The following is a 56110-nucleotide window of genomic DNA, read 5'->3' on the forward strand; positions in this document are numbered from 1 at the left end:
CCGCCAGAACGACTCGCCCGAGCCCGTCCCCGTCGATCCCATCCTCGCCTCCCGCAGCTGATCGGTACGCGCGGAAGACTACGGACCGGCTGAAACCTGGGCTACGTGGGGAGGCGATGCCGGATACGGATCTCCTGCCAGGGGGTCTGCGACGGCGGGATGGGGTAGCCGCCCGCGGCCTCCAGCGCGGCGCGGCGGTCGGCCAGCTCTCCCTCCGAAATCAGGATGTCGGCGCTGCCGCGGCGCAGGTCGATGCGCACCCGGTCGCCGCTGCGCAGCAGGGCCAGCCCGCCGCCCGCCGCCGCCTCCGGGGACGCGTTGAGGATGGAGGGCGATCCCGAGGTGCCGGACTGGCGGCCGTCGCCAATGCAGGGAAGGGAATGCACACCCTGTTTGATCAGCGTGGCGGGGGGGCGCATGTTGACCACCTCCGCCGCCCCCGGATAGCCGATGGGGCCGGTGCCGCGGATGACCAAGATGGTGTAGGCGTCGAAGCCCAGGCTGGGGTCGTCGATGCGGTGATGGTAGTCCTCCGGCCCGTCGAAGACGACGACCTTGCCCTCGAACGCCTCCGGGTCCTGGGGGTTGGACAGGTAGCGTTCGCGGAACTCGTCGGAGATGACGCTGGTCTTCATGATCGCGGCGCCGAACAGGTTGCCGCGCAGCACCACGAAGCCGGCGCTGGGCATCAGCGGCTCGTCGATGGAGTGGATCACCCGCGTGTCGAGGATCGGCTGCGCGCGGCAGTTCTCGCCGATGGTCCGGCCGTTGACGGTGGGCGCCCCCTCGCGGATCAGCCCCTTGCCCATCAGCTGGGCGACGACCGCGGGCACGCCGCCGGCGCGGTGGAAGTCCTCGCCCAGATACTCGCCGGCCGGCTGGAGGTTGACCAGCAGCGGCACGTCGTGCCCGTGGGTCTGCCAGTCCTCCACCGTCAGCGGCACGCCGATGTGCTTGGCGATGGCGTTGATGTGGATCGGCGCGTTGGTCGAGCCGCCGATGGCGGAGTTGACGACGATGGCGTTGAGGAAGGCGTCGCGGGTCAGGATGTCGGAGGGCTTGAGGTCCTCGCGGACCATCGCGACGATGCGCTTGCCGGTCTCGTAGGCGGCCTGCTGGCGCTCGCGGTAGGGGGCGGGGATGGCGGCGGAGCCGGGGAGCTGCATGCCCAGCACCTCGGCCAGCGAGTTCATCGTGGAGGCCGTGCCCATCGTGTTGCAGTAGCCGGTCGAGGGGGCCGAGGAGGCCACCAGCTCGATGAAGCCCTGATAGTCGATCTCGCCGGCCGCCATCATCTGGCGCGCCTTCCATACGATGGTGCCCGAGCCGGTGCGCTCGCCGCGGAACCAGCCGTTCAGCATGGGGCCGACCGACAGGGCGATGGCCGGGATGTTCACGGTGGCCGCTGCCATCAGGCAGGCGGGGGTGGTCTTGTCGCAGCCGATGGTCAGCACCACCCCGTCAAGCGGGTAGCCGTGCAGCACCTCGACCAAGCCGAGATAGGCGAGGTTGCGGTCGAGCGAGGCGGTCGGCCGCTTTCCGGTCTCCTGGATCGGGTGGACGGGGAACTCGATGGCGATGCCGCCGGCGGTGCGGATGCCCTCGCGCAGCCGTTCGGCCAGCACCAGATGGTGCCGGTTGCAGGGGCTGAGGTCGGAGCCGGTCTGGGCGATGCCGATGATCGGCGCGCCCGACTGCAGCTCCTCCCGCGTCAGCCCGAAATTCAGGTAGCGCTCCAGATAGAGCGCGGTCATGTCGGGGTTGTCGGGGTTGTCGAACCACGCGCGCGACCGCAGCCGCCGGCCGGAGCCGAATTCCGGGTGCTGGGTGGAGGGTTTCGTATCGGACATGTCGGCACCAATTCGGGTTGGGGGCGCGGACCGGGGTACGGCCGGCGCCGGGGTCGTTCGGAGCCTCGTTCGGGCGTCGTTGGGAGTCGGCCGGGCGGTGCGCCCGGCGCGTTACCAGTGGAAGGCGTCGGTGGTGCGCCAGCGCCCGATCAGACAGGCGTCGGCGACCAGTTGCAGCGGACGGGCGTCGACGTCGCCGGTCGCGTCCGCGATCAGTTGGTGGAAGCGGCGGTAGATGCGCTGGTACTCGCTGTCGGGCTCGGCCATCACGGGCACGCCGTCCTCGCTCAGCCGCGTCCCGCCGTGGGTCAGGTCGAACCGTCCGCTCTCCGTCTCGATGGCAATGGTCCAGGTCTGCTCGCCCTCCTGGAGGAAGTCGAAGGCGGCGGTCACCGTCCCGACGGCGGAGCCCGCAACCCCCTCCATGCGCAGCGTCGCGGCGATGGGCGTGTCGCGGTTGGCGGGGACCCGCAATTCGGCGTCGCGGACGACGACGGGGCCGGGCAGGATCGCGGTCAGGATCGACAGGGCATTGATGCCGGGATCGAAGACGCCGAAGCCCCCCGCCGCGAAAATCCAGTCCTGGCCCGGATGCCAGCGCCGCACGTCCTCCTTCCAAGTGATAGCGGCGTGGCGGACGGTGGCGCCGGCCAGCCGCCGCCGCGTCTCCTCCACCGCCGCGTTGAAGCGGGAGTGCCAGGCGGCGAACAGCGTGCGCTTGGCGCCCTCCGCCGCGTCGAGCAGGAGGCGAAGCTCGGTCAGGGTGGCGGCCGGCGGCTTCTCGATCAGGACATGCTTGCCGGCGCGCAGCGCTTCCACCGTCAGGGCGTGGCGGACGGCGGGCGGCGTGCAGATCGCCACGGCGTCGAGGCCGGGCAGGGCGGCCAGCATCTCCGCCTGGCTGCGGAAGACCGGCACGTCGCGGAGCCCGGTTTCCTCCGGGGTGGCGCCGTGCGGGCTGACCACCGCGGCGAGCCGGAACAGGCCGGTGGCGGCGATGGCCGGGACATGCTGGTCGCGGGCGATCTTGCCGAAGCCGACGATGCCGACGGTGAGCGGGGCGGGAGTGGAACGGGTCATGACGGCTCTCACGCCTTGTTCTTGTTGTAGACGTCGATGGTGACGGCGGCGAGCAGCACCATGCCCTTGATGACCTGCTGCCAGTCGATGCCGATGCCCAGGATCGACATGCCGTTGTTCATCACGCCCATGATGAAGGCGCCGATCACCGCACCGGTCACCCGGCCCACGCCGCCCGACGCCGAGGCGCCGCCAATGAAGCAGGCGGCGATCACGTCCAGCTCGAACGAGACGCCGGCCTTCGGCGTTGCGGTGTTCAGCCTTGCGGCGAAGATCAGCCCGGCCAGCGCCGCCAGCACCCCCATGTTGACGAAGGTGTAGAAGCTGAGCCGCCGGGTGTCGATGCCGGACAGCTTGGCCGCCTTCTCGTTGCCGCCCAGCGCGTAGACGCGCCGCCCCACCGTGGTGTTGCGGGTGACGAAGCTGTAGAGCGCGATCAGCACGCTCATGATGATCAGCACGTTGGGCAGGCCGCGGTAGGAGGCCAGCAATTGCCCGACATAGATCAGCACGGCGACCAGCGCGACGTTCTTCGCCACGAACAGCGGCAGCGGCTCCTGCTCGATGGCGACGCTCTGCCGGCGCAGGCGCACCCTGGTGTTCATCGCCACCATCGCGGCGGCCACGGCCGCGCAGAGCAGCAGGCTGGTCAGGTGGAACTTGCCCAAGTTGAAGGCGTCCAGCGCCAGGAAATCCGGAATGAAGCCGGAGCTGAGGCGCTGGAACTCCACCGGGAAGGGGCCGACCGACTGGCCGGCCAGCAGGATCAGGCACAGGCCGCGGAAGACCAGCATGCCGGCCAGCGTCACGATGAAGGAGGGGATGCGCAGATAGGCGACCCAGAAGCCCTGCACCGCCCCGATCGCCGCCCCGGCCAGCAGGCACAGCAGCGTCGTGGTGACGAAGTCCAGGTGGAGCCGCACCATCAGCGTCGCCGCCAGCGCGCCGATGAGGGCGACGACCGACCCCACCGACAGGTCGATGTGCCCGGCGACGATCACCAGCAGCATGCCCAGCGCCATGATGACGATGTAGCTGTTCTGCAGAACGAGGTTGGTCAGGTTCAGCGGCTGCAGCAGCGTGCCGTCGGTCATGTACTGGAAGAACAGGACGATGGCGACCAGCGACAGCAGCATGCCGTACTCGCGCATGTGCGCCTTCACGAACCGTCCCATGGACACCCGCGGCCCGCGCGCCGGAAGGTTGAGTTCGGCGCTCATGGCAGAGCCTCCCCGGACATCAGCGTCTCGCCGGAGCGCATGATCGCCCCCATGATCTTCTCCTGGCTGGCCTCGGCCGCCGGCATCTCGGCGACCATCGCGCCTGCGTTCATCACATAGATGCGGTCGGCGACGCCCAGCAGCTCCGGCATTTCGGAGGAGATCAGGACGACGCCCCGGCCCTCGGCGACCAATTGGTTGATGATGGTGTAGATCTCGTACTTGGCGCCGACGTCGATGCCGCGGGTCGGCTCGTCGAGGATCAGCACCTGCGGGTCGGCGAACAGCCACTTGCTGAGCACGACCTTCTGCTGGTTGCCGCCCGACAGGTTCACCGTCTCCTGGAACACGTCGGGGCAGCGGATGCGCAGCCGGCGCCGGAACTCCTCCGCCACCTGGACCTCGCGCTCATGGTCGATGACCCAGCGTTTCGCCACCCCCTTGAGGTTCGCCAACGTGACGTTGTGGCGGATGTCGTTGTCGAGCACGAGGCCGAGATGCTTGCGGTCCTCCGTCGCGTAGGCGAGGTCGTTCGCCATGGCCCGGCTGATGGTGGAGACGTCGATCTCCCGCCCGTTCAAGAAGGCCCGCCCGCGGATGTTGCGGCCGTAGGAGCGGCCGAACAGGCTCATCGCGAATTCGGTGCGGCCGGCGCCCATCAGCCCGGCGATGCCCACCACCTCGCCGCGGCGGACGGTCAGGTTCACGTCCCGGACGACGCGCCGGCCGGGATGGGCCGGGTGGTCGGCGCTCCAGCCCTTGACCTCGAACAGCACCTCGCCGGGCACGGTGGTCCGCCTGGGGTAGCGGTCGGACAGGGAGCGCCCGACCATGCCGCGGATGATGCGGTCCTGGCTGACCACCGCCTCGCGGCAGTCCAGCGTCTCCACCGTCGTGCCGTCGCGCAGGATGGTCACCCGGTCGGCGACCTTGGCGATCTCGTTCAGCTTGTGCGAGATGAGGATGGAGGCGATCCCGCGCGCCTTGAACTGAAGCAGCAGGTCCAGCAGGGCGTCGCTGTCGCTCTCGTTCAGGCTGGCGGTTGGCTCGTCCAGGATCAGCAGCTTGACCTCCTTGGACAGGGCCTTGGCGATTTCCACGAGCTGCTGCTTGCCGACGCCGAGGTCGGTGATCAGGGTTTCCGGCGGATCATGCAGCCCGACGAGGCGCAGCAGCTCCCGCGCCCGCAGGGTGGAGGCGTCCCAGTCGATGACGTTGCCCCCGAGCAGCCCCCGCTTGGGCTGCTCGTTGCCGAGGAAGAGGTTCTCGGTGATCGACAGCAGGGGGACGAGCGCCAGCTCCTGGTGGATGATGATGATGCCCAGCCGCTCGCTGTCGGCGATGCCGCGGAAGGCCTGGGGCTGGCCGCGGAAGCGGATCTCGCCGTCGAAGCTGCCTTGCGGGTAGACCCCGCTCAGCACCTTCATCAGCGTCGACTTGCCGGCGCCGTTCTCGCCGATCAGCGCGTGGATCTCGCCCTCGCGGACCGACAGGTTGACGTCGTCCAGCGCCTTCACGCCGGGAAACGTCTTGGTGATGCCCGTCATCTCCAGGATCGGCATCGCCAGACTGGACCGCTCCAGGATGGAGTCCATGAGAATCCTCCGATCGCGCGATCGAACTCAGGCCGGTCGCGGGGGGCGCCGGTCGGCGCCCGCCCTGCGCCCCTTCGTCACTTGAACTGGGCTTCGGTGTAGTAGCCGCTGCCGACCAGCGTGCTCTTCCAGTTCGACGCGTCCACGCTGACCGGCTTCAGCAGATAGGCCGGGACGACTTTCTTGCCGTTGTCGTAGGTCTTGGTGTCGTTGACCGGCGGCGTGCCGCCGCCCAGCACGGCGTCGACCATCTCGACCGTGACCCGGGCCAGTTCGCGGGTGTCCTTGAAGACGGTGGCGCGCTGCTCGCCCGCGAGGATCGACTTGATCGAGGGCACCTCGGCGTCCTGCCCGGTCACCACCGGCATCGGCTGCGACGGCGAGCCGTAGCCGACCCCTTTCAGCGAGGAGATGATGCCGATGCTGATCCCGTCGTAGGGCGACAGCACGGCGTCGACGCGGCGGTTGCCGTAGAAGGCGCTCAGCAGGTTGTCCATGCGGGCCTGGGCGGTGGCGCCGTCCCAGCGCAGGGTGGACACCTTGTCCATCCCCACCTGACCGCTGCCCACCTTCAGCTTGCCGCTGTCGATGTGGGGCTGCAGCACCGACATGGCGCCGTTGTAGAAGAAATAGGCGTTGTTGTCGTCGGGGGAGCCGCCGAACAGTTCGATGGTGAAAGGACCCTTGCCGTCCTTCAGGCCCAGCGCGTCGACGATGTAGCTGCCCTGGAGCACGCCGACCTGGAAATTGTCGAAGGTCGCGTAATAGTCCACGTTCTCCGACCCGCGGATCAGCCGGTCGTAGGCGATGACCTTCACGCCGCGGTCCTTGGCCTGCTGCAGCACGTCGGTCAGCGTCGTGCCGTCGATGGCGGCGATCACCAGAACCTTGCTGTTCTTGGCGACCATCGTCTCGATCTGGGCGAGCTGGTTGGGGATGTCGTCCTCGGCGTATTGCAGGTCGGTCTTGTAGCCCTTGGCCTGGAACTGCTTGACCATGTTGTTGCCGTCGTCGATCCAGCGGGCCGAGGACTTGGTGGGCATCGCGATGCCGACGGTGGGCTTGTCCTGCGCCAGCGCCGGCGCGGCGGCAGCGGTCAGGGCCAGCACGCCGACGGCCATCCCGGCCAGTGTGGTCGTGAACGAAGAAGACATGGGCCGATTTCCTCCCCCTTCTGCGGCACCGGGTTGGCCACACCCGCGGCACTTGAACGGGTGTCGGGTGGCGCAATGTTTGTAAGGCTAGCAATCGGCCGAAAAACCATAACTGTCAAATACGATTATCGGCGGAATCCATATGCATTTGTGTATCGCTTGAAGGACCCGGCTGCGGTGTTTCCTGGGCGCGGCGCATCTTGGCGTCGGACGCCGCCCGCAAGGCGGCCAGGGCGGTGCGGGCACCCGGCGACAGCGGGCGGTCCTTCAGCCAGAAAATGCCGTAGGGCTCGACGCTGAAGCGCTTGTGGAAGGGCACAATGGTGCAGCAGCCGGTGGGGGAGAACACCTGGGCGAGGGCGCGGGCGAAGACGGTGACCGAATCGTTCTCGGCCACCATCGCGAGGGAGATGACCGGGGAGGCGCTTTCGATCACCTTGCGCGGCGGCGGCACCCCCTCGGCGCGGAACAGCGCCTCGACCCGGCTGCGCAGCAGGCTGCCCAGCGGCTGGAGAATCCAGGTGGCGTCCACCAGATCGGCGGCGGTCAGCGGGCGGCCGAGCCGCAGCAGCGGGTGGCCGTCGCGGCAGACGAAACACAGCTCCTCGCTGCTGATCTCCTGATAGTCGAAGCACGCGGCGTCGACGTGGTCGGGCAGGCGGCCGATCGCGAAATCCATGACGCCCTGCCGGACCCGTTCGGCCAGCACGTCGCTGGTCTCCACCGCCACGGCGATCTTCAGGTCGGGATGCTCGCGGGTCAGCGTGGTGATCACCGGGACCACCAGCTCCACCGCCGGGGCCATCACCGTGCCGATGGAGACGCTGCCGCTGTGGCCGGCCAGCAGGTCGTTCAGCTCCTCCCCCGCCTCCTGCAAGCCGCTGAGGATCGCCCGCGCGTGGCGGATCATCAGGCCGCCGTACCAGTTCGGCTCGACGCCGCGGCCATGGCGCTCGAACAGGGTGACGCCCAGCGACTCCTCCAGGTCGCCCAGCAGCTTCGAGGCCGCCGGCTGCGACATGGTCAGGCTGGCGGCGGCGCGGTGCAGGTTGCGGTGCTCATCCAGCGCCACGAACAGCTGGAGATGGCGCAGCTTCAGCCGGGCCTTGAGGAACCAGTTGGCCGGGAAACGGTGCGGGGTCACGGGCGGGAGCCTCCGGTCTGGCGATACTGCCGGCATACGAAATCTCGTATCGCAGGCGCCGATATTCGTATTGGACGATTATCAGAACGCTCCCTATTGTTGGCATGGTCAACAAAATTCGGAACGGGACCGCGAGGAGGAGGCGACAGGGCATGCCGCAGGAGGTTCGTTGCGTCTGGCCCGTCCGGGCGCTCCTGGGCGAAGGCCCGCTGTGGTCGCCGGGGCAGGGCGCCGTCTTTTTCGTCGACATCCACGGATCGCGGATTCTGCGCCACGGGCTCGACGACGGGTCCCAAGCGGATTGGGCGCTGGAGGACGCGGCCTGTTGGTTGGTGGAATGCGCCGATGGCGACGGCTTCATCGCCGGGCTGCGCTCGCGCCGGGTGGTCCGCCTGCGGTTGGATCCGGGCCGCGCGGTGATCGCCGGGGAGTTGGCTCGGATCGACCCCGACCGGCCGGGCAACCGGCTAAACGACGCCAAGGCCGACGCGCAGGGGCGCCTGTGGATCGGCAGCATGGATGACGGCGAGGAGATGGCGTCCGGCGCTTTCCATCGGCTCGACCCCGATGGCGCCCTGACCTGTGTGGACGAGGGTTACACCGTCGCCAACGGCCCGGCCCTGGCGCCGGACGGGCGGACGCTCTACCACACCGACAGCGCGGCGCGGACAATCCACGCCTTCGACCTCGACGGAGAGGGGCGATTGTCCGGAAAGCGCGCCCACATCCGCTTCGCCGAGGCCGACGGCTATCCCGACGGCATGACCTGCGACGCCGAGGGCGGCCTGTGGGTGGCCCATTGGGACGGTGGGCGGGTCAGCCGCTTCCGGCCCGACGGCACGCTGGACCGCGCGACCGCGCTGCCGGTGTCGCGGGTCACCTCCTGCGTCTTCGCCGGCCCCGCCCTCGACCGGCTGTTCGTGACGACCGCAGCGCATGGCCGCCCCGACGAACCGCTGGCCGGCGCGCTGTTCGAGTGCGATCCCGGCGGCGTTCGCGGCCTGCCGCCCGGCCGCTTCGGGCATCCGCCCGGCTGACCCGGCCTGCAATCCACCCGACAGAAGGACCCCAACGGCCATGGCCTCCAGCGCCCGCCCCTATCGGGGAGTGTTCCCCGTCGTTCCCACCATCTTCACCGAGACGGGGGACCTCGACCTCGCCGGGCAGACGCGCTGCGTCGATTTCATGATCGACGCCGGCTCCGACGGCCTGTGCATCCTTGCCAACTTCTCCGAGCAGTTCGTGCTGACCGACGCCGAGCGGGAACTGCTGATGGAGACCATCCTCGGCCACGTCGCCGGCCGGGTGCCGGTCATCGTCACCACCACCCATTTCAGCACCGCCGCCTGCGCCGCGCGCAGCCGCCGCGCCCAGGAGCTGGGGGCCGCCATGGTGATGGTCATGCCGCCCTACCACGGCGCCACCATCCGCGTGCCCGAGGCGGGCATCACCGCCTTCTTCCAGCGGGTGTCCGACGCCATCGACATCCCGATCATGATTCAGGACGCCCCGGTCAGCGGCACCGCGCTGTCGGCGGAGCTGCTGGCCCGCATGGCGCGGGAGATCGCCAACGTCGCCTATTTCAAGGTCGAGGTGCCGCAGACCGCCGCCAAGCTGCGCCGGCTGATCGAGCTGGGCGGCGACGCCGTCGAAGGACCGTGGGACGGCGAGGAGGCGATCACCCTGCTGGCCGACCTCGACGCCGGGGCGACCGGCGCCATGACCGGCGGCGGCTATCCCGACGGCATCCGCCAGATCATCGACCCCTTCCTCGCCGGCGACCGCGAGGCGGCGGTGGCGGCCTACGGGCGCTGGCTGCCGCTGATCAACCACGAGAACCGGCAATGCGGCCTCGCCACCGCCAAGATCCTGATGAAGGAGGGCGGCATCATCGCCTGCGACGCCGTGCGCCACCCGCTGGCGGACCCGCACCCGGCCAGCCGGGCCGGCCTGCTCGACGCCGCCCGCCGCCTCGACCCGCTGGTCCTGCGCTGGGCGCGCTGAGGGCGCCGCCACCACGACCCGCCAAACCGGGAGACCCATGATGACCACCATCACCGGCGAGATGCTGATCGGCGCCGAGAGCCACCGCGGCTCCGTCGGCGCCTTCCGCGCCGTCGATCCCGCCACCGGCGCGGAGCTGGAGCCGGTCTTCGGCGGCGGCGGGGCGGTGGAGGTCGAGCGCGCCTGCGCGCTGGCCTGGGCCGCCTTCGACGCCTTTCGCGAAACCGGGCTGGAGGCGCGGGCCGCCTTCCTGGAGACCATCGCCGCGAACATCCTCGACCTCGGCGACGCGCTGATCGTCCGCGCCATGGCCGAGAGCGGCCTGCCGCGCCCGCGGCTGGAGGGGGAGCGGGGCCGCACCGTCGGCCAGCTCCGCCTGTTCGCCCAGACGGTGCGCGAGGGCGGCTGGCTGGAGGCCCGAATCGACCCGGCCCAGCCGGACCGCCAGCCGCTGCCGCGCCCCGACGTCCGGCAGCGCCACATCCCGCTCGGCCCGGTCGCGGTGTTCGGCGCGTCGAATTTCCCGCTGGCCTTCTCGGTGGCCGGCGGCGACACCGCGTCGGCGCTGGCCGCCGGCTGCCCGGTGGTGGTCAAGGGCCATTCCGCCCATCCCGGCACGTCGGAACTGGTCGGCCGGGCCATCCAGGCGGCGGTGGTGTCCTGCGGGCTGCCCGAGGGCGTCTTCTCGCTGCTGTTCGGCGTCGGCAACCCCATCGGAACGGCGCTGGTCACCGACCCGCGCATCAAGGCGGTGGGCTTCACCGGCTCGCGCGGCGGCGGCCTCGCCCTGATGGAAGCGGCGGCCCGCCGGCCCGAACCCATCCCGGTCTATGCGGAAATGAGCAGCATCAACCCGGTCTTCCTGATGCCGGCGGCGCTGGCCGCACGGGCGGAGGCGCTGGGCAAGGGCTTCGTGGCCTCGCTGACCATGGGCGCCGGACAGTTCTGCACCAACCCCGGCATCCTGCTGGGCGTCGACGGGCCGGACCTCGACCGCTTCCTGGCCGCCGCGGTGGACGCGCTGGGCGGCAGCGCCGCCTTGACCATGCTGACCCCGGCCATCCACGCCGCCTATGATTCAGGGGTGGCGCGGCTGTCCGGCAGCGCCGCCGTGGCGACGCTCGCCCGCGGGCTGGCCTGTTCCGGCCCGAACCAGGCACAGGCCGCCCTGTTCGGCACGACGGCCGACGCCTTCCTCGCCGACACGGCCTTGCAGGACGAGGTGTTCGGGGCGGCGTCCCTGCTGATCCGCTGCCCAGACGCGGCAACGATGCGGACCGTCGCCGAACGGCTGGAGGGCCAGCTCACCGCGACCGTGCAGATGGAACCGGCGGACGGCGACGCGGTGGCCGCGCTTCTGCCGACCCTGGAGCGCAAGGCGGGCCGCATCCTCGCCAACGGCTGGCCGACCGGGGTGGAGGTCTGCCACGCCATGGTCCATGGCGGCCCCTTCCCGGCGACCTCGGACAGCCGGACCACCTCGGTCGGCACCTTGGCGATCCGGCGCTTCCTGCGCCCGGTCTGCTACCAGGACATTCCCGCCGCCCTGCTGCCGGAGGCGCTGCGCGACGGCAACCCGTTCGGCCTGTGGCGGCGGATCGACGGCGTGCCCGGCTAAGCCTGAGAAAAGGACAGCGGTGAGGGAAGGACCGCCATCGCTTTGCCCGCATCGGGCGATCATGCCGGTTTCGGTATCGCTTCGGTCGAGAATCGTATTGGACAGATATGGTTTTCGACGCCTAATGTTGGCGCAACGAACAGATGCGAGCGGGCGCCGCCCGGATCGATGACAAGACACCCAGGGGAGTGAAACGGTATGTCCAGGACATGGCTGATCTCCGCCGCAGCCGCCGCGGCCTTGTTGATCGGGCTCGGCGGTGCGCAGGCCGCCGACAAGAAGCTGGTCGTCGGCTTCTCGCAGATCGGCTCGGAATCGGGCTGGCGCGCCGCCGAGACCAAGACCGCCAAGACGGAGGCCGAGAAGCGCGGGATCGACCTGAAGATCTCCGACGCCCAGCAGAAGCAGGAGAACCAGATCAAGGCCGTGCGCTCCTTCGTCGCCCAGGGCGTGGACGCCATCTTCATCGCCCCCGTGGTGGCGACCGGTTGGGATTCGGTGCTGAAGGAGGCAAAGGAGGCGAAGATCCCCGTCGTCCTGCTCGACCGCCAGATCGAGACCCGGGACCCCGGCCTCTACATGACCGCCGTCACCTCCGACACGGTGCTGGAGGGCCGGGTCGCCGGCGAATGGTTGGCCAAGCAGACCGGCGGCACCTGCAACGTGGTCGAACTCCAGGGCACCGTTGGCTCCTCCCCCGCCATCAACCGCAAGAAGGGCTTCGACGAGGTCGTCGCCAAAAATCCCGGCATGAAGATCGTCCGCACCCAGTCCGGCGACTTCACCCGCGCCAAGGGCAAGGAGGTGATGGAGAGCTTCATCAAGGCGGAGAACGGCGGCAAGGGCATCTGCGCGGTCTACGCCCACAACGACGACATGGCGGTCGGCGCCATCCAGGCGATCAAGGAGGCCGGGCTGAAGCCGGGCAAGGACATCCTGGTCGTGTCCATCGACGGCGTGCCCGACATCTTCAAGGCGATGGCCGAGGGCGAGGCGAACGCGACCGTGGAACTGACGCCGAACATGGCTGGCCCGGCCTTCGACGCGCTGGTCGCCTTCAAGAAGGACGGCAAGGCGCCGCCGAAATGGATCCAGACGGAGTCTGCCCTGTTCACCCCCGACACCGCCAAGGCCGAGTACGAACGTCGCAAGGACGCCTACTGACCCGGCCCCGTCCCGACGCATCGCCGGCGAGACCCCCGCATGACGGACCCCACCCCCACCGCGTCGTCGCCGCTGCTGGCGGTGCGCGGCCTGTCCAAGGCCTTCCTGGGCGTCCAGGCGCTCGACGGCGTGGATTTTACCGTGCGCCACGGCGAGATCCACGCGTTGCTCGGCGAGAACGGCGCCGGCAAGTCGACGCTGATCAAGACGCTGACCGGCGTCTACCAGCGCGACGCCGGCACCGTGACGCTGGAAGGGCGGGCCATCGCCCCCCGCGGCGTGGAGGAGGCGCAACGCCTGCACATCGGCACCGTGTACCAGGAGGTGAACCTGCTGCCGAACCTGTCGGTGGCGGAGAACCTGTTCCTCGGCCGGCAGCCCATGCGTTTTGGTCTGGTCGACCGCGGCGCCATGCGGCGGCGGGCGCGGGCGGTGCTGATCCCCTACGGCCTGACCCTCGACGTGACGGCGCCGCTCGGCCGCTTCTCGGTGGCGACGCAGCAGATCGTCGCCATCGCCCGCGCGGTGGACATGTCGGCCAAGGTGCTGATCCTCGACGAGCCGACCGCCAGCCTCGACGCGCAGGAGGTGACGGTCCTCTTCAAGGTGATGCGGACCCTGCGCTCGCGCGGCATCGGCATCGTCTTCGTCACCCATTTCCTCGACCAGGTCTACGCGCTGTGCGACCGCATCACCGTGCTGCGCAACGGCCGCCTGGTGGGGGAGCGGCGCACCGCGGAGCTGTCGCGCCTCGACCTCGTCGCCATGATGCTGGGGCGGGAGCTGGAGGCGGCGGCCCACCGCATCGCCCCGCCGGACGACGACGCGGAGGAGGACGCCCGGCCGCCGCTGGTCCGCTTCCGCGGCTACGGCAAGGCGCGCAGCGTCGAGCCCTTCGACCTCGACATCCGCCCCGGCGAGGTGGTCGGGCTCGCCGGGCTGCTCGGCTCCGGCCGGACGGAGACGGCGCGGCTGGTCTTCGGCATGGACCGCGCCGACCGCGGCGAGGCGGCGGTGGACGGACGGACGGTGCGGCTGCGCGGGCCGCGCGACGCCATCCGGCTCGGCTTCGGCTTCTGCCCGGAGGACCGCAAGAAGGAGGGCATCGTCGGCGCGCTGTCGGTGCGCGAGAACATCATCCTGGCGCTCCAGGCGCGGCAGGGCTGGTTGCGGCCGATCCCGCGCCGCCGCCAGGAGGAGATCGCCGACCGCTTCATCCGCCTGCTCGACATCCGCACGCCGCACGCCGAGCAGCCGATCCAGCTTCTGTCCGGCGGCAACCAACAGAAGGCGCTGCTCGCCCGCTGGCTGGCGACCGAGCCGCGCCTGCTGATCCTCGACGAGCCGACGCGCGGCATCGACGTCGGCGCCCATGCCGAGATCATCCGCCTGATCGAGCGGCTGTGCGCCGACGGCATGGCGCTGCTGGTCGTCTCGTCGGAGCTTGAGGAGATCGTCGCCTACAGCCGCCGCGTTGTCGTGCTGCGCGACCGCCGCCATGTGGCGGAGCTGAGGGGAGGGGAGGTCGCCGTGGACCGCATCGTCGCCGCCATCGCGTCGGAACCCGTTCCCGTGGAGCCGCGCCCATGACGCGGTCGGCTCCCGGCCCGTCGCGCAACCTGCCGCAATACGGCGCGCTGGCCGCCGTGCTGCTGGCCAACTGGCTGCTCTTCCCCGATTTCTTTTCCATCCGCCTGCAGGACGGCCGGCTGTTCGGCAGTCTGGTCGATGTGCTGAACCGCGGCGCCCCGGTGGCGCTGCTCGCCATCGGCATGACCATGGTCATCGCCACCCGCGGCGTCGACCTGTCGGTGGGCGCGGTGATGGCGATCTCCGGCGCGGTCGCCGCCACCCTGACCCAGGCGGGCTGGGGGCTGGCGCCGGTGCTGGCGGCGTCGCTGGGGGCCGGCCTGCTCTGCGGCCTGTGGAACGGGCTTCTGGTGGCGGTCCTGCGCATCCAGCCGATCGTCGCCACCCTGATCCTGATGGTCGCCGGCCGCGGCATCGCCCAGCTGGTCACCGAAGGGCAGATCGTCACTTTCACCAGCCCAGGCCTCGCCTTCATCGGCAGCGGCTCCTTCCTGACCGTGCCGATGCCGGTGGTCATCACCGCCGTCCTGCTGGGGGTGACCGCGCTGCTGGTCCGGATGACCGCGTTGGGGCTGATGATCGAGGCGGTCGGCGTCAACCGGCTGGCCAGCGCCGGGGCGGGCGTCAACACGCCGGTCGTGCTGATCGCCGTCTATGTGTGGTGCGGCCTGTGCGCCGCGGTCGCCGGTCTGGTGGTCGCCGCCGACATCCGCGGCGCCGACGCCAACAACGCCGGCCTGTGGCTGGAGCTGGACGCCATCCTGGCGGTGGTGGTCGGCGGCACGTCCCTGCTCGGCGGCCGGTTCGGGCTGCTGCTGTCGGTGGTCGGGGCGCTGATCCTCCAGGCGATGAACACCGGCATCCTGCTGAGCGGCTTCAAGCCGGAGTTCAACCTGATCGTCAAGGCGGGCGTCCTGATGGTGGTCCTGCTTCTGCAGTCGCCGACCCTGACCTTGTTCCTGCCACGCCCGGCCGGCCACCGGCCGGTCCGGGCGCCGACCCCGTCACGGGCCAAGCCCGAGAGCCAAAGCCCGAGTGCGGGAGCGTGACGCCATGATCCACCGTTTCCTTCCCCTGCTGGTGACCAGCGCCGTCCTGGTGGTCGGCTTCCTGCTCTGCGCCGCGCAGTTTCCCAATTTCGCCTCGCTGCGGGTCGTCGGCAACCTGCTGACCGACAACGCCTTCCTCGGCATCACCGCGGTCGGCATGACCTTCGTGATCCTGTCCGGGGGCATCGACCTGTCGGTGGGGGCGGTGATCGGCTTCACCACCGTGCTGCTGGCCGTGCTGATCGAGCAGGGCGGCTGGCACCCCTTTTCCGCCTTCGCGGTGGCGCTGGCGGTGGCCGGCGGCTTCGGCGCGGCGATGGGCGCCGTCATCCACGTCTTCCAGATGCCGCCCTTCATCGTCACGCTGGCCGGCATGTTCGTCGCCCGTGGCCTCGGCTTCGTGCTGAGCACCGATTCCATCCCGATCAACCACCCGCTCTACGCGGAGCTGGGCGATCTGGCGCTGCGCTTCGACGGCGGGGGGAGGCTGACCCTGCCGGCGCTGCTGATGCTGGGGGTGGTGGCCGCCGCCGTGGTGTGCGCCCATTGGACGCGCTTCGGCGCCAACCTCTACGCGCTCGGCGGCAACCGCCAGTCGGCGGAGCTGATGGGGGTGCCGGTGGGCCGCACCACGGTGGCTGTCTACGCCCTGTCGGGGCTGCTGGCCGGGCTGGCGGGCATCGTCTTCTCGCTCTACACCGGGGCCGGCTACTCGCTGGCGGCGACGGGGGTGGAGCTGGACACCATCACCGCGGTGGTGATCGGCGGCACCCAGCTGACCGGCGGCTACGGCTATGTGGTCGGCACCTTCATCGGCGTGCTGATCCAGGGCCTGATCCAGACCTACATCACCTTCGACGGCAGCCTCAGCAGCTGGTGGACGAAGATCGCCATCGGCGTTCTGCTGTTCGTCTTCATCCTGCTGCAGAAGGGCCTGTTGGCGGTGTGGACCGGCCGCGCCGCCGCTCCGGCGGAGGCGTGATCCGGTCCTCGATGGCGGCCCGGTGTTGATTCCACCGCGCCATAAACACGGTGTTCGCTCACAGTGTGTGTCGGGCGCCTTGCGGCGACGTTCGGCCACTTTCTGAACAGCCTTGAGACCCTCCCCACCTTGCAGCCCCGCTCCCCGGACCCTATAAGGACGCTCGTCCTTTCTTTCGGTCCGGCGGCAAGGAAAAGCGCATGATCGTGGTCACCGGTGGGGCCGGTTTCATCGGCTCGAACCTCGTGGCGGCCCTGGCCGCGCGCGGGATCACCAACGTCGCGGTGATCGACCGCTTCGGCGACGGGGAGAAGTGGCAGAACCTCGCCAAGCGGGAGCTCGCCACCCTCGTCGCGCCGGAGAACGCGCTCGCCTTCCTCGACCAGCACGCGGCGGAGATCGACGTGATCTTCCACCTCGGCGCCATCTCGGCGACGACGGAACGCGACGTGGACAAGATCGTCGCCAACAACGTGGCGCTGACGCTGGACCTCTGGCGCTGGTCCTCCTGGCGGGGGGCGCGGCTGATCTACGCCTCTTCCGCCGCGACCTACGGCGACGGCTCCGCCGGCTTCGACGACGACGGGTCGCCGGAGGCGCTGGCGGCCCTGCGCCCGCTCAACGCCTACGGCTGGTCCAAGCATCTGATCGACCGCCGCGTCGCCCGCGTGGTGACGGAGGGCGACATCCTGCCGCCGCAGTGGGCGGGCCTGAAGTTCTTCAACGTCTACGGCCCGAACGAGCGGCACAAGGACGACATGATGAGCGTCGTCGCCAAGCTCCACCCCAAGCTCAAGGCCGGCGAGCCGGCGCGGCTGTTCAAGTCGCACCGCCCGGAGTTCGAGGACGGCGGGCAGCTCCGCGACTTCATCCACGTGGACGACTGCGTGGCCGTGATGCTCTGGCTGTACGACAACCCGCAGGTCAGCGGGCTGTTCAACGTCGGCACCGGCAAGGCGCGCAGTTTCAAGGACTTGGCGCTCGCCACCTTCGCCGCGCTGGGGCTGGAGCCGCGCGTCGAGTATTTCGACATGCCGGCTGAGCTTCAGGGCAAGTACCAGTATTTCACCGAGGCGCGCACCGAACGCCTGCGCGCCGCCGGCTTCGACCAGCCCTTCACCGAGCTGGAGGAGGGCGTGCGCCGCTACGTCCAGGATTTCCTGTCGCAGCCCGACCCCTACCGCTGACGGTCCCGCCTCTCCCCGTCTGGGGAAACGCCCAAACAACAAAAGGCACCCGCCGCGCATGCTCGCCATCGCCTTCCCCGCCATCGACCCCGTGGCGTTCGAACTCGGGCCGATCGTCATCCGCTGGTACGCGCTGGCCTATCTGGCGGGCTTCGTGCTCGGCTGGCGCTACTGCTTGGCGCTGGCCCGCAGCACGCCGGGCCGCCCCTCGGCGGAGGATTACGACGACTTCCTGACCTGGGCCGTGGTCGGCGTCATCCTGGGCGGGCGGATCGGCTACGTGCTGTTCTACAACCTGCCCTTCTACCTCCAGAATCCGCTCGACGCGCTGATGGTCTGGCACGGCGGGATGTCCTTCCACGGTGGGCTGATCGGTGTCCTCGGCGCGATCCTGCTGTTCTGCTGGAAGCGCGGCCTGTCGCCGCTGGCCTTCGGCGACCTGATCGCGGCGGCGGCTCCCATCGGGCTGTTCTTCGGCCGCATCGCCAACTTCATCAACGGCGAGCTGTACGGCCGCCCGGCGCCCGACGTGTCCTGGGCGGTGGTGTTTCCGCGCGACCCGCTGCAGGTGCCGCGGCACCCCAGCCAGCTCTACGAATCCTTTCTGGAAGGGGCGGTGCTGTTCGTCCTCCTGGCCATCCTGGTGCGGATGCCCGCCGTGCGCGGGCGGGCGGGGATGACCGCGGGCATCTTCTTCATCGGCTACGGCCTGTCGCGAATCATCGCGGAGTTCTTCCGCGAGCCAGACGCGCAGCTCGGCTTCCTCTACGCCGGGGCGACGATGGGACAACTTTTGTCGGTGCCGATGGTTCTGTTCGGTGTCTGGCTGGTCGCCCAGGCCCGCCGCCGCCCCGCCGCCGTCTGAGGTCGGAAGGTTCCGTCATGAGTGATGCCGCCCCGGACAGCCTCGCCCACCACCTCGCCCGCCGCATCCTGATGGACGGGCCGCTGTCGGTCGCCGCCTTCATGGCGGAGGCGCTGGGGCATCCGCGATTCGGCTACTACATGCGCCAGGACCCCTTCGGCGTGTCCGGCGACTTCACCACCGCCCCGGAAATCAGCCAGATGTTCGGCGAGCTGGCCGGGCTGTGGTGCGTCGATACCTGGGCGCGGCTGGGCGGCCCCGCCCTCTTCCATCTGGTGGAGCTCGGGCCGGGCCGCGGCACGCTGATGCAGGACGCCCTGCGCGCCGCCGCGCTGGTCCCCGCCTTCCGCGAGGCCGCCCAGGTCCATCTCGTCGAGACCAGCCCGACGCTGCGCGCCCGCCAGAAGGAAACCCTGGCTGGCCTTTCGGTCGCTTGGCACGACCGGCTGGAGGACGTGCCCGAAGGCCCGACCCTGATCCTCGCCAACGAGTTCTTCGACGCCCTGCCGATCCGTCAGGTCCAGAAGACCAACCATGGCTGGTTCGAGCGGCTGATCGACATCGACCCCGCCGCATCCGCCGAAACGCCCCGCTTCCGCTTCGTCCTGGAGGCCTTCGGCAGCGCCGGAGCCCGGCTGATCCCGCCGGCCCTGCGCGACGCGCCGGAGGGCAGCGTGGTCGAGGTCTCTCCGGCCTCGCAGGCGGTGGCCCGCCTGATCGGGGAGCGTCTGGCCGCCCACCCCGGCGCGGCCCTGGCGATCGACTACGGCTACCGCGGCGGGCCGGCGGTCGGCGACACGCTCCAGGCGTTGCGCCGCCACGCCTACGCCCCGGTGCTGGACGCGCCGGGCGAGGCCGATCTGACCGCTCATGTGGACTTCGCCGCCATCGCCGCGGCGGCGCGCGAGGGTGGGGCGGAGGGCTTCGGCCCGGTGGACCAGGGCGACTGGCTGATCCGGCTGGGCATCCAGCCGCGCGCTGCCGCGCTGAAGCGCAGCGCCACGGCGAAGCAGGCTACGGACATCGACTCCGCACTGGCCCGCTTGATCGCGCCCGACCAAATGGGCACCCTCTTCAAGGTGTTGGCCCTCGCCTCGCCCGGCTTGGGGCCTCCGGCGGGCTTCGAAAGCCCGGAACTGGCATCCTAACAAGAGACCGCGACAGCAAAGGGACGGGTTCGTGATTACGCTTGGCGCGCTGAACGACATCACCCACATCCGACACGCCTTCTTCACCCGCACCGGCGGCGTGTCGGCGGGGCTGTACGCCTCGCTGAACGTCGGCTTCGGGTCCGGAGATGCGCCCGCCGCCGTGGCGGAGAACCGTGCGCGCGCCGCGGCCCGCATGGACGTTCCGCCGGAACGGCTCGTCACCTGTTATCAGGTGCACAGCCCGACCTGCATCGCCGTCACCGAGCCCTGGACCCCCGATCAGGCGCCCCACGCCGACGCCATGGCGACCGACCGTCCGGGCATCGCGTTGGGCATCCTGACCGCCGACTGCGCCCCGGTGCTGTTCGCCGACGAAAAGGCCCGCGTCATCGGCGCCGCCCACGCCGGCTGGAAGGGCGCCAAGGGCGGCGTGCTGGAAGCGACCATCGCGCGCATGGAGGAGCTGGGCGCCAAGCGCAGCCGCATCGTCGCCGCCATCGGGCCCTGCATCGCCCAGCGCTCCTACGAGGTCGGGCCGGAATTTCCCGCCCCCTTCCTGGAAGAAGACCCGCGCAACCGCGATTATTTCGCGCCGGCCCGCCGTCCGGACCATTTCCTGTTCGATCTGGCCGGCTACATCACCCGCCGCCTGGGCGACACCGGGGTGGAGATCATCCAGCGCTGCCCCAACGACACGGTGGTCGAGGAGGACCGCTTCTTCAGCTACCGCCGGTCCTGCCTGCGTGGCGAAAAGGACTATGGGCGCGGCCTCTCGGCCATCGTCCTTCAGGGCTGAGCACGTAAGAAAGATCCTGCGCCCTAAAATTGTTCTTACCTCTGACTGATTGCGATACGACCCATTTCGGGTAAGATTGATTCTCAAGGGTAAGGGCATTCCGGAGGGGGAGACGCCGGCATGACGATGGACACGCACCGGGAAGACACGCTTCGAGGCGACGGGCGGGGCGATTGGCGCAGCGCGCGGATGGTGCTCGACAACGGCGGGCTGGACGCCGACCACCGGATGCAGCACGAGCTGATCCGCCGCTTCGTCGCCCTGCCGGGCGAGGAATCCGAGCGCAAGCCGGCGCTGGCTCTGCTGAGCGAGCTGCGCCGCGTCTCGGTCCGCCATTTCCTGCGGGAGGAGCGGGTCCAGGCTTCGATGCGCTACCCGCATCTGGAGGAGCACCGGGCGCAGCACCGCCGGCTGGCCACCCTGCTGGACGACATCATCGGGCAGGTGGACGCCGAGGAGTCCGCCTTCGAGTACGCCTATGTGAAGGGCAAAGCGGACGAGCTTCTGCAATTCTGGTTCTTCGACCATTTCGTGAAGGCCGACCTGCCCATGAAATCGCACCTTGCGAAGTTCGCGGTGCGGTGATGCGCGGGCGGCCCTCGCCCACCGCCTGCCGCCACGCTTGCGCCATGCGGGAATCGCAGGGCCGGCTGGCTGCGGCGTCTTGAACCGCCCGTCATGGAACGTTTACATAGGTGCGCCCCTTTGTTATGGTCCGCCGCGTTTTCAAGGGGCGGCGTCGGCAAGGGACTGACGGGCGCACCGGAACCTATTCCCTGCAGAGAGAGCCGACTGCGATGAAGGTGCTTGCCGGCAACAGCAACCGTCCGCTGGCCGAGGCCATCTCCACCTGTCTCGGCGTGCCGCTGACCAAAGCGAGCATCCGCCGTTTTTCGGACATGGAGGTGTTCGTCGAAATCCTGGAGAACGTGCGCGGCGAAGACGTGTTCGTGGTCCAGTCGACGTCGTTCCCGGCCAACGACAACCTGATGGAGCTGCTGGTCACCATCGACGCCCTGCGTCGCGGGTCGGCCCGGCGCATCACGGCGGTCCTCCCCTACTATGGCTATGCGCGCCAGGATCGCAAGACCGGCCCGCGCACGCCGATCTCGGCCAAGCTGGTCGCCAACCTGATCACCCAGGCCGGCGCCAACCGCGTGCTGACCATGGACCTGCACGCGGGCCAGATCCAGGGCTTCTTCGACATCCCGACCGACAACCTGATGGCCGCCCCGGTGTTCGAGAAGGACATCCGCGCGACCTTCGAGGACATCGGCGAGGTGACGATGGTGTCGCCCGACGTCGGCGGCGTGGTGCGCGCCCGCTCGCTGGCCAAGCGGCTGGACGCCGATCTCGCCATCATCGACAAGCGGCGTGAGCGCGCCGGCGTGTCGGAGGTGATGAACATCATCGGCGACGTCAAGAACCGCCGCTGCATCCTGCTCGACGACATCGTGGATTCGGGCGGCACGCTGTGCAACGCCGCGGTCGCCCTGATGGACGCCGGCGCGAAGTCGGTCCACGCCTATTGCACCCACGGCGTCCTGTCGGGCGGTGCGGTGGCCCGCGTGGCCGTGTCGCCGCTGGAGCAGCTGGTCACCACCGACAGCATCCAGGCGACCGAGGCCGTGCGCGTGTCCCGCAACATCCGCCAGCTCACCATCGCCCCGCTGCTTGCCGACGCGATCACCCGGATCAGCGAGGAGCGTTCGGTGTCGAGCCTGTTCTCCTAACGGCGCCGGCCTACCACGCGAAAAGCCCTTCCCCTCCGCGGGGGAAGGGCTTTTTTCATGGGCGCCATCTTTTCATAAGGGCCATCCGGGAGTTTCCGGACTCTTTCCTTGACGCCGCGCCCCGCATGGCTTAATCACCGCGCCCACGCGTCAGCACCCCTGGAGGCTGGCGCTTTTTTCCGTTCAAGGAGTTCTTCCGATGACGCAGATCGTTCCGCTCAGCGCCGAAGCGCGCGACCGGGCCGGCAAGGGGACCGCCCGCCAGACCCGTCGTGATGGCCGTATCCCGGCCGTGATCTACGGTGGCAAGCAGGCCCCCATCATGATTTCGCTGGAGAAGTTCACGTTCACCCGTGTTCTGAACCAGGCGGGCTTCTTCACGCACCTGTTCGACGTCACCGTCGATGGCGCCACCCACCGGGTCCTGCCGCGCGACGTGCAGTTCCATCCGGTCACCGACGTCCCGCTGCACGTCGACTTCCTGCGCGTCTCCGCCGAAACCCGCACCACCGTGCAGGTTCCGGTCGAGTTCGTCGACCAGGAGAAGTCGCCGGGCCTGAAGCGCGGCGGCGTGCTCAACATCGTCCGCCACGAGCTGGACGTGACCGTCTCCGCCGGCAACATCCCGGAGCAGATCACGATCTCCTGCGAGGGCTACGACGTCGGCGATTCGATCCACATTTCTTCGGTGAAGCTGCCGGAGGGTGTCGCCTCGACCATCACCGACCGCGACTTCACGATCGCCACGATCGTCGCCCCGTCGGGCCTGAAGTCCGAAGAGGCAGAGGGCACCGAGGCTGCTGCTTCCTGATTGGAAGCCACCTTTGGGTGTTTGCGACAGGGGGCTTCGGCCCCCTGTTTCGTTTCCGGCTCACGCCGTTCCGAGATGAGGAGACTGCGCCATGCTGCTGCTGGTGGGACTGGGCAACCCTGGCGCCGAATACGCGCGCAACCGGCACAACATCGGCTTCATGGCGGTGGAGGAGATCGCCCGCCGCCACGGCTTCGGCCCCTGGCGCAAGCGCTTCCAGGGCCAGACCGCCGAGGGCACGATCGGGGGCGAGAAGGTGATCGCCCTGGAACCGCTGACCTTCATGAACCTGTCCGGCCAGTCGGTCACCGCCGCCGTTCAGTTCTTCAAGATGAAGCCCGAGGACGTCGTCGTCATCCATGACGAGCTGGACCTGCCGCCCGGCAAGATCCGCGTCAAGAAAGGCGGCGGCCATGGCGGGCACAACGGCCTGCGCTCCATCGACGCGCATCTCGGCAAGGAGTACTGGCGCATCCGCCTGGGCATCGGTCATCCCGGCGACAAGGACCGGGTCAGCGGCTATGTGCTGCACGACTTTGCCAAGGCCGAGCAGAGCTGGCTCGACCCGCTGATCGACGCCGTCGCCGACGCCTTCCCGCTGGTCGTGAAGGGACAGGCGGAGAACTTCATGAACAAGGTCACCCTGGCGACCGCGCCCGCGAAATAAAGTGCCTTGCCAGCTTTTGGTGGTGTTGTGTCAGCCGGACTGTGGAAGGTGGGACGCCGGTGAGGGCGGTGCGCGGCAGGCTGTGCCAGGACGCGGAACAGGGACCGCTCACATCGCGCGCCGCCGCGCCTCCTCCTCGTCGAGCAAGGCCTTGCGGGACAGCTTGCCGATCATTGTCTTGGGCAGTTCGCCGCGGAATTCGACCGCCTTGGGCATCTCGATGGGAGAGAGCTTGTCCTTGAGGAAGTCGATCAGCTCCTCCCGCGTCAGGGTCTTGCCGTCGTCAACGCGGATGTAGGCCTTCACCGTCTGGCCGCGATACTCGTCGGGCAGTCCGGCGACCACGCATTCGGCGACGGCGGGGTGCAGATAGATCGCCTCCTCGACGTTGCGCGGGTAGACGTTGAAGCCGCTGCACAGGATCATGTCCTTGATGCGGTCGACGATGTGGGTGTAGCCGTCCTCATCCATAAAACCGACGTCGCCGGTGTGCAGGCGCCCCTCCACCAGGGTCAGCGCCGTTTCCGACGGCTTGTTCCAGTAACCCTTCATGACCTGCGGGCCGCGGATGCACACCTCGCCCTTCTCGCCGACGGGCAGGACGCGGCGCGGCTCCTCCAGGCTGACGATCTCGATCAGCGTGCCGGGCAGGGGCAGGCCGATGGAGCCGGCCTTGTTCAACCCGGTTATCGGATTCGCCGTGGCGACGGGGGAGGACTCGGACAGGCCGTAGCCCTCCACCAGGACGCAGCCGGTGTTCCGCTCGAACGCCTCCTTGACCTCCACCGGCAGGGGGGCGCCGCCCGACAGGCAGTAGCGGATCGAGGAGAGGTCGTATTTCTCCAGATGCTTGTGGTGGTTGATCGCCGTGTAGATGGTCGGCACCGCCGGGAACAGCGTCGGCTTCTTGGCGTGGATGGTCTCCATCACCTGGTCCAGCTCGAAGCGGGGCAGCATGACGATCTCCGCCCCGATGCGGATGCTGAAGTTCATCACCACGGTCATAGCGAAGACGTGGAAGAAGGGCAGGACGCCCAGCATCCGCTCCTCCCCCTGCCGCGCGCCGACGAACCACAGGCTGCACTGCTCGGTGTTGGCGTAGAGGTTGGCATGGGTCAGCATGGCGCCCTTGGGCACGCCGGTGGTGCCGCCGGTGTATTGCAGCACCGCCACGTCCTCCGCCGGGTCGATGGCGACCGGCTTCGGGGCGCCGTCGTTGGCGACCAGCCGGCGGAAGGACAGGTGACGGTCGTCGGCGGGGATGCGCGCGACCTCCGCCCGCTTCACGATGGGGAACAGCCAGTTCTTGGGGAAGGGCAGGATGTCGGCCATCGGACAGACGACCAGCCGCTTCAACCCCGATTCGGCGAGCATGCGCGCCATCTTGCCGTAGAGCACCGTGAGGTCCAGCGTGACCATCAGCTCGACGCCGCTGTCGGTGATCTGGTGGTGCAGCTCCCGCTCGGCGTAGAGGGGGTTGAAGTTCACCACCGTCCCGCCGGCCTTCAGGATCGCGAAATAGCAGATTACGTAATAGGGCGTGTTGGGCAGGAACAGCCCGACGCGCACGCCCTTGCCGACGCCGATCGCCTGGAAGCCGCGGGCGGCGCGGTCCACCATCCGCGCCACCTCCGCATAGGTCGAGCGCTTGCCCATGAAGTCTAGGAAGGGACGCTCCGCGAAACGGGCCGCCGTGTCCTCAAGCAGCGCGGTCAGCGGTTTCACCGGAATCGGCGCGTTCCAGTCCACGTCGGGCGGGTAGCCCAGGGTCCAGCTCTGGTCCGGCAGTCTGCGGGCCGCATCCCCCATCATCCTCTTCCCTCCCTTGTTCGGCTCTTGTTCGGCCCCGGTGCCTGTTCAGGCTTGTGGAGGGGCCCTTTGGCGCATTGTAGCCCTTTTTGTAACCCGTCATCCGGAGAAATGGTCCCTGTGACGGGGCCGCCGCCAGAGGCAAACGGCGGATGTGAAGAAAAAATTACGCTGGAAACCCTATTTTCCGTGTGGCTAAATTCATGCTTGGCGGATGATCCGGCGATGCCGGGTGGCGTCGAACCCGATTCACCGCGCTTGGCGCCTCGACCGAAAGGTTCGGACTCGTGTCTACAGCCGATCCGCACTCCAGCGGCGTTCTGGACGCTCCTTTCTCGGGCGAGGGCGTTCAGGTCCGGGTCCTGGTGAAATGGTTCGATCCGGTCAAGGGCTTCGGCTTCGCGGCGCCGCAGGACGGCACGGCTGACGCCTTTCTTCACATCTCCGTTCTGAACCGGGCCGGGCTGCACGAGATCGGCGAGGGGGCCGAGCTTCTGTGCCGGGTGCTTCCGGGTGGCAAAGGGCCGCAGGTGACCGATATCCTGGAGGTGATGAGCACCGGTACCCCCACTGAAGGTCGCAACGCGCACCGCGACGCGGCATCCGGCCCCGAGGAAGAGCTGACGGGCACCGTGAAGTGGTTCAAGCCGGAGCAGGGTTTCGGATTCGTCACGGCGGACGACGGAGCCAAGGACGTCTTCGTCCACAAGAGCGTCCTGCGCCGCTGCAACCTGACCGGATTGGACTCCGGACAGCGGGTGCTGCTGCGGGCGCGCGCCGCGCCGAAGGGGCGGGAGGCGTCCTGGGTCGTTCTGCTGTGACGCAGCCCCCGGGGCCGACCAGGACGGTGGAGCATACGGACTTGTTGTATTTTCTTTAAGTACCACGGGCTACCATCGTCGACGTTTCTGCTCCTTTGAGGCTGACGGTGATGCCTCTGTCCGGACCGCTTCACTTCCAATCCTCCGCTGGATTCGACCGCCGTGGTGCGGAAGGCGACGGGCCGCGCGCGGACGGCAGCTATCTGGACCGCGAGTTCGGGGCCTATGTGGTGCCGGTGGTGCTGGGTCATCACCGGATCTCCGGCCGCGACGACGACATGCTGGTGACCACGCTCGGCTCCTGTGTCGCCGCCTGCGTCAACGATCCGGTGGCTCGGGTCGGCGGCATGAACCATTTCCTGCTGCCCGGCTCCCCATCCGGCGGCGAGGGGTATGGGGTGGCGACCCGCTACGGCAGCGTGGCGATGGAGTGGCTGATCAACGACCTGCTGGAGCGCGGCGCCCGCCGCGAGCGGATGGAGGTCAAGCTGTTCGGGGCGGCCCGCGTCATCGACACCAGCCTGGACGTCGGCGCCGCCAACGCCGCCTTCGCGGTGGATTATGTGCGGCGGGAGGGGCTGGCGCTGGCCGTTCAGGATCTGGGCGGGGACAAGGGGCGGCGCGTCCATTTCTTTCCGGCCACCGGGCGGGCCTTCCGCCGCCTGCTGCGTCCCGAGGCGGAGCGGGAGACGGTGCATCAGGAGATGGACTATCTCCAGGCGCTGCGACGCACCCCGATGGAAGGGGAAATGGAGCTGTTCGAGCGGCGCTGACGGGTCACTCCCGCAGGATTTCCGCGGCTTCCACGGTCATCCATTCCGCCTGGTCGTTGTCCTCGCCATCGGTGAAGAGGGCGACGGTCACCGGCTCCTCCCCCGGCTTGCGGGCTGGGAAGTGATAGGCGCAGGCCGATCCGCCCGGCCCGCCGCCGGTGTGTCCCCAATAGGGGCCGGCCTGCGCGTCGCACTCTACCATCAGGCCGAGGCCGTAGCCCGGCTCCACCCAGGGGCGCCCGCGCATCGTTCCCGGCACCGGGAAGGAGTCCTGCATCCGCGCCGCCAGGGCGTCGGGCAGCAGGCCGTCCGCGAACAGCGCATGGATAAGGCCGGCGATGTCCTCCGCCGTCGCGGCCACCACGCCGTGGGCCACCCAGCCGGGATGGTAGAGGGCGGCCACGTCGGCGGGCGGACCGCCCTTGCCGCCGAGATAGGGGCTGGGGCCGGTCCACAGGCCGGACAGGTCGCCGCGCTCCGTCGGCACCGACCAGCCGGTCAGGCCCAGCGGGCGGAACAGCTCGCGGTCGAGGGCCTGGGCGAAGGGCAGGCCGGTGGCCCGCTCCAGCACGCGCTTCGCCAGCAGATAGCCGATGTTGGAGTATGAGAACTCCCGGCCCGGCGGGGCGAACAGGTCGGCGGCGCGGCAGCGCTCCAGGAAGCCGTCCTCGCTCCACGGCTCTTCGCCCGCTCGCACGGCGGCGTGGTAGGCGGGGCTGCCGCCGTAATTGCGCAGCCCGGCGCGGTGGGCGAGCAGTTGGGCCAGGGTGATCCGGTCGGCCGCCGCGAAGTCCGGCAACCAGCGGTCCAGCGGAGCGTCGAGGTCGATCAGGCCCCGCCCGCACAAGCGCAGCAGGGCGGCGGCGGACAGGGTCTTGGTGATGCTGTAGACGAGGAAGCGGGCGGTGACCGGCGGAGGTGCTGCGCCGCCGCGGGCGATGCCGGCGGTCCAGGAGCGCGGACCCGAATGGACCGCCACCACCGCGGCGCGGGCCGCGGCGGGGCCGTCGCCCTCGTCGAGACAGGCGACGAGGCGGTCGGTCAACAAGTCGATGTGCCGGGTCGGAAGGGCGGCGTCAGTGTCCACGGAACCATCCCTCAAAAAACGAAGGCCCCCAGGGGTGGGGGCCTTCGCGTCGTCGGGTACCGGTCAGTCGCGCTTCACCGTGTCGGCGTCGAGCGCCGCCTGGGCGGCGGCCAGACGGGCGATCGGCACGCGGTAGGGCGAGCAGGACACGTAATCCAGCCCGACCTTCTCGCAGAAGGAGATGGAGGCCGGGTCGCCGCCATGCTCGCCGCAGATGCCGAGCTTGATGTTCGGACGGACCTTGCGGCCGCGCTCCGTGGCGATGGCGATCAGCTCGCCCACGCAGTCCTGGTCCAGCGTCTGGAACGGGTCGTGCTCCAGGATGCCCTGGCGCTGGTACTCCGGCAGGAAGGCGCCGGCGTCGTCGCGCGACAGGCCGAAGGTCGTCTGGGTCAGATCGTTCGTGCCGTAGGAGAAGAACTCCGCCGTCTCGGCGATCTCACCGGCCTTCAGCGCGGCGCGCGGCAGCTCGATCATGGTGCCGACCATGTACTCGAAGGTGACGCCGGTCGAGTCCATGACCTCCTTGGCGACGCGGTCGATGACCGCCTTGAGGATGTCCAGCTCCGTCTTGGTGACGATGAGCGGGATCATGACCTCCGGCATCACCGTCTCGCCCGTGGTCTTGGAGACCTCGGCGACCGCGCTGAAGATGGCGCGGGCCTGCATCTCGTAGATCTCGGGGTAGGTGATGCCGAGGCGGCAGCCGCGATGGCCGAGCATCGGGTTCGCCTCGTGGAGCTGCACCACGCGGTGGTTCACCTTGAGCTGGTCGGTGCCGGTGGCCTTGGCGACCTCCGCCATCTCCGCCTCGGTGTTGGGCAGGAACTCGTGCAGCGGCGGGTCGAGCAGGCGGATGGTCACCGGCAGGCCCGACATGATCGTGAACAGCTCGACGAAGTCCTTCTTCTGGAAGGGCTCCAGCTTGGCCAGAGCGGCGCGGCGGCCGGCCTCGTTCTCGGCCAGGATCATCTCGCGCACCGCCAGGATGCGGTCCGGGTCGAAGAACATGTGCTCGGTGCGCGACAGGCCGATGCCCTCCGCGCCGAACTTCCGCGCGGTGCGGGCGTCCAGCGGGGTTTCCGCGTTGGTGCGGATCTTCATGCGGCGCAGCGAGTCGGCCCAGCCCATCAGCGTGGCGAAGTCGCCCGACAGCTCCGGCTGGATCGTCGGCACCTGGCCCAGCATCACCTCGCCGGTCGAGCCGTCGATGGTGACGATGTCGCCTTCCTTGATGGTGACGCCGCGGACCGACATGATCTTGGACTTGTAGTCCACGCGCAGGTCACCGGCGCCCGACACGCAGGCGCGGCCCATGCCGCGGGCCACCACGGCGGCGTGGCTGGTCATGCCGCCGCGGGTGGTCAGGATGCCGCGGGCGGCGTGCATGCCGTGGATGTCCTCAGGCGAGGTCTCGACGCGGCAGAGGATGACCGCCTCGCCCTGGCCGGCCAGCGTCTCCGCTTCGTCGGCGGTGAAGACGACCTTGCCCGAGGCGGCACCCGGCGACGCCGGCAGGCCCTTGGCGATGACCTTGCGCTCCGCCTTCGGGTCCAGCGTCGGGTGGAGAAGCTGGTCGAGCGAGGCCGGGTCGATGCGGCGCACGGCCTCGGCCTTGTCGATCAGCCCTTCGCTGGCGAGATCGACGGCGATCTTCAGCGCCGCCGGGGCGGTGCGCTTGCCGTTGCGGGTCTGCAGCATGAACAGCTTGTTCTGCTGGACCGTGAACTCGATGTCCTGCATGTCGCGGTAGTGCTTCTCCAGCGTGAGGCGAACCTCGTTCAGCTGGTTGAAGACCTCCGGCATGACCTCTTCCATCGCGGGGAGGTCGGACTTGTTGGCCTCCTTGCCGGCGATGGTCAGGTGCTGCGGCGTGCGGATGCCGGCCACCACGTCCTCGCCCTGGGCGTTGACGAGGTACTCGCCGTAGAAGGCGTTCTCGCCGGTGGACGGGTTGCGGGTGAAGGCCACGCCGGTGGCGCAGTCGTTGCCCATGTTGCCGAACACCATGCACTGCACGTTGACGGCGGTGCCCCAGTCGGCGGGGATGTCGTGCAGCTTGCGGTAGGTGATGGCGCGGGCGTTCATCCACGAGCCGAACACGGCGCCGACGGCGCCCCACAGCTGCTCCTGAACGTCCTGCGGGAAGGGCTTGCCGAGCTCGTGCTCGACGGCCTTCTTGTAGTCCTCGATGACGGCCTGCCAATCGGCGGCGCTCAGGTCGGTGTCGAGGTTGTGGTTCTTGTCGCGCTTGTGGTTGTCCAGAATCTCCTCGAAATGGTGGTGGTCAACGTCCAGCACCACGTTCGAGTACATCTGGATGAAGCGGCGGTAGCTGTCGTAGGCGAATCGGGCGTCGCCCGAGCGCTTGGCGAGGCCGGCGGCGGTCGCGTCGTTCAGCCCGAGATTCAGCACCGTGTCCATCATGCCCGGCATGGAGGCGCGGGCGCCGGAGCGCACCGAGACCAGCAGCGGGTTGGCCGGATCGCCGAAGGTGGCGCCCATGGCCTGCTCCAGCTGCTTGACCGCGGTGTCCACCTGGGCCTTCAGCTCCGGCGGATAGTTGCGGCCGTTGGCATAGAAATAGGTGCAGACCTCGGTTGTGATGGTGAAACCCGGAGGAACCGGGAGGCCCAGATTGGCCATCTCGGCCAGATTGGCTCCCTTACCGCCGAGCAGGTTCTTCATGTCCGCCCGGCCTTCGGTGGCATCGGCACCGAAGCAGTAAACCCACTTGTTCTCGCCCTGGCTCGCCATCGTGAAATCCTCGTTCACCTCTATGGTCGTCCGGCCGTCGGCTGTGCGGGGAACCGGTGAAGATCAGCCCGGCGAACGGGTGTCCTTCTGGTATGACCGCGCAACCGCATCCGATGGAGCCCCTTCTAGCCCCCCGCGGAAGGAGAACACAAGACGATCCGTTGCATAGCGTGAGCGCGACGGTGCTGATCCCATTTATGCCACGGTGCGCGAAAGGGGCAGGCCGGACGGAAAACTACCCCTTATCCCTTGCGCGAAAAGGGAAATCCGTCATGGCCCTCACGGACCGCGGGCAAGATCCAGCACGGCGTCGGTGGCCGGCGGGGGCGGGCGCTCGCGGTCGGCGCCGCGGCGGCTGCGGAAGGTCCGGAAGGCGATGGCCATCCAAGTGCCGTGGAAGGCGAGGCCGCAGAGCAAGACGATCTCCCCCGGCACCGGCCCGATGGTCGCCCGTGCGAACAGCTCGTCCAGGCTCGACAGCGGCACCGGGTGGATCATCAGCTTGCCCAGATAGGCCACCACCTGGATCAGGAAGATCCAACCGTAGTTCCGCCGCAGCCGGCGGCCCACCGCCTCCAGGTAGGTGATGTGCAGGTTGGGGTTCTGGTAGTCCTGGAACAGCGTCTCGTTCCAGCCTCGGGCGAACTGGTCGCCCTGGCCGCGCAGGATGGGGCCGAGGAAATACAGCTCCAGCACATGGGCGCGGATCCGCCAGAAGTCGAAGAAGCGGTAGCGCCGCGCCTCGATGTAGAGGAACACGGCAACCAGAAGCCCCACCAGCACCAGCGGCAGGGGGGAGGCGGTGGCGCTGCTGAAGGTCAGCGACAGGGCGATGCCGGTGGTCACCACCGCCCAGTTGGTGGTGGCGTCCAGCCGGGTCCGCCAGACGGTGCTGCGGTAGATCTCGGCCCTGTAGAGATGCGACAGGGCCGTGACCTCGGCCGAGGTGTAGTGGGTCTTGGGTGCTTTGGCGGCGATGTCGTCCATGCTCGGCGTCCTCCCCCTGGCGATTCTTGCGCAGGGACCGGGGACGCCGGCGCGTCAGTGGGCGCCGCCGTCGGCCTCCAGCCCCAGCCGGTCGAACAGCCGCCGGTCGGCCTCATGCTCCGGATTGCCGGTGGTCAGCAGCTTGTCGCCATAGAAGATGGAGTTCGCGCCCGCGTAGAAACAGAGCGCCTGTCCCTCGTCGCTGAGCGAGCGGCGGCCCGCCGACAGGCGGACGTAGGAGCGCGGCATCAGGATGCGGGCGACCGCGATGGTGCGGATGAACTCGAAGGCGTCCAGCGCGTCGACACCGCCCAGCGGGGTGCCCGCGACCGACACCAGCTTGTTGATCGGCACGCTTTCCGGCTGCGGCGACAGGTTCGCCAGAGTCTCCAGCAGGCCGGCGCGGTCGGTGCGGCTCTCCCCCAGCCCGACGATGCCGCCGGAGCAGACCTTCAGCCCGGCGTCGCGGACGTTGGCCAGCGTGTCCAGCCGGTCGCGGTAGCTGTGGGTGGAGACGATCTGCTCGTAGAACTCCTCCGACGTGTCGAGGTTGTGGTTATAGTAGTCGAGCCCGGCGTCCTTCAGCGCGTCGGCCTGCGGGCGGGTCAGCATGCCCAGCGTCATGCAGGCCTCGAGCCCCATCTCCTTCACGTCGCGGACGATGTTCGCCAGCTTCTCGACGTCGCGGTCCTTCAGCTCCCGCCACGCGGCACCCATGCAGAAGCGTCCGGCGCCCGCCTGCTTGGCCTTCTCCGCGGCGGCGCGCACCTGGGCGCGGTCCAGCAGCTTCTCCGCCTCGACGCCGGTGTCGTACTTCACGCTCTGCGCGCAGTACTTGCAGTCCTCCTGACAGCCGCCGGTCTTGATGTTCAGCAGGGTGGAGAGCTGGACCTTGTTCGGGTCGTGGTGCTGGCGGTGCGTCTCGTGGGCGCGGTGCAGCAGCTCCATGAAGGGCAGCTCGAACAGGGCCAGGATGTCGTCGCGGGTCCAGCGCCGGGCGGCGGTGGCGGCGGTGGTCATGGAATCCGCGGTCTGCATGGCGGTGTCGGGCATGGTCGGTCCTCGGGAAAAGCGAATCAGAGAAGGGTGTCGGCGGCGTCGCGGATCGCGGCGTAGGCGCGGTCCAGCTGCCCGTCCGTCACGCAGTAGGGCGGCAGCAGGTATATCACGGGGCCGAGCGGCCGCAGCAGCAATCCCCGCTCCAGGAAGAAGCGCTTCAGCGTCTGCCCGACCGCGGCGGTGTAGCCCTGCGCGTCGTTCACCTCAATGGCGGCGATGGTGCCCATGACGCGCCCGCGCGACAGCTTCGGGTGGCTGGACAGGTCGGCGATGGCGGCGCGGTGCCGCGTCTCGATGCGAGCGAGGTTGGCGGCGGTCTCCGCCGAGGTGGTCAGCTCCAGCGAGGCCAGTGCGGCGGCGCAGCCCAGCGGGTTGGCGGTGAAGCTGTGGCCGTGGGCGAAGGCCCGGTCGAAGCCGGCGCCGAGGAACGCTTCGTAGATCGAAGCGCCGCAGGCGGTGACCGACAGCGGCAGGAAGCCGCCGGTCAGCCCCTTGGACAGGCAGATCAGGTCCGGTGCCACTCCGGCCTTGTGGCTGGCGAACAGCGCGCCGGTGCGGCCGAAGCCGGTCATCACCTCGTCGAAGATCACCAGCGCGCCGGCCGCCCGCACCCGCGCCGCCATGGCCCGCAGGAACTCCGGGCGGCAGAAGCGCATGCCGGACGCGCCCTGGACCAGCGGTTCGATGATGACGGCGACCAGCTCCGCCCCGTTGGCGGTCAGCCAGCGGTCGAGCCAATCCAGCGCCGCGGCCTCCTTGGCCTCGACCTCCGGGTCGCCGTCCCAGGTGGCGGGGTAGGGCATGCGGTCGACGGCGAACAGCAGCTCGTGGAACGGTTCATAGAATCCGGAGCCGACCCCCGCCGCCATCGCGCCGAAGGTGTCGCCGTGGTAGCTGCCCTCGAAGGCGAGGAAGCGGCGGCGCTGGACCTCGCCCTTGTTGCGCCAGTACTGCCAGGCGAGCTTCAGCGCTACCTCCACCGCGGTCGAGCCGTTGTCGGAGTAGAAGACGCGGTCGAGGCCGCCCGGCAGCACCTCGGCCAGCCGAGCGGCGAGGCGGGCGGCGGGGGAATGGGTGAAATCGGCGAAGATCACCTGCTCCAGCCGGTGCGCCTGCTCCGCGATGGCTCCGGCGATGGCCGGGTGGGCGTGGCCGTGCAGGTTCACCCACCAGGAGGAGATGAGGTCGAGGATCTCCCGCCCGTCCTCGGTGAACAGGCTGACTCCCTTGCCGTGGGTGACGGCCAGCGGCTCCGGCGCGGTCTGCGCCTGGGTGAAGGGATGCCAGACGTGGCGGCGATCCAAGGCGATGGTATCGGTCATGGGAACACGCTGTCGAAGGAAGGAATGAGCGCCGCCGCCTCGGCGACGGTTTCGGCGTCGATTCGGTCGAGCGTTGGAATTTCGGCCAGCACGCGGACCTTGCCGAACCGCTCGATGGCGGCGCGGTTGCCGGGGTTGGGCGGGCCGTTCAGGACCACCCCGACCACCGCCAGCCCGCGCGCCCGCAGCGCCTCCAGGCTGAGCAGCGTGTGGTTGATGGTGCCGAGCGTGCTGCGCGCCACCAGCACCACCGGCAGGCCGAAGCGGGCGATCAGGTCGATGATGAAGACGTCCTCCGTCACCGGCACCAGCAGCCCGCCGGCCCCCTCCACCACCAGCGGGCGGTCGGTGTCGGGCAGGGCCAGGGCATCAGCGTCGATGGCGACGCCTTCCAGCTCCGCCGCGGCGTGCGGGGACAGCGGCTCGGCCAGCGCGTAGGCCGGCGGATGCACGCGGTCCGCGGGCAGGGCGGCGAGGGCGGCCACGGTGGGGGTGTCGCCCGGTTCGTCCTTCAGGCCGGTTTGCAGCGGCTTCCAATAGGCGGCGTCCCAGGCCCGCGCGAGCACGGCGGAGACCAGCGTCTTGCCGACGCCGGTGTCTGTGCCCGTGACGAATACCCCGCGGGGCTGGGCGCCGTCCTTGCGGAACAGGCCGTAGGCGATGTGGTGGGTCATGGTCAGTCCTTCCGGCCGTTCCAGCCGGCGCAGCACGCGGCGCAGGGCGCCCGGCGGCAGGGGGCGGCGGCCCTCCGCCGGCAGATGGGCGCCGATGCCCTTCAGTTCGGCCAGGAACTCCAGACCGTCGGCATGACGGCGGAGCAGCCGCTCTTCCTCCACCGCTCCGCGGCCCCCGGCGGGCCACAGCCGGTCGAGGGCGTGGCGGGTGGGGTAGGCGGGCACCCCGGCCTCAAGCCCCAGCGCGTGGTGGGCCTCCCGCCACTCCCGGAAACTGTCGGCGGCGAGCGTGGCGACGGCGATGCGCCCGCCCGGCGCCAGCATTTCCGACCAGCGCGTCAGGGCGGCTGCGGGGTTGCGGAACCATTGCAGGGCGAGACTTGAGACGATCAGGTCGAAGGGCAGGTCGAAGGGGCCGTCGAGGTCCGGCTGTTCCCCGTCCATGATCCGGAACGCGGAATCGGTCGGGTCGCCCAGCGCGGCGCGGCAGCGCGCCAGCATGTCCGGCGACAGGTCGGTGAGCAGCCAGTCCGCCGGCCCGATCCGCTCGCGCAGGGCGCGGCTGAGGAAGCCGGTGCCGCAGCCGATTTCCAGCACGCGGGGGCGGGGCGGCAGGGGGAGGTGGGCGACGCGCTCCGCCAGACGTTCCGCCGCGATGCGCTGCACGGCGGCGTGCTCCTCGTAGCGGGAGGCGGCCTTGCCGAAGGCGGCGGCGATGGCGGCCTTGCGCGGGTCGGCGGTCATGCCGTCAGTCCGGCGGCGAAGGCGGCGATCCGCTCGGCGCACCAGCCCGGCGCGGTCAGCGGCAGCAGATGCCCGCCCTCGTAGTGCCATTCGACCGAAATCCGACGGCATCCACCATTCCCTCTCCCCCCTGGGGAGAGGGTTAGGGTGAGGGGGTTGCGCAATGCCTGATCGTCCGGTTCCCCGAGAACCCCCTCACCCGGCGCCTTCGGCGCCACCCTCTCCCCAGAAGGGAGAGGGGTAAGATGGCCGCGAAACGCCTGTTCGGTCATGGCTGGCGGCACGATGGGGTCCTGCGTCCCCGCCAGGGCCAGCGCCGGGCCGGTGAGCGCATCGCGGGCGTCCCAGTCGCGCAGCGCCCGCAACGCCTCGCCCAGCCGGGCCGCATCCAGCCCCTCAGGCAGCGGGGCCTCGGCGCCGCAGCGGCGCAGGAAGTCCGCGGTCACCGCCTCCGGCGCGGTGTCGAAGCGCGCGATCATGCGGTCCAACACACGGCGCGGCGTGGCAGGGGCGAAGCCGTCGCCCTCGGTGAAGCGGGGGAAGCCGTTGACCAGCACCAGCCCGTCCCAGGCGAAGGGCCGCTCGTGCAGCAGCCACAGCCCTCCGAAGGAATGGCCGACTGCGATGACGGGGCGTCCGGCGGGAAGGGCGGAAAGCGACGGCGGGCCGTAGAAGCCGAGATCCACCGCCACGCTTTCCCCCTCTGGAATGGCCTCCCGCACAGCGTCCCAGACGGCGGGGCCGAACCCCCAGCCATGGACGAAGACGAGCAGCGGCGCAGTCATTGCCCGCTGGGTCATCGCGGGCTCCAGGCGTCGGCCACCGCGTCCATCAGCGTCTCCAGGTCGGCGTCCGTGTGGGCGGCGGAGAGGGCGAAGCGCAGGCGGCTGGTGCCCGGCGGCACGGTCGGCGGGCGGATGGCGATGCCCAGGATGCCGCTCTCCTCCAGCCGCCGGCTGAGCGCCAGGGCGTCCTCCTCCGCTCCGGTGATGGCCGGGACGATCTGCGTGCTCGATCCCGCCGTGGCGATGCCCAGCCCGTGGAAGGCGGCGCGCAGCCGCTCGGCCATGGCCTGGAGCCGGGCGCGCTCGGCGTCCAGCGTCGGCACGAGGTCGAGCGCCGCATCCATCGCCCCCAGCACGGCGGGCGGCAGGGCGGTGGCGTAGATCAGACCGCCGCAGCGGTTCACCAGATAGTCGCAGAGTGCCCTCGACCCCGCCACATAGGCGCCGAAGCCGCCCAGCGCCTTGCTGAAGGTCCCCATGGCGAGGTCGATGCGCCCCTCGCCCAGCGCCGCCAGTCCCATGCCGCGCGGGCCGAGCACGCCGGTCGCGTGCGCCTCGTCGAGGAACAGGAAGGCGCCGTGCCGCTCCGCCAGGGCGGCCAGCGCCGGCACGTCGGCGCGGTCGCCGTCCATGCTGAAGACGCTCTCCGTCACGATGAAGCGCGTGCCCGGCTCCCCCGCGCGCTGGACCAGCAAGGTTTCCAGATGATCGAGGTCGTTGTGGCGGAAGCGGATCTGCCGCACCCCGGCGGCGGCGCAGCCATGGTGCAGGCTGGCGTGGTTCAGCCGGTCGGTGAAGACCAGCGCGTCGCCGCCCAGAAGCTCGCGGTCGAACAGGGCGGGCAGGACCGCGGCGTTGGCCTGCCAGCCGGAATTGAACAGCAGCGCCGCCTCCGTCCCCTTCAGCCGGGCGAGCTTCGCCTCGACCTCCGCGTGAAGCTCCAGCGTGCCGCAGACGAGGCGCGACGCCGTGGCCCCCGCCCCCCAGCGCCGCGTCCAGTCGCCGGCGCGCTCCACCAGCAGGGGGTGGGAGGCGAGGCCGAGATAGTCGTTGCTGGAGAAGTTCAGCAGCGTCCGCCCGCCGCGCCGGATGCGCCCCGCCCCCTCCGGGCGCACGGGCAGCAGATGGCGGCGCGCGTGGCGCCGGTCGAGGCGGTCGAGATGCTGGCGGAACAGCGGGTCGAGCAGGGACATGATGCGGGCGTGATAGCAGAGCGCGCCGCTGGGGTGAAAGGTCCGATTAGCACAGGTGCCCCGACGCTTCGGCAGCGGTAGACTGGCGCGGCCATGCTGTCCGATCCTCAATTCCACGAACGCCCCGACACCCTGCCGTCCGAGCCCGGCGCCTATGCGCTGCTGATCGTCCTGGAGCAGGAACTGCCCTTTCGCTTGCCCGGCAAGCCGGAGCGCGTGCTGGCGCCGGGCCGTTACCTCTATTGCGGCAGCGCGCGAGGCCCGGGTGGCCTGCGGGCGCGGGTCGGGCGCCATTTCCGCCGGGACAAGCCGGAGCGCTGGCACATCGACCGGCTGACCGTGGCGGGCCGGATGCTCGGCGCCTGGATCGTGCCCGGAGGCGACGAATGCGCCCTGGTGGCGACGCTGTCCGGCCTGCCGGTGCCGATCCCCGGCTTCGGCAGCAGCGATTGCCGCCGCTGCGCCAGCCATCTGCTGCATTGGCCGGATGGAATGCCGATTCCATTTCTAAGGCCGCCCCTTTAAAGGCTACAGGAGGGCTCCGGAATGGGAATTGAGGCGAATTGCTTGGTTTGACCGCCTTCCGGAGGTTATAGTCCCCCGTCATCGGGAGGCGGGCATGAAGACATTGATCCCTAACCGCCGGGTCCATAACCGCCGGGACGTCCTCCGGGCTTTCGGAGGCGCCTTCGGGGCCGCGGCCATGCTTCCGACGGCGTCCCAGGCGTTTGGGCAATCGGCATCCTCGGCACCGTCCGCCCTTGGTGTCGGCGTCCTCTATTGCGGCGACCGCGCGGATTTCGGCTTTAACCAGGCCCATGCGGAGGCCGCCCGCGCCTTGACCGGCCTGCCCGGCCTGCGGCTGGAGGAGCGTGAGCACGCCGCCGGCACGCTGGCCGCCACGGCGGAGGAACTGGTCGGTCCCCAGAACTGCCGGGTCGTCATCGTCACCGCCGCGGGCGACGCGCTGCCGGGGCTGCTGGCCCAGGCCGACGCCCACCGCGACACGGTGTTCCTGTTTTCCGGCGCGCCGCTGGACCGCGACCGCCTGCCGATCAACACCGGCTTCTTCGAAGGCTATCTCGACGAGGCGCAGCACATCTCCGGTCTTGTCGCCGGCTACGCCAGCCGTGCCAAAACAATCGGCCTCGTCGCCTCCCACCCCGCGCCGGACGTGCTGCGCTGCGTGAACGCCTTTGCGCTGGGCACCCGGCGCGCCGATTCCGCAGCCGCGCTGCGCGTCGCCTTCGTCGGCGAGACGGCGACGCCGCGGCAGGTCGCGGAGGCTGCCCGCGCGCTGGCCGATGGCGGGGCCGACGTGCTGGCCGCCCAGCTCGACGGAGCGCGCCCGGTCTGCGAGGTGGCGGAGGCGCACGGCATCCTGTGCTGCGGCCTGCACACCGACCTGTCGGCCTTCGCGCCGCAGGGCTTCCTGACCGGGGCCGAATGGGCCTGGGAGAAGGCCTATGCCGAGACCGTCGCGCTGATCGCCGCAGGAAAGCCGTGGAAGCATCTGCGCCAGGGCGGCTTCGACCAGGGTTTCGTGCGCAACACCGCCTACGGCCCGGCGGTGGGGGTGGAGGCGCGGGCCCACGCCGACGCGGCGCGGATGCAGCTCGCCAACGGCAACGCCGCCGTCTTCCGCGGGCCGATCCAGGACAACACCGGACGGACGGTGGTCGGCAAGGGCAAGGCCCTGCGTGGCGGCGACGCGGAGCTTGGCCGCATGGTCTGGCTGGCCGACGGCGTCACCGAGGTCGGGCGCTGACTGTTACGTCCCGCTTTGTTCCGTCCAGCCGCAGGCGGTCAGCGCGTCCCGCATGTGCGGTGGGGGCGGCGCCACGGCGGTGACCGGCTCGCGGTCGAAGGCCATGGTGAAGGTGACCGACCGCGCCAGCAGATGCAGGTTCCCCGGCGGCACACGCACCGGGCCGTAGTATGGCTCCCCGACCAGTGGGCAGCCGATGGCCGCGCTGTGGACGCGCAGCTGGTGGGTGCGCCCGGTCCGTGGCCTCAGTTCCAGCCACGCCCGCCCGTTGCCGGTTCCCAGCACCCTATATTGGGTGACGGCGGGCTGGCCGGTGGGGTGCGTCACGATGTTCCAGGCGCCGGGGATCAGCAGTTTCAGCAGCGGGAAGTCGATGACCCCCTCCGCCTCCTCCGGGATGCCCTCGCTGACCGCCCAGTAGGACTTCTCGACATGGCCGGCGGCGAACATGTCGCCCAGCCGCTTCAACGCCCAGAGCGATCGCCCGAGCACGAGGCAACCCGCCGTGTCGCGGTCCAGCCGGTGGGCCAGCCGCGGCGGCGTGCCGTCCCCCTCCGCCCCCCCTTCCGCCAGGAAGGGCAGATAGAGGTCGAGATGATCGGTGATCCGCCCGGCCTTGTGCACGGCCAGCCCGGCGGGCTTGTCGATGATGAAGACGTCCGCGTCCTCGTGCAGGATTCGGGCGCGCAGCGTGGCGGGGGTGAAGGTGGTACCGGCGTCGCTCATGGGCGCCACCCAAGCACGGCGCGGGGGGAGGGGCAAGCCCGCCGGCGGTTTCGCGCCGCGGAACCACAGCGGCGCACGGTCTGTTGCCCAACAAGCGGCGCTGTGGACACGTCTGGACCTACGCCGCCGCGCCGCCCATCTTTACGGAATGACGAGTCACCGCGCGAAGGGATACGGGCGATGGGTGAACGCGACAATCTGCCGGCGCAGCAGCGATCCACCCAGACCGAGGTGGACGACTTCCTGAGCCGTGTGGCGGCCCTTCCTCGGGCAACGGGGGGGCCGCGCGGGCGTCTGATGTTCGCCATGGACGCCACGGCCAGCCGCGAGCCGACCTGGGACCGCGCCTGCCAGATCCAAGGGGAGATGTTCCAGGCGACCTCCGCGCTGGGCGGGCTGGACATCCAGCTCGTCTATTACCGTGGATTCCGCGAATGCCAAGCCAGCCCCTGGGTCGGCAACGCGCAGGACCTGTTGCGGCGAATGACCGCGGTGTCCTGCATGGCCGGCCAGACCCAGATCGCCCGCGTGCTGGGGCACTGCATCAAGCAGACGCGGGACCGCAAGGTCAACGCGCTGGTCTTCGTCGGCGACTGCATGGAGGAGGACGTCGATCAGCTTGCCCATCAGGCGGGCCAATTGGGGCTGCTGGGCGTCCCGGTCTTCATCTTCCACGAGCGCGGGGATCTGATCGCCAAACGTGCCTTCCAGACCATCGCGCGGCTGAGCGGCGGCGCCTATTGCCCGTTCGACGGCTCGTCCGCCCAGCAATTGCGGGACCTGTTGAGCGCGGTCGCCGTCTACGCGGCGGGCGGCCGGGCGGCTTTGGAGCATTACAGCCGCGGGCGGGGCGACGCGGTGCGGCTTCTCACCAGCCAACTCGGGAGCGGTCAGGGGGGACGCGGGGGGCAAAGCCATGCATCATAGGGCAGGATTCGGCTAGAGATGGGACAGAGCGGGATGTTTGGGTTTTTTCTCCTGGGCATCGCGCTGGTGGCCGGCCTCGCCATGCTGGCCCGCGTCTTCGTGTCCGCGGACCCGCGGACGCTGGCCACGGCGGTGCGCTATGGCGGCATCGCGCTGGCGGCCGTGACGGTCGTCGTCCTGACCCTGACCGGGCGGCTGGGCACCGCCATGATGCTGGGCGCCTTGGCCTTTCCGCTGCTGACGCGCTGGCGGACGCTGCGCGACGTCTTCCGCCCGTCGTCCTACGGGGCTTCTGCGGGCGGCGGGCAGACCTCGCAGATCGAGACCCTCTATCTGCGGATGACGTTGCAGCACGACACCGGCGCGATGGCGGGGGAGGTGCTGCACGGGCCGTGGCGCGGGCGGACGCTGGAGTCGCTGACGCTGGGGCAACTGCTGGCGCTGCTGGAGGATTGCCGGCGCGACGATCCGCAATCAGCCTCCGTGCTGGAAGCGTGGCTGGACCGTGCCCATCCCAGCTGGCAGACCACCGAAGAACAATCCGTTGGAGGTGCGAACAATTCCGGGTCAAAGGACAGTGGTGGCCGCCGCGCCGGCGGTTCTATGACCCGCGACGAGGCCTATGATATTTTGGGGTTGTCGCCCGGAGCCACACCCGAACAGGTAAAGGACGCTCACCGACGGCTGATGATGAAAGTGCACCCAGATCATGGGGGGTCCACCTATTTGGCAGCCAAGATCAACCAAGCGAAGGATTTGCTGCTGCGCAACTAACCTTTTGCCGGGTTACGGAAGGGGAGTTGCGCCACCGAATTCTCTGTGGCAGAAAGCTGGACGAGCGTTTTGCAAACCTGCGAATCGTCTCCATATTCGAAGTATTTCCGCAAGCAACCACAAGAGAACCCCAATGCGAAAGCCTGTGCGCAAGGTGGTGTTCCCCGTCGCCGGTCTCGGTACGCGCTTTCTGCCGGCCACCAAGGCGATTCCGAAGGAAATGCTGCCTTTGGTCGACCGGCCTCTGCTTCAGCATGCCGTGGAAGAGGCGCGGGCCGCCGGCATCGAGGATTTCGTGTTCGTCACGGGCCGCAGCAAGCGCGCCATCGAAGACCATTTCGACACCGACACGGAACTGAACCGCACCCTTGAGGAGCGCGGCAAGCAGGATGCCCTCGATGTGGTGCGCCACAGCGAGATCGCGCCGGGCCGCTGCTTCTACACGCGCCAGCAGGTCCCGCTGGGCCTCGGCCACGCGGTGTGGTGTGCGCGGGCGGTGATCGGCAACGACCCCTTCGCCATCGTCCTGCCCGACGACTTCGTCCAGGGCGACACCCCCTGCCTGAAGCAGATGGTCGACGCCTACAACGAGGTGGGCGGCAACATTGTCGCCGTCGTGGACGTCCCGCGCGAGCGGACCAGCAGCTACGGCATCCTGGACGTGGAGAAGGACGACGGCCGTCTGGCCACCGTGCGCGGCCTCGTCGAGAAGCCGAAGCCGGAAGAGGCGCCCTCCACCCTGTCGATCATCGGCCGCTACATCCTGCAGCCGGAGGTGTTCGACCATTTGGAGAAGCAGCAGCGTGGCGCCGGCAACGAGATCCAGCTCACCGACGCGATGGCCAAGCTGATCGGCGCCCAGCCCTTCCACGGTCTGCGCTTCGAAGGCACCCGCTACGACTGCGGCGACAAGGTCGGCTTCATCGAAGCCACGCTGGCCCACGCGCTGAAGCGTCCGGACATGGCGGACAAGGTCCGCGAGATGCTGCGCAAATACTGCTGACGCGGATGGTCCGCGGGGAGGGCGGTGCCTTTTCCCGCGGGCCAGTCGTCTTCCGCCGGGCCGTCGGTGTCTGTGTCAACGGCCGCCGGCGGCTCGGCGGGGAGGCCGCGCGGCTTCCTCCGGCGGGGCGGAGCGGCGGAAGGTGCTGAGTTCGGGGATGCGGTTCACCGACAGGCCGGCAACCCGGCAGGGCACCACCTCCAACACCTGGAATCCGGCCTTGCGCGGGTAGCGGGCGCTGACGCGTTCGCGCACCTCCCGTTCCGTTTCGGCGGTCAGCAGACAGCGGCGGATGCCCACCCAGCCGCGTTGCCCGGTCATCACGGTGGCTTCGCTCGGCAAGTGACGCACCGCGGCTTCCCAGAACCGGCCCGGACGAGGCTCGGAGCGGTCAAACACGTGATAGCGCACGATCGGCGCCGCCTGCCTCGCCTCCAGCTCGTTCAGGGCGGCCTGCATGTCCTGTTCGGCCTTCAGGGCGCGTTTCTCGGCCTCGGCGTGCTTTTGGGTGACCTGGGAATAGGCGGTGGCGATGTCCTCCACGTCCTTCCCAACCTCCTCCATCTTCTCGCGGATGCGCAACTGGGCCTGCCGCAGACCTTCCAGTTGCCGCCGCCAATAGCGGTTGGACAGCACCGTCAGCACCATCAGCCCAAGGCTGAGATAGAGCATCATCCCGGTCATGCCGCCGCTCCTTCCGCGTCGGGGTCGGGCGCCTGGGCGAGCGGAACGACCAGGGTCGGCAGGACGCCGTTCTTCACGGTGAAGGAGACGCGCGCCATCGCCGCCGCCTGATCGACGGAATAGGTCCAGACATGGGCGACGTTGGGGTAGCTCCAGATCTGGCGGGCGAAGATCACGTCACGCCGTTCGATGGCGGGGAATTCGTCCTGCACGGTCAGCCGGGCCCAGAAACAACCGGCCTCCTCGCCGTCGCCCAGCTCATGGACGAACTCCACCTTGGTGAGTTCCAGCGCCCTGAGCTCCGACAGCGCCTTCTGCCGGCGCCCGTTGCATTCGGTGGTGCGGGCCTGAAAGGCGGTCATTTCCTCCCGCCGCTGCTCCAGCTTGCGGGTCCATTCGCCCAGCGCCGTCTTCTTCCGGTCGTGCTGGCGCATCATCATGGTCTGGCGCGCCTTCTCCGACGTGATCTGCCCGACGTCGATGACGATGGACAGGCCGAGCGCCGCGGCGCTGGTGACCAGCAGAAGCATGCCCAGGAACTCGGCCGATAGAACCATTGGTGTACCTTCTGGTTGCGGCAGAAGCTTCGCGTCTCCTTTATTGAGGACCGGGTTTCACGGCTTGGCATTGCGGTATTCCGTCGCATGGCACGCCGGATGCAGACAGGAATATGTCCTGCGGTTGCAACAACCGGTCGACCGACCTGGATTCCATTGATCTTTTCTGACCCATGCGCAAGCGTTCGGCCACAATGTCGCAGCGCTTGGACACAGTCCTGAAATGTTGCCCCCGTCCGGTAACAGGACGGTCATTTCCGCCATTCGAAAGGGAGGACCCATGCTGGACCTGTTGACTCGCAGCGACGAGGCGCTGGACATCATCCGCCGCACGTTCCCGGTGGCGCTCGGCGACTACGCGATGCCCGCCGGGGGCACCGGGCTGGTGATCATCGACGAGGTAAAGGGATTCGCCGCCGTCGGTTGCGGTCCGCTCGCCCCGGCGGCGCCGAACGCCCAGGTCGACCGCATGATCGCCGAGACGGACCGCTTGGCCCGCCGCTTCGCCGGTGCCGGCTGGCCGATCTGCGTCTCGCTGGACCGCCACGCCCCGGACAAGCCGGAGCCGCCCTACCTTCCGCATTGCCTGGTCGGCACCGGCCATGACGAGCTGGTGTCCGAGCTGGCCTGGCTCGAGTCGGAGCCGTCGGCGACCCTGATCGCCAAGGACTGCATCAATTTCTTCATCGGCGCGACGGAAACGGACGGCGCGGGAAAGGCGGGGCGCAACCGGCTGGTGGACTGGGTCAACGGCAACCGGCTGGTGTCGGTCGTCACAGTGGGCATCTGCACCGATGTGTGCGTGATGGACTTTGTCCTGACCCTGCTGTCCGCGCGCAACCACGGCATGATGCCGACGCTGAAGGACGTGGTCGTTTATGAGCCGGGCTGCGCCACCTACGACCTGCCGGGGGAAACGGCGCAGGACCTCGGCCTTCCGGAGACGGCGGCCCACCCGCAGGAGCCGGCGCACCACATGGGCCTCTACATGATGGCGTCGCGCGGCGCGTTGCTGGCCGACACGCTGCGCTGAGACGCGCCGGATCAGGGCTTTCGCTTTTTTCCGGCGGTTCTGGTAGCATCCCTGCGTGGCAAGGGTCCCGATCGTTCAACCGGCGTGCGATGCCGGCAGCAACGGCTGGACGGCGCGGAGACGTCGCACGTGGAAGAGCGGTATCTGAGGGCGATCCGCAACGCGCTGGTCAAGCATCAGCAATGGCTGACGCGCGACCCCAGCATGAAGGGACGCTGCGCCGACCTCAGCTTCCACAACTTGTCGGGCCTGGGGCTGCGCCGCATCAACCTCAGCAGCGCCAAGCTCAGCGGGGCGAGCCTGAACAGCGCCCGGCTGAACGGTGCCGTTCTGTCGCGCACCGACCTGTTCGGCGCCGATCTGTCCAAGGCCGACCTCACCGGCGCGTCGCTGGAAGGCGCCGATCTGCGCGGCGCGCGGGTGGAGGGCGCCATGATGGAGGAGGCCAACCTGCGCGGCGCCGACCTGCGCAAGGGCATGATGCTGGGGGCGGACGAACGCAAGCCGGCGGGCAACGCCGACGGCAGCACCACCTTCATCGGGTCCAAGATGGCCCGCGCCATCCTGTCCGACGCGCGCTTGGCGCAGTGCGACTTCTCCGGCTGCGATCTCTGCGGCGCGACCTTTTCTGGCAGCGACATGACCGGAACGATCCTGATCGGCGCCAATCTGATCGGTGCGGTGATGGAGCGGGTGGAGATGCAGGGCGCCTTGCTGTGCGGCGCCCGGCTGGACGACGAGTTGCGCCAGACGCTGGAGCGGCGCGGCATCGACGTCGACGGCACCGGGCTGGTCAGCCTCGCCGGGCGGATGGCCGACAGCATTTCCGCCCACCAGCTCTGGGTCGAGCGCAACGCCGCCGCCGGCTTGCGGCTGGAGATGCAGCGCGTCGACCTGCGCGGCTACAACTTCGCCAACCAGCTCCTGGCCGGCAGCGTGATGCGTTTCTGCGGGCTGCGCGGGGCGGATTTCTCCGGAGCGAAGCTGGTCATGGCGGACCTGTCCTACTGCGACCTGCGCGAGGCCGACTTCACCAGCGCCGACCTGTCCGGTTGCAACCTGCGCGGCGCCAATCTGGCGGGGGCGAAGCTGTGGCGGGCGCGGCTGCGCCCGGTGGATCTGGCCGGGGACGGCAGCCGCCTGTGGCCGACCAACCTTGCCGAGGCCAGCCTGACCGGCGCCGACTTGCGCGACACCAGCCTCGCCCGCGCCATCCTGCACGGCACCGACCTGACGCGCATCCGCGCCACGGCCGAGACCCTGCGCGGCGCCGATGTGAGCTTCGCCGTCGGGGTCGAACCGCAATACGCTTGAGACAGCCTTACGCGGCGTCCCGCACGCGGATGTGTCCCTGAATGATCGCCGCGCGCGCCTCCTCCAGCCGGTCGCGCATGGCGGGTGTGACCAGCGCGCGGTTGTTGTCGTCCAGCGCGTAATCGACGCCGCGCTCGGCCAGCCCCAGGGCGCGCGAACCGGGAGTCCAGGCGCCGCTGCGTCCCTCCCCGAAAGCGCGCTCCACCGCCAGATCGACCCGTTTCAGCATCGAGGTCAGGATGGTGCCGGGGTAGAGGTGGTTCTGGTTGCTGTCCACCCCGATGGCGAAGCGTCCGGCGTCCTTGGCGGCGGCGAAGATGCCGAAGTTGGACACGCCCGCCCCGGCGAACACCACGTCGGCGCCGCGCTGGAACTGCGCCTTCGCCACCTCCGCCCCGGTGGTGGGGTCGTTGAAGGCGGCGGGGGTGGTGCCGACGAAATTGACCAGCAGGCCGATGTCCGGGCGGGCGTGGCGGGCGCCCTGCTGGAAGCCGGCGATGAATTTGCGGATCAGCGGGATGTCCAGCGCCCCGATGAAGCCGACGGTTCCCGTTCGCGAGGCCATGGCCGCCAGCATGCCGACGAGGAAGGCCCCCTCCTGCTCCTTGAAGGTCACGGACTGGACGTTCGGCGCCTCCACCACCGCATCGACCAGGGTGAAGCGGACGGCGGGGTGTTTCGGCGCGAGGCTGGCGAGCGGTGCGGCGTAGTAGTAGCCGATCAGAGCGAGGTCGGTCACGCCGCGGCGCAGCAGGGCGGCCACCGCCTGCTCGAACTGCGCCGTGCTGGCCGGCAGATAGTCGCGGTAGGCGATCCCGGTGGCCTCCTTGAACCGCTCCGCCCCGGTAAAGGCGCCCTCGTTGAAGCTCTTGTCGAACTTCTGCCCGACCGCGTAGAGCAGCCCGGGCGCGAAGTCCTGCGCCCGCGCCGGAGCGGCGAGCGTGGCGAGGCCGGCGGCGCCCAGCGCCAGGACGGAACGGCGGGACAGCGGCTGGGGCATCAGGCGGGCTTTTCCAAAAAGGAAGGGCAAGCGCAGTCTAGACGGGAAGGGTGCATTGACGCATAGGTCAATTGAATAACCAATGCGTATGGACGGCGTCCCGGGGATGTGTGGTAGCATCGCCGACAACGGACCGGCTCCGGCGGAAGAACCATGGGGAGGGAAGCGACATGACGGACGCGCGCACGCTGACGGGCAAGACCCTGTTCATCACCGGCGCCAGCCGGGGCATCGGCAAGGCGATCGCGCTGCGCGCCGCCCGCGATGGCGCCAACGTCGTCATCGCCGCCAAGACGTCGGAACCGCACCCCAGGCTGCCCGGCACCATCTTCTCCGCCGCGGAGGAGGTCGAGGCCGCCGGTGGCAAGGCGCTGCCGATCCTCTGCGACATCCGCGACGATGCCCAGGTGGCCGAGGCGGTGGCCCGCACGGTGGAGGCGTTCGGCGGCATCGACATCCTGGTGAACAACGCCAGCGCGATCAGCCTGACCGGCACGCTGGACACCCCGCTGAAACGCTGGGACCTGATGATGGGAGTCAACGGGCGGGGCACCTTCGCTTGCTCCCAGGCCTGCCTGCCGCATCTGTTGAAGACTTCGAACCCGCACATCCTGACCCTGTCGCCGCCGCTGAACCTCAATCCGCGCTGGTTCCAGCACCACACCGCCTACACCATCGCCAAATACGCGATGAGCCTGTGCACGCTGGGGATGAGCGCCGAGTTCCGCGGCAGGGTCGCCGTGAACTCCCTGTGGCCGCGCACGATCATCGGCACGGCGGCCATCGCCATGCTGAAGGGCGCCGCCGAGTTCGATAACTGCCGCAAGCCGGAGATCCTGGCCGACGCCGCCCACGCCGTCCTGACCCGCGATGCTCGGACCTGCACCGGCCATTTCTTCATCGACGACGAGGTGCTGGCGGAGGAGGGCGTCACCGACCTGGAGCCCTATGCGGTCAAGCCGGGCGCCCCGCTGGCGCCGGACATCTTCCTGGATTGAGGGCGGTCTGAAGGACCCGCGCCGCGCCGGGGGTGGCCATGCCGGGGCTAACCCTTTTATTGCCTGTGAACGCGCTTGGTGCAGGGCAGCGTTCCCACGATATCACAAGCATCGGCCGCCAAATTCAGTTACACTACGGTTTGTTTGCTCCCCAAATCGAAAGGGACCCTTTTCGCCGATCGGCTGATCCCCGGCTTATCCGCCATCCGGCAAGTGTCCGCACGTCCCTTTCCAGCTTGTTTTCACACACCGTCCGGTTGGGGCGGAGCGGATGCTCGAACAGCGTCAAACACTGAGCTTGTCCCAGAACAATCGGTTCATTCCGGAGCTCTTATGACCATCGAGCTGCACACCTTTACCGTCACCCTGAATCAGTCGGAAGCAACAGCGTACAAGAGCTTGGCCGAGCATCGTGCCTGGGTCCGCACCGCGGTGTCCGACCTGTCGGAGGTGCTGCGCACCGCCGGCATGGGCGCGGAGGCCCGCCTGCGCGGGCACGACCGCTGCGGTCACCTCGTCGTCGAGGCGACCGACACGGGGGCCGACTTCCTGCGCACCCTGCCGGCCATCGTCAGCGTGGAGGTCCACTGACCGGCGAAGCGCAACGGTCTGATGGACGTCGATCAAGGGGCCGGAGCGGAAACGCTCCGGCCCTTTTGCATTACAGGCCCTTCTTCGCAGCGTCCTTCAGCCGGTGCAGGAAGCGCTCGGCGCGGGCGAGTTCGCTCAGCTCCACATACTCGTCGGGCTTGTGGGCCTGCTCGATGTCGCCGGGGCCGCAGACCACGGCGGGGATGTTGGCGATGCTGGTGAACAGCGCCCCCTCCGTGCCGAAGGCCACCTTGCCGTGGCCATTCTGCTCGGCGAGGTTCTTGACCAGCGTCACCTCCTCCGACTCCGGTGGGGTGTCGAGCGCCGGGCTGTCCGACAGGGTTTCCCAGGAGAAGCCGGCGTCGGGGCGCACGGCGCGCATCTCCGGCTCCAGCGTCTTGGCGAAGTCCCGCAATTCCTTCAGCATTGGCGCGACGGGATGGTCGGCCAGATGCCGGATCTCGAACTCGAAGGAGGCGTCGGACGGGACGATGTTGCGGGCCGTGCCGCCCTCCATCACCCCGGTGTGCACCGTGGTGTAGGGAATGTCGTAATCGTGGTCGAACGGCCCCTGCTCGGCGAAGCGGCGGCCCATGCCGCGCAGGAAGGACACCAGCTCCGCCGCGTACTCCACGGCGTTCACCCCCTGCGGGGCGAGCGAGGAATGGCAGGCGTGGCCGTGGACGCGGCAGCGCAGCGCGACCTTGCCCTTGTGTCCGACGATCACCCGCATCCGCGTCGGCTCCCCGACGACGCACAGGCGCGGCTTCACCGCCATCCCGGCGAGTTGGGTCAGCAGGCCGGGCACGCCGAGGCAGCCCAACTCCTCGTCGTAGGAGAAGGCGTAATGGACCGGTGTCGTCAGGTTGGCGGCCAGGAAGTCCGGCGCCATGGCCAACGCCGCCGCGATGAATCCCTTCATGTCCGCGGTGCCGCGCCCGAACAGCTTGCCGTCGCGCTCGGTCAGGGTGAAGGGATCGCTCGACCAGTCCTGGTCGTCCACCGGCACGACGTCGGTGTGGCCCGACAGGCAGACGCCGCCGCGGTCCGCCGGACCGATGGTGGCGTAGAGGTTGGCCTTGGTCCGCTCCTCGTTGAACACCAGCGTGCTGGACACGCCCAGCGCCGCAAGATGGTCGCGGATGTAGTGGATCAGGTCGAGGTTGGAGTTGCGGCTGGTCGTGTCGAAGGCGATCAGGTCGCGCAGCAGCTCCAGCGTGCGCGGGCTGCACGCGGATGGGCCGGCGGGATCGGGTGAGGGCATCATGGACCTGTGGTTTCGTTCAGATGGCAGGCGGACCAGCGCCGTGGCGCGATCGCGCGCAGAGCCGGGCGTTCCGCCGAACAGCGTGGCATCGCGTGCGGGCAGCGCGGGTGAAAGGCGCAGCCCGACGGCGGGTCGAGGGGCGATGGAATCTCTCCGCGGATCGGCGCGAACCGCCGCTTCTCCACGGACACGCGCGGCGCCTCGTCCAACAGCGCCTTGGCATAGGGATGATTGGGTTTGTCGAACAGCTCCGGTGTCGGGGCCAACTCCACGATCCGTCCAAGATACATGATCGCGGTGCGGTCGGAAATGTGTTCCACGACGCCCAGGTCGTGGCTGATGAAGAGATAGGTCAGCGACAGCTCCGCGCGCAGGCGCATGAACAGATTGATGATCTGCGCCTGGATCGAGACGTCGAGCGCCGCCACCGACTCGTCGCAGACCAGCACGTCGGGCTTCACCGCCAGCGCGCGGGCGATGCCGATGCGCTGCCTCTGGCCGCCGGAGAACTGGTGCGGGTAGCGCCGCAGATAGGCGGGGTCCAGCCCGACCTGCCGCAGGGTTGCGGCCACATAGTCGTCCGCTTCCCGCCGCGGGACCAGCCCGTGGACCACCGGCGCTTCGCCGACGATGTCCGCCACGCGCAGGCGCGGGTTGAGCGAGGCCATGGGGTCCTGGAAGACCATCTGGATCTTCAGGTTGGCGTGATGGCGGTCGGCCGGGGACAGCTCCCGCAGGTCGCGGCCGCGCCAGCGCAGGGTGCCGGCGCTGGGCGGCAGGATGCCGGCGACCATGCGGCCCAGCGTGCTCTTGCCGCAGCCGGATTCGCCGACCAGCCCGACCACTTCGCCCTCGGCGATGGACAGATCCACGCCGCTGACCGCCTGCACCGCACGGTCGTCGATGGCCGCCCCCAGCCGGCGGGCGAAGCGCTCCACCACGTCCAGCTTGCGCGAGAAGCGCTTGGTCAGGCCGTCCAGTTCGATGATGGGTGCGGCGCTCATGCGGCGTCTCCCCGCGCTTCGGCCGCGACGGGATTCCAGCAGCGCCAAGCGCGGTCCTCCCGCTCGCCGCTCAATTCCGGCATCACGGTGCAGGCTCCGCTGGACCGGTCGCAGCGCGGGCGGAAGGCGCAGCCCTCCGGCAGGTCGAGGACGGAGGGCGTCATACCGGGGATGGAGCGCAGCGGCACGCCGCGCCGGTTGCGGCTGGGCACCGATTCCAGCAGACCGCGGGTGTAGGGATGGCGCGGGCTGCCGATGATCTCCGCCACCGTCCCGGTCTCCACCACCCGGCCGGCGTACATCACCGCCACCCGGTCGGCCAGCGCCGAGACGACGGCGAGGTCGTGGGTCACCCAGATCAGCGCCGTTCCCGTCTCGCGGCAGAGTTTCTGCACCTCGAACAGGATCTGCGCCTGGATGGTGACGTCGAGTGCGGTCGTCGGCTCGTCGGCGATGATCAGGTCGGGGGAGTGGAGGAGGGCAATGGCGATGGCGACGCGCTGGCGCATGCCGCCGGAGAACTGGTGCGGGTAGGCGGCCAGCCGCTCGTCAGGCGAGGCGATGCCGACGCGGGCCAGCGCCCGGCGCGAGCGCTCCCACGCCTCGGCCCGGCTGACCTTGTCATGAGCCCGCACGGCCTCGACCATCTGCGTGCCGATGCTCAGCACCGGGTTCAGCGTCATCATCGGGTCCTGGAAGATCATGGCGATGCGCCGCCCGCGGATGGCGCGCAGCCGCTTCTCCCCGGCGCCCACCAGATCCTCGCCCTGGAACAGCACCCGGCCGCCGACCACCCGGCCCGGCGGATCGACGAGGCCGAGGATGGATTGACCGGTCACCGACTTGCCGGAGCCGGACTCGCCGACCAGCCCGAGGATCTCGCCGCGGTCGAGCCGCAGGTCGACTCCGTCCACCGCCTTCACGGTGCCGGCGCGGGTGAGGAAATGGGTCTTCAGCCCGTCCACGCGCAGCAGGGGTTCGGTCATCGCGTGCCCCTCAATGGTTCAGGCGCGGGTTGAGGACGTCGCGCAGCCGGTCCCCCACCAGATTGATCGCCACGATGGTGACCAGCAGGGCGAGACCGGGGAACAGGCTGACCCAGTAATCGCCTGAGAGCATGTACTGGTAGCCCGACGCGATCAGCATCCCCAGCGACGGCTGGGTCACCGGCACGCCGACGCCGAGGAAGCTCAGCGTCGCCTCCAGCGCGATGGCGTGGGCGACCTGGACCGTCGCCACCACGATCAGCGGCGGCAGGCAGTTGGGCAGCAGGTGGCGCATCATGATCCGCCGGTGGGGCAAGGCCAGGCACTGCGCGGCCTCGATGTACTCCTTGCGCCGCTCCACGAGGGCGGAGCCGCGGATGGTCCGCGCGTAATAGGCCCACTGCACGGCGGCCAGCGCGACGATGACCTTGTCCACCCCCTTGCCCAGCAGGGCCAGCAGGATCAGCGCGATCAGGATGGCCGGGAAGGAGAGCTGGATGTCGACCAGCCGCATGACCAGCCCGTCCACCCGGTCCCCCGCATAGGCGGCGAGCAGCCCGACCGCCACCCCGACGGCGAGCGCGATCAGCGTGGCGACCACCCCGACCAGCAGGCTGGTGCGCAGGCCGAAGACGATGGCCGACAGCATGTCGCGCCCCTGGTCGTCGGTGCCCAGCCAGTAGGTCCAGCCGCCGCCGCCCAGCGACCCCGGCGCCATCATGCCGTCGAGGATGTCCAGTTGCGCGAGGTCGTAGGGGTCCTGCGGCACCACCCAACGGGCGAACAGGGCGGCCAGCACGATCAGCACCAGCACCGCCAGCCCGGCCAGCGCGGTGCGCGCCCGCGCGAAGTCCCGCGCCAGCCGCAGGAAGGGAGTCTCGACCGCCGGAGCCTTGGCCACAACCGTGCTCATGCCCGCCCTCCGCCCAACCGGATTCGCGGGTCGAGCAGCGAATAGACCAGATCGACGATCAGGTTGATGACGACGAACAGCAGCACCGTGACCAGCAGGTAGGCGATCACCACCGGCCGGTCGAGCTGGAGGATGCTGTCGATCAGCAGCTTGCCCATGCCCGGCCAGGCGAAGACCGATTCCGTGACCACCGAGAAGGCGATGACGCTGCCCAGCTCCAGCCCGAGGACGGTGACCACCGGGATCATGATGTTCTTCAGGATGTGCACCCCGACGATGCGCGCGGGCGACAGCCCCTTGGCGCGAGCGAACTTCACATAGTCCTGCAAGGCGACCTCCCGCGTGCCGGCGCGGGCCAGCCGGATGACCAGCGACAGCTTGAACAGGGCCAGATTGACGGCGGGCAGGATCAGATGCGCCAGCCCGTCGGCGGTCAGGAAACTCCATTGCACGCCGAACAGGCTGGCCGTCTCGCCGCGTCCGCCCGCCGGCAGCCAGCCCAGAGTCACCGCGAAGGCCATGATGAGCATCATGCCTACCCAGAAGGTGGGCAGCGAGAAGCCGAGGATCGAGCCGGTCATGATGACCCGCCCGGCCAGGCTGTCCGGCTTCAGCCCGGCCCACAGCCCCAGCGGGATGCCCAGCACCACCGCCACCAGCATGGCGCAGAGCGCCAGCTCCAGCGTCGCCGGGAAGCGCTGGAGCACGAGGCCGAGCGCCGGCACCCCGTGCACGAAGCTGGTGCCGAGGTCGCCGCCGAGCGCGCTGTCCACGAAGCGGATGAACTGCTCGTGCATGGGCTTGTCGAGCCCCAGCCGGGCGATGGCGGCGGCGCGTTCGAACTCGTCGGCCTCGGGGCTGATGAGCACGTCGATGGGGTTGCCGATGGCGAAGATGCCGGCGAAGACCAGCACCGACATCGCCACCACGACGACCGCGCTCTGCGCCAGCCGCCGGAGGATGAAGACAAGCATGGCGCCTTTACCCCACGGGTGTGACGGATGAGGGAGCGTCGCCCCCTCTCCCGTCCCGGGAGAGGGAGGGGCCCGCCGCATGGCGGCGGGAGGGTGAGGGTAAAGCCAAGGATAAGGGGGCTGATCCTTGCACGACCCTCACCCGCCCGCTGCGCGGGCACCCTCTCCCGGGGCGGGAGAGGGATGAAACGCTCACTTCGCGGGGGTCACCTTCTGGGCCAACGTATATTGGTCGGCGCGCGGTTCGTAGCTCAGCCCCTTCTTCATCGCCCAGACCGTCACCTCGTAATGCAGGGGGATGATGATGTCGGCGTCCACCGCCCGCTTCACCGCGGCCTGGAGCAGCTTTTCCCGCTTCGCGTCGTCCACGGTCGCCAGCGCGGTGTCCAGCATGCCGTCCAACTCCGGGTCGGAATAGCTGGTGTAATTGGTGGTGCCGTAGCCCTTCTCCTTGATCGGCGTGGCGATCAGCGCCTTCAGCGGCGAGGACATCTCGCCCGAATCGGCGCCCCAGCCGGCCAGGAAGACGCTGTATTCCTGCTTGTTGCGCTTGGAGAAGAAGACGTTGGCGGTGGTCGCGTCGACCTGGGTCTGCACGCCGATGCGGGTGAACATCTGGGCGACCGCCTGGGCCACCTTGTCGTCGTTGATGTAGCGGTCGTTGGGCGTGCCGAGCGTGAGCTGGAAGCCCTTCGGGTAGCCGGCCTCGGCCAGGAGCTGCTTGGCCTTGTTGGCGTCGGTGGCGACGGTAACCTCCGGGTTGTTGCCGTAGAAGCCGGCGGGGAGGTACTGGTTCGCCGGCTCCGCCACGCCCATCATGATGCGCTTCACGATGGCGTCGCGGTCCACCGCCAGCGACAGCGCCTTGCGCACCTTCGGGTCCTTCAGCGGATTCTTGCCGTCGGTGCCGGTGATGGTCGGCGGGGTGTCCTGGACGCCCAGCGCCAGATAGATCACGCGGTTCGACTGGGCCTGGGCCAAGGAGACATTGGGGGCGGACTTCAGCCGCTCGATGTCCTGCACCGGCGGCGATTCGATCAGGTCCACGTCACCGGCCAGCAGGGCGGCGACGCGCGGCCCGTCGCTGGTGATCGGGCGGAAGACCACCGTGTCCCAGGCCGGCTGTTGACCCCAATAGTCGGGGTTGCGCTCCAGGATCTGCCGGTCGCCCTTGGTGTAGGACTTGTGCTTGAACGGCCCGGTGCCGATCATCAGCGAGCCGTCGTTGAAGGCCTGCGTGGTCGGCCAGGAATCGGCCTTGCAGCCCGCCTTGTCGAAGGTGATGGCCTCGCCGCCCGCCGCCTTGGCGGAGATGATGCCGAAGGTCGACAGCTCCATCGGCAGCAGCGGGTAGGGCTTGCCGGTCTTGATGATCAGGGTGTGCGGGTCCGGCGTCTCGATGGCCGCGATGCCCTTGGTGTAGACGGTGAAGGAGGACGGGCTGTTGGCGACGTTCGGGATGCGGCAGACCGAGTAGACGAAGTCCTGTGCCGTGAACTCGGTGCCGTCGTGGAACTTCACACCCTTGCGCAGCTTGAATTCCCAGGTGGTTTCGTCAACGGCGCGCCAGCTTTCCGCCAGTTCGGGCTGGAGCCGCATCTTGGCGTCCATGCTGACCAGCGATTCGAACACATGCTTGCGGGCGCGGGTGTTGGGGCCGAGGTTGTGGTAGTGCGGGTCGAGCGCGCTGGGCTCCGCCGAGGTGCCGACCGTCAGGGTGGCGGCCTGCGACGGCGTTGGGGCCGCAGCCAGCAGGGCCAGGCACGCCGCCGCCGGCAGGAGTGGTTTGACGATTCCGGAACGCTGCACACCCGCAAGGCGCCAATCACGCCAATGCCGATCACGTAAGGTCATCCCTCGTCCCCCTGATTGTACGTTTGATTTGTACCCGTGAAGCAGGCTCCCAGCCCTTGGACCGCG

Annotated in this window: 51 protein-coding genes; 26 read left to right on the forward strand and 25 right to left on the reverse strand. The window is 69.3% G+C overall.

Features of this window, described 5'->3' with window-relative positions; all coding sequences use genetic code 11:
• Nucleotides 1-101 precede the first annotated feature (101 nt).
• The 6 genes from DS837_RS19095 to DS837_RS19120 form a co-directional block, all read right to left on the reverse strand.
• A complete protein-coding gene (locus DS837_RS19095) occupies nucleotides 102-1850 on the reverse strand; it encodes an IlvD/Edd family dehydratase (protein ID WP_282187578.1) in 1749 nt (582 codons plus the stop codon).
• 111 nt (nucleotides 1851-1961) lie between these two features.
• Entirely contained in the window at nucleotides 1962-2930 is a 969-nt protein-coding gene (locus tag DS837_RS19100; protein WP_149166220.1) for a Gfo/Idh/MocA family protein, read from the reverse strand.
• A gap of 8 nt (nucleotides 2931-2938) precedes the next feature.
• The gene (mmsB, locus tag DS837_RS19105; protein WP_149166221.1) at nucleotides 2939-4150 is read right to left on the reverse strand and encodes a multiple monosaccharide ABC transporter permease; all 1212 of its coding nucleotides are present in this window, start codon (nucleotides 4148-4150) and stop codon (nucleotides 2939-2941) included.
• A complete protein-coding gene (mmsA, locus tag DS837_RS19110; RefSeq protein ID WP_149166222.1) occupies nucleotides 4147-5745 on the reverse strand; it encodes a multiple monosaccharide ABC transporter ATP-binding protein in 1599 nt (532 codons plus the stop codon). The genes mmsB and mmsA overlap by 4 nt, the downstream gene beginning before the upstream one ends.
• A 77-nt stretch (nucleotides 5746-5822) precedes the next feature.
• Complete coding sequence (gene chvE, locus DS837_RS19115) at nucleotides 5823-6899, reverse strand: multiple monosaccharide ABC transporter substrate-binding protein (protein WP_149166223.1); 1077 nt, start codon at nucleotides 6897-6899, stop codon at nucleotides 5823-5825.
• Between the two features lie 115 nt (nucleotides 6900-7014).
• On the reverse strand, nucleotides 7015-8043 hold the full coding sequence (locus DS837_RS19120) for a LysR family transcriptional regulator (protein WP_149166224.1): 1029 nt from the start codon (nucleotides 8041-8043) through the stop codon (nucleotides 7015-7017).
• A 152-nt stretch (nucleotides 8044-8195) separates the two neighbouring features.
• Here DS837_RS19120 and DS837_RS19125 point away from each other — a divergent pair, with 152 nt between their 5' ends.
• The 15 genes from DS837_RS19125 to pth all read left to right on the forward strand — a co-directional run bounded on the left by DS837_RS19125 (nucleotide 8196) and on the right by pth (nucleotide 23660).
• Nucleotides 8196-9080 (forward strand): SMP-30/gluconolactonase/LRE family protein, encoded by an 885-nt coding sequence (locus tag DS837_RS19125; RefSeq protein ID WP_149166225.1) that lies wholly within the window; start codon nucleotides 8196-8198, stop codon nucleotides 9078-9080.
• 40 nt (nucleotides 9081-9120) lie between these two features.
• Nucleotides 9121-10047, forward strand: coding sequence for a dihydrodipicolinate synthase family protein (locus DS837_RS19130; RefSeq protein ID WP_149166226.1), 927 nt, complete (start codon nucleotides 9121-9123; stop codon nucleotides 10045-10047).
• A 37-nt stretch (nucleotides 10048-10084) separates the two neighbouring features.
• Nucleotides 10085-11665, forward strand: a complete 1581-nt coding sequence (locus DS837_RS19135) for an aldehyde dehydrogenase (NADP(+)) (protein WP_247890026.1) — start codon at nucleotides 10085-10087, stop codon at nucleotides 11663-11665.
• Nucleotides 11666-11863: 198 nt separating this feature from the next.
• A complete protein-coding gene (gene ytfQ / locus DS837_RS19140; RefSeq protein WP_040138170.1) occupies nucleotides 11864-12829 on the forward strand; it encodes a galactofuranose ABC transporter, galactofuranose-binding protein YtfQ in 966 nt (321 codons plus the stop codon).
• A 39-nt stretch (nucleotides 12830-12868) separates the two neighbouring features.
• A complete protein-coding gene (ytfR, locus tag DS837_RS19145) occupies nucleotides 12869-14419 on the forward strand; it encodes a galactofuranose ABC transporter, ATP-binding protein YtfR (RefSeq protein WP_149166227.1) in 1551 nt (516 codons plus the stop codon).
• Nucleotides 14416-15468, forward strand: coding sequence for an ABC transporter permease (locus DS837_RS19150; RefSeq protein ID WP_149166228.1), 1053 nt, complete (start codon nucleotides 14416-14418; stop codon nucleotides 15466-15468). The genes ytfR and DS837_RS19150 overlap by 4 nt, the downstream gene beginning before the upstream one ends.
• Nucleotides 15469-15472: 4 nt before the next feature.
• Complete coding sequence (gene yjfF, locus DS837_RS19155) at nucleotides 15473-16450, forward strand: galactofuranose ABC transporter, permease protein YjfF (protein ID WP_149166229.1); 978 nt, start codon at nucleotides 15473-15475, stop codon at nucleotides 16448-16450.
• Between the two features lie 200 nt (nucleotides 16451-16650).
• Entirely contained in the window at nucleotides 16651-17637 is a 987-nt protein-coding gene (gene rfaD / locus DS837_RS19160; protein ID WP_149166230.1) for an ADP-glyceromanno-heptose 6-epimerase, read from the forward strand.
• A 58-nt stretch (nucleotides 17638-17695) separates the two neighbouring features.
• Nucleotides 17696-18502 carry a prolipoprotein diacylglyceryl transferase gene (gene lgt / locus DS837_RS19165; RefSeq protein WP_119508358.1) on the forward strand — a complete coding sequence of 269 codons (807 nt, stop codon included), beginning with the start codon at nucleotides 17696-17698 and terminating at the stop codon, nucleotides 18500-18502.
• Between the two features lie 17 nt (nucleotides 18503-18519).
• On the forward strand, nucleotides 18520-19650 hold the full coding sequence (locus DS837_RS19170) for a class I SAM-dependent methyltransferase (protein ID WP_149166231.1): 1131 nt from the start codon (nucleotides 18520-18522) through the stop codon (nucleotides 19648-19650).
• Between the two features lie 31 nt (nucleotides 19651-19681).
• Entirely contained in the window at nucleotides 19682-20449 is a 768-nt protein-coding gene (gene pgeF / locus DS837_RS19175) for a peptidoglycan editing factor PgeF (protein ID WP_149166232.1), read from the forward strand.
• Between the two features lie 120 nt (nucleotides 20450-20569).
• A complete protein-coding gene (locus tag DS837_RS19180; RefSeq protein ID WP_149166233.1) occupies nucleotides 20570-21034 on the forward strand; it encodes a bacteriohemerythrin in 465 nt (154 codons plus the stop codon).
• Between the two features lie 212 nt (nucleotides 21035-21246).
• Nucleotides 21247-22182 carry a ribose-phosphate pyrophosphokinase gene (locus tag DS837_RS19185; protein WP_014199935.1) on the forward strand — a complete coding sequence of 312 codons (936 nt, stop codon included), beginning with the start codon at nucleotides 21247-21249 and terminating at the stop codon, nucleotides 22180-22182.
• 199 nt (nucleotides 22183-22381) lie between these two features.
• The gene (locus DS837_RS19190) at nucleotides 22382-22993 is read left to right on the forward strand and encodes a 50S ribosomal protein L25/general stress protein Ctc (protein WP_149166234.1); all 612 of its coding nucleotides are present in this window, start codon (nucleotides 22382-22384) and stop codon (nucleotides 22991-22993) included.
• Nucleotides 22994-23084: 91 nt separating this feature from the next.
• The gene (gene pth, locus DS837_RS19195) at nucleotides 23085-23660 is read left to right on the forward strand and encodes an aminoacyl-tRNA hydrolase (RefSeq protein WP_035682595.1); all 576 of its coding nucleotides are present in this window, start codon (nucleotides 23085-23087) and stop codon (nucleotides 23658-23660) included.
• A gap of 108 nt (nucleotides 23661-23768) precedes the next feature.
• On the opposite strand, the gene DS837_RS19200 is transcribed toward pth, so the two are convergent.
• A complete protein-coding gene (locus DS837_RS19200; protein ID WP_247890040.1) occupies nucleotides 23769-25469 on the reverse strand; it encodes a long-chain-fatty-acid--CoA ligase in 1701 nt (566 codons plus the stop codon).
• Between the two features lie 287 nt (nucleotides 25470-25756).
• Between DS837_RS19200 and DS837_RS33115 the strand changes: the two genes are divergently transcribed.
• Both DS837_RS33115 and DS837_RS19210 read left to right on the forward strand, forming a co-directional pair.
• Nucleotides 25757-26290 (forward strand): cold-shock protein, encoded by a 534-nt coding sequence (locus DS837_RS33115; protein ID WP_282187579.1) that lies wholly within the window; start codon nucleotides 25757-25759, stop codon nucleotides 26288-26290.
• Between the two features lie 110 nt (nucleotides 26291-26400).
• The gene (locus DS837_RS19210) at nucleotides 26401-27063 is read left to right on the forward strand and encodes a chemotaxis protein (RefSeq protein WP_149166236.1); all 663 of its coding nucleotides are present in this window, start codon (nucleotides 26401-26403) and stop codon (nucleotides 27061-27063) included.
• Nucleotides 27064-27067: 4 nt separating this feature from the next.
• Here the strand turns inward: DS837_RS19210 and DS837_RS19215 are convergent, their stop codons facing one another.
• The 8 genes from DS837_RS19215 to bioF form a co-directional block, all read right to left on the reverse strand.
• The gene (locus DS837_RS19215; protein WP_149166237.1) at nucleotides 27068-28150 is read right to left on the reverse strand and encodes a serine hydrolase domain-containing protein; all 1083 of its coding nucleotides are present in this window, start codon (nucleotides 28148-28150) and stop codon (nucleotides 27068-27070) included.
• Nucleotides 28151-28213: 63 nt separating this feature from the next.
• A complete protein-coding gene (gene ppdK / locus DS837_RS19220; RefSeq protein ID WP_149166238.1) occupies nucleotides 28214-30907 on the reverse strand; it encodes a pyruvate, phosphate dikinase in 2694 nt (897 codons plus the stop codon).
• A 279-nt stretch (nucleotides 30908-31186) separates the two neighbouring features.
• On the reverse strand, nucleotides 31187-31894 hold the full coding sequence (locus DS837_RS19225) for a DUF2270 domain-containing protein (RefSeq protein ID WP_149166239.1): 708 nt from the start codon (nucleotides 31892-31894) through the stop codon (nucleotides 31187-31189).
• A gap of 54 nt (nucleotides 31895-31948) precedes the next feature.
• Nucleotides 31949-32947, reverse strand: a complete 999-nt coding sequence (gene bioB, locus DS837_RS19230; protein WP_149166240.1) for a biotin synthase BioB — start codon at nucleotides 32945-32947, stop codon at nucleotides 31949-31951.
• Between the two features lie 23 nt (nucleotides 32948-32970).
• Entirely contained in the window at nucleotides 32971-34275 is a 1305-nt protein-coding gene (gene bioA / locus DS837_RS19235) for an adenosylmethionine--8-amino-7-oxononanoate transaminase (RefSeq protein ID WP_149166241.1), read from the reverse strand.
• Nucleotides 34272-35693 carry a dethiobiotin synthase gene (gene bioD / locus DS837_RS19240; protein WP_149166242.1) on the reverse strand — a complete coding sequence of 474 codons (1422 nt, stop codon included), beginning with the start codon at nucleotides 35691-35693 and terminating at the stop codon, nucleotides 34272-34274. Before bioD ends, bioA begins: the two co-directional genes overlap by 4 nt.
• A complete protein-coding gene (locus DS837_RS19245; RefSeq protein WP_149166243.1) occupies nucleotides 35690-36493 on the reverse strand; it encodes an alpha/beta fold hydrolase in 804 nt (267 codons plus the stop codon). Before DS837_RS19245 ends, bioD begins: the two co-directional genes overlap by 4 nt.
• Nucleotides 36490-37671, reverse strand: a complete 1182-nt coding sequence (bioF, locus tag DS837_RS19250) for an 8-amino-7-oxononanoate synthase (RefSeq protein WP_149166244.1) — start codon at nucleotides 37669-37671, stop codon at nucleotides 36490-36492. The genes DS837_RS19245 and bioF overlap by 4 nt, the downstream gene beginning before the upstream one ends.
• A gap of 93 nt (nucleotides 37672-37764) precedes the next feature.
• Between bioF and DS837_RS19255 the strand changes: the two genes are divergently transcribed.
• Nucleotides 37765-38196 (forward strand): GIY-YIG nuclease family protein, encoded by a 432-nt coding sequence (locus tag DS837_RS19255; RefSeq protein ID WP_149166245.1) that lies wholly within the window; start codon nucleotides 37765-37767, stop codon nucleotides 38194-38196.
• Nucleotides 38197-38374: 178 nt separating this feature from the next.
• The gene (locus DS837_RS19260; protein ID WP_247890027.1) at nucleotides 38375-39439 is read left to right on the forward strand and encodes a BMP family ABC transporter substrate-binding protein; all 1065 of its coding nucleotides are present in this window, start codon (nucleotides 38375-38377) and stop codon (nucleotides 39437-39439) included.
• Nucleotides 39440-39442: 3 nt separating this feature from the next.
• On the opposite strand, the gene DS837_RS19265 is transcribed toward DS837_RS19260, so the two are convergent.
• Nucleotides 39443-40165: an RluA family pseudouridine synthase gene (locus tag DS837_RS19265; protein ID WP_149166247.1), complete on the reverse strand. Its 723-nt coding sequence runs from the start codon at nucleotides 40163-40165 to the stop codon at nucleotides 39443-39445.
• 180 nt (nucleotides 40166-40345) lie between these two features.
• Here DS837_RS19265 and DS837_RS19270 point away from each other — a divergent pair, with 180 nt between their 5' ends.
• The 3 genes from DS837_RS19270 to galU all read left to right on the forward strand — a co-directional run bounded on the left by DS837_RS19270 (nucleotide 40346) and on the right by galU (nucleotide 42869).
• Nucleotides 40346-41092, forward strand: a complete 747-nt coding sequence (locus DS837_RS19270) for a VWA domain-containing protein (RefSeq protein WP_149166248.1) — start codon at nucleotides 40346-40348, stop codon at nucleotides 41090-41092.
• A gap of 33 nt (nucleotides 41093-41125) precedes the next feature.
• Nucleotides 41126-41866, forward strand: coding sequence for a DnaJ domain-containing protein (locus DS837_RS32780; protein ID WP_170295909.1), 741 nt, complete (start codon nucleotides 41126-41128; stop codon nucleotides 41864-41866).
• A 133-nt stretch (nucleotides 41867-41999) separates the two neighbouring features.
• Nucleotides 42000-42869 (forward strand): UTP--glucose-1-phosphate uridylyltransferase GalU, encoded by an 870-nt coding sequence (gene galU, locus DS837_RS19280; RefSeq protein WP_149166250.1) that lies wholly within the window; start codon nucleotides 42000-42002, stop codon nucleotides 42867-42869.
• Nucleotides 42870-42944: 75 nt separating this feature from the next.
• On the opposite strand, the gene DS837_RS19285 is transcribed toward galU, so the two are convergent.
• Complete coding sequence (locus tag DS837_RS19285) at nucleotides 42945-43553, reverse strand: hypothetical protein (RefSeq protein WP_149166251.1); 609 nt, start codon at nucleotides 43551-43553, stop codon at nucleotides 42945-42947.
• Complete coding sequence (locus tag DS837_RS19290; RefSeq protein WP_149166252.1) at nucleotides 43550-44110, reverse strand: hypothetical protein; 561 nt, start codon at nucleotides 44108-44110, stop codon at nucleotides 43550-43552. The genes DS837_RS19285 and DS837_RS19290 overlap by 4 nt, the downstream gene beginning before the upstream one ends.
• 280 nt (nucleotides 44111-44390) lie before the next feature.
• Between DS837_RS19290 and DS837_RS19295 the strand changes: the two genes are divergently transcribed.
• Together DS837_RS19295 and DS837_RS19300 are read left to right on the forward strand one after the other, a co-directional pair.
• Entirely contained in the window at nucleotides 44391-45143 is a 753-nt protein-coding gene (locus DS837_RS19295) for an isochorismatase family protein (protein WP_149166253.1), read from the forward strand.
• Nucleotides 45144-45272: 129 nt separating this feature from the next.
• Nucleotides 45273-46457: a pentapeptide repeat-containing protein gene (locus DS837_RS19300; RefSeq protein WP_149166254.1), complete on the forward strand. Its 1185-nt coding sequence runs from the start codon at nucleotides 45273-45275 to the stop codon at nucleotides 46455-46457.
• Nucleotides 46458-46464: 7 nt separating this feature from the next.
• Here the strand turns inward: DS837_RS19300 and DS837_RS19305 are convergent, their stop codons facing one another.
• Nucleotides 46465-47457, reverse strand: coding sequence for a BMP family lipoprotein (locus tag DS837_RS19305; protein ID WP_149166255.1), 993 nt, complete (start codon nucleotides 47455-47457; stop codon nucleotides 46465-46467).
• Nucleotides 47458-47627: 170 nt separating this feature from the next.
• On the opposite strand from DS837_RS19305, the gene DS837_RS19310 reads away from it, so the two are divergent.
• Nucleotides 47628-48455: an SDR family oxidoreductase gene (locus DS837_RS19310; protein WP_149166256.1), complete on the forward strand. Its 828-nt coding sequence runs from the start codon at nucleotides 47628-47630 to the stop codon at nucleotides 48453-48455.
• A gap of 333 nt (nucleotides 48456-48788) precedes the next feature.
• The gene (locus DS837_RS19315; protein ID WP_149166257.1) at nucleotides 48789-49046 is read left to right on the forward strand and encodes a hypothetical protein; all 258 of its coding nucleotides are present in this window, start codon (nucleotides 48789-48791) and stop codon (nucleotides 49044-49046) included.
• 70 nt (nucleotides 49047-49116) lie between these two features.
• Here the strand turns inward: DS837_RS19315 and argE are convergent, their stop codons facing one another.
• From argE to DS837_RS19345, 6 genes are all read right to left on the reverse strand, one after another.
• Nucleotides 49117-50313: an acetylornithine deacetylase gene (argE, locus tag DS837_RS19320; RefSeq protein WP_149166258.1), complete on the reverse strand. Its 1197-nt coding sequence runs from the start codon at nucleotides 50311-50313 to the stop codon at nucleotides 49117-49119.
• A complete protein-coding gene (locus DS837_RS19325; protein WP_149166259.1) occupies nucleotides 50310-51317 on the reverse strand; it encodes an ABC transporter ATP-binding protein in 1008 nt (335 codons plus the stop codon). The genes argE and DS837_RS19325 overlap by 4 nt, the downstream gene beginning before the upstream one ends.
• On the reverse strand, nucleotides 51314-52303 hold the full coding sequence (locus tag DS837_RS19330; RefSeq protein WP_149166260.1) for an ABC transporter ATP-binding protein: 990 nt from the start codon (nucleotides 52301-52303) through the stop codon (nucleotides 51314-51316). The genes DS837_RS19325 and DS837_RS19330 overlap by 4 nt, the downstream gene beginning before the upstream one ends.
• Before the next feature lie 10 nt (nucleotides 52304-52313).
• Entirely contained in the window at nucleotides 52314-53216 is a 903-nt protein-coding gene (locus DS837_RS19335) for an ABC transporter permease (protein WP_149166261.1), read from the reverse strand.
• Nucleotides 53213-54190 (reverse strand): ABC transporter permease, encoded by a 978-nt coding sequence (locus tag DS837_RS19340; protein WP_149166262.1) that lies wholly within the window; start codon nucleotides 54188-54190, stop codon nucleotides 53213-53215. The genes DS837_RS19335 and DS837_RS19340 overlap by 4 nt, the downstream gene beginning before the upstream one ends.
• Before the next feature lie 192 nt (nucleotides 54191-54382).
• A complete protein-coding gene (locus tag DS837_RS19345; RefSeq protein WP_247890028.1) occupies nucleotides 54383-55999 on the reverse strand; it encodes an ABC transporter substrate-binding protein in 1617 nt (538 codons plus the stop codon).
• Nucleotides 56000-56110: the final 111 nt, after the last annotated feature.

The sequence above is a fragment of the Azospirillum brasilense genome (assembly GCF_008365405.1).
GTDB classification, from domain to species: domain Bacteria; phylum Pseudomonadota; class Alphaproteobacteria; order Azospirillales; family Azospirillaceae; genus Azospirillum; species Azospirillum brasilense_D.

Bases quoted from the DNA above. Each gene is read 5' to 3' on its own strand.
- DS837_RS19325 (WP_149166259.1), bottom strand. From the start codon at position 51,317: ATGAGCGCCGCACCCATCATCGAACTGGACGGCCTGACCAAGCGCTTC.
- DS837_RS19335 (WP_149166261.1), bottom strand. From the start codon at position 53,216: ATGAGCACGGTTGTGGCCAAGGCTCCGGCGGTCGAGACTCCCTTCCTG.
- DS837_RS19225 (WP_149166239.1), bottom strand. From the start codon at position 31,894: ATGGACGACATCGCCGCCAAAGCACCCAAGACCCACTACACCTCGGCC.
- DS837_RS19200 (WP_247890040.1), bottom strand. From the start codon at position 25,469: ATGGGGGATGCGGCCCGCAGACTGCCGGACCAGAGCTGGACCCTGGGC.
- DS837_RS19255 (WP_149166245.1), top strand. From the start codon at position 37,765: ATGCTGTCCGATCCTCAATTCCACGAACGCCCCGACACCCTGCCGTCC.
- DS837_RS19210 (WP_149166236.1), top strand. From the start codon at position 26,401: ATGCCTCTGTCCGGACCGCTTCACTTCCAATCCTCCGCTGGATTCGAC.
- DS837_RS19290 (WP_149166252.1), bottom strand. From the start codon at position 44,110: ATGGTTCTATCGGCCGAGTTCCTGGGCATGCTTCTGCTGGTCACCAGC.
- DS837_RS19185 (WP_014199935.1), top strand. From the start codon at position 21,247: ATGAAGGTGCTTGCCGGCAACAGCAACCGTCCGCTGGCCGAGGCCATC.
- DS837_RS32780 (WP_170295909.1), top strand. From the start codon at position 41,126: ATGTTTGGGTTTTTTCTCCTGGGCATCGCGCTGGTGGCCGGCCTCGCC.
- DS837_RS19125 (WP_149166225.1), top strand. From the start codon at position 8,196: ATGCCGCAGGAGGTTCGTTGCGTCTGGCCCGTCCGGGCGCTCCTGGGC.
- DS837_RS19340 (WP_149166262.1), bottom strand. From the start codon at position 54,190: ATGCTTGTCTTCATCCTCCGGCGGCTGGCGCAGAGCGCGGTCGTCGTG.
- yjfF (WP_149166229.1), top strand. From the start codon at position 15,473: ATGATCCACCGTTTCCTTCCCCTGCTGGTGACCAGCGCCGTCCTGGTG.
- pth (WP_035682595.1), top strand. From the start codon at position 23,085: ATGCTGCTGCTGGTGGGACTGGGCAACCCTGGCGCCGAATACGCGCGC.
- DS837_RS19190 (WP_149166234.1), top strand. From the start codon at position 22,382: ATGACGCAGATCGTTCCGCTCAGCGCCGAAGCGCGCGACCGGGCCGGC.
- DS837_RS19295 (WP_149166253.1), top strand. From the start codon at position 44,391: ATGCTGGACCTGTTGACTCGCAGCGACGAGGCGCTGGACATCATCCGC.
- DS837_RS19330 (WP_149166260.1), bottom strand. From the start codon at position 52,303: ATGACCGAACCCCTGCTGCGCGTGGACGGGCTGAAGACCCATTTCCTC.
- DS837_RS19265 (WP_149166247.1), bottom strand. From the start codon at position 40,165: ATGAGCGACGCCGGTACCACCTTCACCCCCGCCACGCTGCGCGCCCGA.
- DS837_RS19315 (WP_149166257.1), top strand. From the start codon at position 48,789: ATGACCATCGAGCTGCACACCTTTACCGTCACCCTGAATCAGTCGGAA.
- ytfQ (WP_040138170.1), top strand. From the start codon at position 11,864: ATGTCCAGGACATGGCTGATCTCCGCCGCAGCCGCCGCGGCCTTGTTG.
- DS837_RS19260 (WP_247890027.1), top strand. From the start codon at position 38,375: ATGCTTCCGACGGCGTCCCAGGCGTTTGGGCAATCGGCATCCTCGGCA.
- DS837_RS19100 (WP_149166220.1), bottom strand. From the start codon at position 2,930: ATGACCCGTTCCACTCCCGCCCCGCTCACCGTCGGCATCGTCGGCTTC.
- lgt (WP_119508358.1), top strand. From the start codon at position 17,696: ATGCTCGCCATCGCCTTCCCCGCCATCGACCCCGTGGCGTTCGAACTC.
- DS837_RS19310 (WP_149166256.1), top strand. From the start codon at position 47,628: ATGACGGACGCGCGCACGCTGACGGGCAAGACCCTGTTCATCACCGGC.
- galU (WP_149166250.1), top strand. From the start codon at position 42,000: ATGCGAAAGCCTGTGCGCAAGGTGGTGTTCCCCGTCGCCGGTCTCGGT.
- DS837_RS19150 (WP_149166228.1), top strand. From the start codon at position 14,416: ATGACGCGGTCGGCTCCCGGCCCGTCGCGCAACCTGCCGCAATACGGC.
- DS837_RS19245 (WP_149166243.1), bottom strand. From the start codon at position 36,493: ATGACCCAGCGGGCAATGACTGCGCCGCTGCTCGTCTTCGTCCATGGC.
- ppdK (WP_149166238.1), bottom strand. From the start codon at position 30,907: ATGGCGAGCCAGGGCGAGAACAAGTGGGTTTACTGCTTCGGTGCCGAT.
- DS837_RS19305 (WP_149166255.1), bottom strand. From the start codon at position 47,457: ATGCCCCAGCCGCTGTCCCGCCGTTCCGTCCTGGCGCTGGGCGCCGCC.
- DS837_RS19130 (WP_149166226.1), top strand. From the start codon at position 9,121: ATGGCCTCCAGCGCCCGCCCCTATCGGGGAGTGTTCCCCGTCGTTCCC.
- DS837_RS19180 (WP_149166233.1), top strand. From the start codon at position 20,570: ATGACGATGGACACGCACCGGGAAGACACGCTTCGAGGCGACGGGCGG.
- DS837_RS19095 (WP_282187578.1), bottom strand. From the start codon at position 1,850: ATGTCCGATACGAAACCCTCCACCCAGCACCCGGAATTCGGCTCCGGC.
- rfaD (WP_149166230.1), top strand. From the start codon at position 16,651: ATGATCGTGGTCACCGGTGGGGCCGGTTTCATCGGCTCGAACCTCGTG.
- ytfR (WP_149166227.1), top strand. From the start codon at position 12,869: ATGACGGACCCCACCCCCACCGCGTCGTCGCCGCTGCTGGCGGTGCGC.
- mmsA (WP_149166222.1), bottom strand. From the start codon at position 5,745: ATGGACTCCATCCTGGAGCGGTCCAGTCTGGCGATGCCGATCCTGGAG.
- bioD (WP_149166242.1), bottom strand. From the start codon at position 35,693: ATGACCGCCGACCCGCGCAAGGCCGCCATCGCCGCCGCCTTCGGCAAG.
- DS837_RS19135 (WP_247890026.1), top strand. From the start codon at position 10,085: ATGATGACCACCATCACCGGCGAGATGCTGATCGGCGCCGAGAGCCAC.
- bioF (WP_149166244.1), bottom strand. From the start codon at position 37,671: ATGTCCCTGCTCGACCCGCTGTTCCGCCAGCATCTCGACCGCCTCGAC.
- bioB (WP_149166240.1), bottom strand. From the start codon at position 32,947: ATGCCCGACACCGCCATGCAGACCGCGGATTCCATGACCACCGCCGCC.
- bioA (WP_149166241.1), bottom strand. From the start codon at position 34,275: ATGACCGATACCATCGCCTTGGATCGCCGCCACGTCTGGCATCCCTTC.
- chvE (WP_149166223.1), bottom strand. From the start codon at position 6,899: ATGTCTTCTTCGTTCACGACCACACTGGCCGGGATGGCCGTCGGCGTG.
- argE (WP_149166258.1), bottom strand. From the start codon at position 50,313: ATGATGCCCTCACCCGATCCCGCCGGCCCATCCGCGTGCAGCCCGCGC.
- DS837_RS19170 (WP_149166231.1), top strand. From the start codon at position 18,520: ATGAGTGATGCCGCCCCGGACAGCCTCGCCCACCACCTCGCCCGCCGC.
- DS837_RS19285 (WP_149166251.1), bottom strand. From the start codon at position 43,553: ATGACCGGGATGATGCTCTATCTCAGCCTTGGGCTGATGGTGCTGACG.
- DS837_RS19270 (WP_149166248.1), top strand. From the start codon at position 40,346: ATGGGTGAACGCGACAATCTGCCGGCGCAGCAGCGATCCACCCAGACC.
- mmsB (WP_149166221.1), bottom strand. From the start codon at position 4,150: ATGAGCGCCGAACTCAACCTTCCGGCGCGCGGGCCGCGGGTGTCCATG.